This is a genomic window from Streptomyces sp. NPDC001941 (genome assembly GCF_040296945.1).
GTDB lineage: Bacteria > Actinomycetota > Actinomycetes > Streptomycetales > Streptomycetaceae > Streptomyces.
The window spans coordinates 1-40,693 of the sequence record NZ_JBEOYE010000081.1; the positions used below are offsets into that span (position 1 = coordinate 1).

The following is a 40,693-nucleotide window of genomic DNA, read 5'->3' on the forward strand; positions in this document are numbered from 1 at the left end:
CCGGGCACACCCGCCCGGCCCGGCCGCCGGCCCGCCCCTCTCCCGATCCCCTTGCCGACCCACGACTTCCCGATCCACGACTTCATCCCGACCCACGAAAGCCTGGTGCGAAGCGCATGAGCAGCGCGGAGACGTTCCCCCCGGACACGGGCACCCCCGTGCCCGCGGCGCCCGACAGCGCCGCCCGACAGTTGCGCGAAGGCGCGAGGAGCATGCTGCCGTTCCTGGCGTCGGCCGTCCCCATGGGCATCGCCGGCGGCATCCTGGGCCTGGCCAACGGGCTGTCCGGCTGGGCCACCCTGGGCCTGGCGATGGCCGTCAACTCCGGGACCGCCCAGTTCGTCGGCTTCGCCCTGATCGCCGACGGCGCGGGCACCCTGACGATCCTGCTGACCACCCTGATCCTCGGCCTGCGGATGCTGATCTACTCGACCATCCTGGTGCCGCACGTCCGGGAGGTCCCCCAGCGCTGGCGGGTCCTGCTCGGCTTCGGCCTGATCGACGCCGTCTTCTTCGTCGGCATCGACCGGCTGAAGAAGGGCGAGCTGACCGGGCGCAAGCACCTGTTCTTCCTGGGCGCCTCCGCCGCGATGTACGTCACCTGGATGCTCTCCACCCTGGTGGGCATGGCCCTGGGCAGCGCCCTGCCGGACCTCGCCGACCTCGGCCTGGACTTCCCGATGACCGCGATGTTCGTCGCCATGCTGGCCGGCTCGCTCACCCACTGGCGGATCGGGGCGGTCATCGCCACCGCGGGCCTGACGGTTATGCTCGCCCACGGTCTGCCGTACAACCTGGGCGTGGTCCTCGCCACCGTCGTCGGCGCCTCGGTGGGCACGGCGTGCGAGTACGCGCAGAAACGCCGGTCCGCCCGGAGCGACACCACGGGAACGGCCACCGGAACGACCCCGCAGGAGGCCGCGACGGCCGAGCGGACCGAGGAGAGCACGGCATGACGATGGCACTGGTGATCCTGGGCATGGGCCTGTGCAGCTTCCTGCCGCGCTACCTGCCCCTCGTGCTGCTCGCCGACCGGGAGATGCCCGAGACGGTCAAGAGCCTGCTCGGCCACACCCCGCCGGCGGTCCTCGCGGCGCTCGTCGTCCCCGCCATGCTCACCCCCGAGGGCCACGGCCTGCACGTCGCCCTGGACAACCCCTACCTCGTCGGCGGCCTGGTCACCTTCGTCGCCGGACTGATCTCCAAGAAGTTCCTCCTGGTGTCGGCGATCGGCATCGCCGCCTTCTACCTCAGCCGGTGGCTGCTCGGCTGACCGGCCCGCCACGACACCACCTCACCCCGTAGGGAAGTACCGCGATGACCGCATCCGCACCGACCGAACGCGCCCCGCTCAGGGTCGCCGTCGCCCAGACCGAGGCCCGCCCCGGCGACGTGGCGCACAACGCCGCCGACGCCGCCGCGACGATCGTCCGGGCCGCCGACCTCGGCGCCCGCGTCGTGCTGTTCCCCGAGCTCTCGCTCACCGGCTACGAGCCGGGCTGGCTGAAGTCCGCCATGCCCGGCGGGGCGCTGGCCCCCGAGGGCCCCGCCCTGGAACCGGTCCGCGAGGCCTGCCGGGCCACTGGGGTCACCGCCGTCGTGGGCGCGCCGACGCCGGCCGGGGCCCGCTCGGCGATCTCGGCGGTCGCGGTCGGCGCGGACGGCGGGGTGCTGGCCGACTACCGCAAGAGCCGCCTGGAGGAGCACGAGCGCGAGCTGTTCGACCCGGGCACCGCCTGCCACACCCTCGACGTCGACGGCTGGCGGCTGGCCCTGGGCATCTGCTACGACGCCAGCTTCCCCGAGCTGGCCAGGGCCGCCGCCCTCTCCGGCGCGGACGCCTACCTGTGCGGCGGCGCCTTCGTGCGCGGCGACTCCGACCACCGCCGGTCGGTGTACTTCCCCGCCCGCGCCCTGGAGAACACCTTCTTCGTGCTGTTCGCCAACTTCGCGGGCCGTCAGGGACCGTGGGAGTTCTGCGGCCGCAGTGCCGTCTACGGCCCCGACGGGCGCGCCCTGGCCCAGGCCGGCCCGGACGCCGCCGAACTCGTCGTCGCCGACCTCGACGACGCCGAACTCACCCGGGTCCGCGGCGGCCTGACCATGCTGCGCGACGCCGCGCGGCCGCCGGGCGTGAACCCGTGAGTGCCCCCGCGGCCAGAGGGGGAGCGGCGTGCGCACGGCGGTGATCGGCGGCGGCATCGCCGGAGCGCTGCTCTCCCACCGCCTGCGCCAGTCGGCCGGCCGCCCCGACCTCACGGTCTTCGCCGGTCCGGCCGGCTACCCGGCCGACGCCACCTTCGCCTCGGGCGGCATGGTCCGGGGCTTCGCCCCCGACGCCGAACAGGGCCGGCTGGCCGCCGAGAGCCTCGCCGAGCTGTACGCCAGCGCCTGGCTGCGCCAGGCCGGCGACTACCGCGAGACCGGCTCCGTCCACCTGCTCCGGCCGGGCGCCGACCCGGCCGGAGCGGTGGCCCGGCTGAACGGCCTGCTGCCCGGCTCCGCCGCCACCGAGACCTCCGCCGAGCTCGCCCGCCGCCTGGCGCTGCGCGGCCTGCCCGACGGCGCGCTCGCGGTCGTGGAGCGCCGGGCCGGGTACCTCTCCCCGGCGCTGCTGCGCTCCTGCGTCCTGGACGACCTCACCGGCCCGGGCGTGACGATCAGCGGTGCGGAGGTGCGCCGGGTCACCACGGACGGCGAGGTCCTGCTGGCCGACGGCAGCTCGGCCGCCTTCGACACCGTCGTCGTCGCGGCGGGCGCCTGGACCCCCGGGCTGCTGCCCGGCCTGACCGGCCTGCGCGCCCGGCGCGTGCAGTACGGCGTCCACCCCTTCGCGATGCCCGGCCTGGGCGTCTTCGCCGACGACAACACGGGCCTGTACGGCAGGCCGCACGGCTCCGGAGCACTGCTGCTCGGCCAGGACGCCGACGACGGGGACGTCACGCCCGGCGAGGTCCGCCCCGACCCGCGCCTGGCCGCCCGGGCCGCGGCGACGGCCCGGCGCCTGCTGCCGGCCGGCCGTCCGCTGCCCGCGGCGCGCTGGCTGCGGGCCTCCTTCGACTGCTACTCGGCCTCCGGCGTGCTGCGGCTGCGCCCGGTCCCGGGGGCCGCCCGGGTGTTCACCTTCACCGGGGGCAGCGGCACCGCGGCCAAGACGGCCCTGGCGGCGAGCCGCCGGGCGGCCACGGACCTGCTCGCCCTCGCCTGACCGCCGTCCCCGCTGGAAGGCTCCGAGATCGCCCGGTGCAGGACGTGACGGATATGCCGGACTAGGGGTTCATGGGGGCTGTTGGGGTCGTTGGGATCGTTCAGGGGACATTTATGAAACGTTCATCGGATCCTGGCACAGTGATCCCGTAGTGAGCCGAGGTCGCGGGACACGCCGGCCGGGGGACCGGCGATCGCCCGCCCCGCACCACATGGCCTCCTCTCACCTGCGCGGGGAGTCCTGCCCACTCCCCGCGTGCTCCGGCGGTCCGGCCGGACGGGCCCGCCTTCCACAGGCCGAACCCCCGTCCGGCGGACCGCCGTCGAGCGTCGCGGGCGTACGGCGCGCCAGCGCGCCGTACGCCAACGGCGGCCCCTGGCGCCCCCGTTCCCCGAGCGCCCCCGCCACCCCGCGCCCCCCGGTCCCGCGCGCCGTCGCCGAACCTTCGCCGTACCGTCCCATCTGCACGTTTTCTGCGCAGACTTCGTCGATCATGGTCTCCCGCACCCACAGAAGCCTGGTGTATACAAAGACGGTGATCAGGAAGAAGACGTCGGGCAGGTAAGCGAAAGAGGAACGGGGGAAGGACATGGCACCCCGCACGACCGCCGCCACCACGCGCGCCGGGAGCGGCCGTGACTGAGCGCGCCCTCGTACCGCACACCGGCAAGCCCCTCTTCGACGAGGCCCGCGAACGCTTCGCCACCGAGGCAGCCGAGGCAGCCGAGCCCGCAGGGTGCCGGGGCTCCTCCCGGCCGGCCTTCGTCGACTGCCCGGCCGAGCGCGCGGTGCGCGAGACCGTCGCGCGCGTCGACCGGGCCACGCGGGACGAGCCGTGAAGCGCTTCCCCGCCCCCGCCCTCCTGCCGCTGCCGCGCCCGGCCCGGACGGCGCCCGCCCTTTTGCGCCAAGTCCCGTACGGCAGAGGGTCATTCCGGCCTGTCGGGCGCGCGCGGTGGTACCCGGGCGCGGCACACGGACGTGACGAGGGAAGGGTGGAGGGGTGAGCGAGTTCGACGGGATGGGCAGCCGCCGCGGCTTCGTCACCTGGCTGCGCACCGCACGCGGCTCCCTGGTCACCACGGGCGACGGGCACGACCCGGCGCGGCGGGCGCGCGCCCTGGAGCTGCTGGGCCTGGACGACGCCGCGCTGGACGCCTTCGAGCGCGCCTCCCGGGTCGTCGTCAGCCTGCCCTGCGCCAGCCCCAACACCTTCTTCCCGCAGGCCGGGGCCGCCTGGTACGTCCACCACCTCCAGCGGCACGACCCGGACGCCTTCCACCTGCGGGTGGTGCTGGGCCATACCGACTTCGACGATCCGGTGTGGCGCCCCTACACCTGGTGGTTCCTCGACGGGACGGGCGCGCTCACCCGCGCGCCCCAGGCCACCGACGGCGAGCGGTCCCGGAGCGTGGTCGTCGCCGGACGCGGTCCGCTGCGGGCCGTGCCCGAGCGCGCCACCGGCGCCGACCGGGAGGCCGCGGAGGCCGCCCGGCACGGCGCCAACCGGGCGCTGTCCTACGCGCTGCTCGGCGCGGCCGTCGAGCGGGCGGCGGGCCTGGGAGAGCGCGGACGCACCCTGTGCGTGCCGCTGGACCTGCTCGTCGCGTACTTCCGCTTCGCCTACCTGCGCACCGAGCAGTCGCCCTGGGCGGAGGCCGAAGTGCGCTGGCTGGCCACGCTGTTCGAGCGGTACGCGCGCGGGCGCAGGCTCGGCGAGGACGGCCGGCTGGAGCCGGTGGACGGGCTCGCGGAGGCCTTCGTGCTCGACCCGGCCTCCAACATCGCCCTGTTCTCGCTGCTCGGGCCCACCGAGTTCGTCGGCGGGCCCGAGACGGCGGAGCGCTGGGGCGAGGTGGAGGAGCGGGTCGCCGCGACCGGCCGGGCCAGCGGCGTACCGGCGGTCGGACCGCTGCTGCGCCCGCTGCCCGACGCCGCCCCGTACGAACGGCTGCTGCCGCCCTCCGCGCCGCTGGCCAGGGCCCTGGCGGCGGAGGGGATCGGCTACTCGACGGGGATGGCCGTTGCCGAGCACGGCCGGTTCGCCGACCGGATCGACCCGTTCGCGTGAAGCGCGCGGGCCGGGGCGGACGTGGGGCTGCGGGGGAGCGGCGGTCAGAGGGGTGCGGGGGCCGTCAGCCGACGTTGACCGCCGTCCACGCCGCGCCGACCGCGAGCGGCTCGGGACCCTTGCCGTACAGGTCGACCGCCGCCTGGACCGTCGCGGCGCGCGCCGCGCGGTAGTTGGCGGTCGGCGTCAGGTACAGGGTCAGCGCCCGGTACCAGATGGCGGCCGCCTTCTCCCGGCCGATCCCGGTGACCGGCTTCCCGTCGTAGGTGGGGCTGTCGTAGTGCACCCCGCCGATGTCCTTGGGGCCGCTGCCCTCGGAGAGCAGGTAGAAGAAGTGGTCGGCGGGGCCCGCCGCGTACACCGGGGCGAGCTGGCCGGTGCCGGGGGACCAGGAGTCGGGGGAGTGGCCGTCCAGCGAGGGGTGGTCCATGCGGCGCGGCGCGGTGGTGGAGCCCGCGAACTCGCCGATCAGGTAGTCGCCGGGGTCGGTGGTGTTCGCCGCGCGGAACTCGGCGGAGGCGGTGAACAGGTCCCGGGTCGCCTCGTTCAGCCCGGCCGCCTCGCCGCTGTAGCCGGGGACGCCGATCGCCGCGACCACCCCGGCGGTGAACCCGCGCACGCCGACGTCGATCCGGGTGAGCGGCCCGACGGGCGTGCCCGCCCCGTCGCCGTACACCATGCAGCCGGTCGTCGACTCGTAGAAGGCGTTGAGGTAGCGGTTGCCGTAGTGGACGCGGCTGCAGCCCGCCTTGCCGTCGCCGCGCGGGCCCTTGCGGCCGTGCGCGGCCAGGAAGTAGTCCCAGAAGACCGCGTGGACGTAGTGCGCGGCCACGGCGTCGGCCTGGCGGCCGCCCTCGCACCAGACGTTGTCGTCGTCGGTGACCAGCGTCCCGCCGGAGGTGCCCTGGCGCATGTCGTACGTCTTGTGGTTGCCGCGCACCGGGTCGTTCAGCTCGTAGCGCCCGGTGGCCGGGTTGTACGTGGTGTCGAGCGGCACGCGGCCCACGCTGGTGCCGCAGCCGACCCCGGCCGCGGCGACGGGCACGGCGGCCGGGGCGGCGGCGCTCGCGGGGGCGCCCGGGAGCAGCGGGGCGAGCAGCGCCGCCACGGCCAGGAGGCAGGGTCTGGAGAGTCGGCGGGCCAGGCGTCGCGCGGTACGCGTCGGGGCCATCGGGGGCTCCTTCCGGCGGTGAGGGGGTGACGGCACGAGCGTGCCAGCACGAACCCCTCGTTGTCAGTGGCCCGTCAAGCCAGCCTGCCGGTCCCGCGCCCCCGGGGCGGTGCCACGGCGTCGGTCGCCGTGGCACCGCCCACCGGACGGGAACGCGCGGTCGCGCCCTGCCTACCCCGGCCCGGCCTCGGCCTCGGCCAGCACCTGTCCAGGCTCCGGCTCCGGTCGCGGTGACGGGGCCGAACGGGCGTGGCGCTCGCGCCAGTTCTCCAGCGCGGTGCGACAAGCGTGGTCCAGGTGGTGCACCCCGGACAGGTCCAGTTCGACCGGGCGGTCGGCGGGCAGGGCGTCCAGCGCGTCCAGGATCTTCGGCAGGCGCAGGAAGGTCGCGTTGCCCGACAGGTGCACCTGCACCGGGCCCGCCCCCTTGTCGGTGACGCTCAGCTTCAGGTGCGAGGCGTCCCACGCCGTCTTGGCGACCGCCAGGCCGAGGCCGATGAGCACGCCCTCGAACATGCTGACCGCGACGATCGAGGCGGCCGTCACCACCAGGATCAGCGCCTCGCCGCGCTGGCCGTGCCACATCCGCACCAGTGCCTTGAGCGGGATCAGCTTGGCGCCCGCGTGCACCAGCACACCGGCCAGCGCCGGGATCGGGATGTACGCCAGCGCCCACGGCAGGGCCACCGCGAACAGCAGCAGCCAGACACCGTGCAGCACCCGCGACGCCCGGGTGCGCGCACCGGCCGAGACGTTGGCGGCACTGCGCACGATGACGGCGGTCAGCGGCAGCGCGCCGAGCACGCCGCACAGCGTGTTGCCCGCGCCCTGGGCGAGCAGTTCCTTGTCGTACTCGGTGCGCTTGCCGTCGTGCATGCGGTCCACGGCGGCGGCGCTGAACAGCGATTCGGCGGAGGCGATCAGCGCGAACGCCACCACCGTGCCGAGCAGCCCGATCCCCGCCAGTTCACCGAACGCGCTCAGCGGGGGCGGCTGTACGGACTCCAGCAGGCCCTGGACCTCGACGGTGGCCACCGGCAGCGAGAACAGCGCGGCCGCCAGGGTCGCCAGGCCCACCGCCGCGAGCGGCCCCGGCACACCGCGCACGGCGCGCGGCAGGCGCGGCCACAGCACGAGCACCGCGATCGTCCCGGCGCCCAGGCCGAGCGAGGCGAGGGCCCCGGGGTCGCGGACCGCGTCCAGCAGCGCGCCCGGGATGCCCGCGAGCTTGCCGAGCCCGGAGGCGGGGGCCCCGGCGCCGGTCATCGCGTACACCTGCCCGGCGATCAGCACCAGGCCGATCCCGGCGAGCATGCCCTCCACGACGGACAGCGAGATGGCCCGGAAGTAGCGGCCCAGGCGCAGGGCGCCCATGGCGATCTGGAGCAGGCCGGTCCCCAGCACGATGACGCCGAGGACCGGGAGGCCGAACTCCCGCACCGCCTCGAAGACCAGCACCGTCAGGCCGGCGGCGGGCCCGGAGACCTGCAGGCTGCTGCCGCGCATCAGGCCGGTGACGAGACCGCCCACGATGCCGGTGACCAGGCCCAGCTCGGCGGGGACTCCGGAGGCGACGGCGACGCCGACGCACAGGGGCAGGGCGACGAGGAAGACGACGAGGGACGCGGCGAAGTCCTGCCGCAGGTGGGGGAAACGGGCCTTGGCGCCGCCCGGTGGGGACGGCGGCAGGGGCGTGCGGGAGTGGTCGGTGGACGGCTGCATGTCAGGGAACCTCCTGGCGCGTTGTGGGGAGACGCGTCGGAACTGCGCGGTTGCGAGGGCGAGTCGGGCGGCCGGATCGGTGCCCGGAGCTCAGCAGCGGAAGACCTGGAGGGCGGCCGGTTCGTGCGCGACGGCCGCTCTGGGGGCGCGCCCCGGTCCACGGAGGGCCGGGGCGCCGGGTATCGCCTCGCGCGCTTCGTCGTGCGCGCACGACGAAGGAACGGGGGCCGCGGCGCCGGGCCGACGGCGCTCGCGGGGGAGCCCCTGGGGGTGCTCGCAGCGCCCGTGCCCGCGCAGCCGCGGAACCTCCTCGGTGCCGCAGGCGGCGAGGAGTTCGGGCGCGGCCGGCGTGGAGCCGGAGGCGGGTGAGCCGTACGGGATGTGTGTGTTCGCGAACGCCGAACCGGCGGCGAACGGGGTCAGCAGGAGGAGCAGCACGGCGAGGAGCGCGGCCGCCGGACGGGCCGCTGCACAGCGCTTCAACGACTCCTCCGATCCCCCTGGGACAAACCAAAGAATGGTCAAGTGATGGTCAAGTTCGATGGTAGCCGGGGGGACTGACAGCGTGGGTTAACGCTGCGTTTCAAGGTCGAGAAGGTCTGAAAAGACCAGGGTGTTGGCATGAAACGAGCGGTCCCGGAGTCGAACGTGCGACTCCGGGACCGCTCGGTAGTTCGGATTTCTTCCCGGCCGCAAAGGTCGGCGGCCTGGCCGGTCGGCCCGGCTGGCCGGCCGCCTTGCCCTGGCCGACCGGCCTGTGCGCCGGTGTGTCAGCGGGCCGCCGAGCCCACGACCTTCTCCGGTGTCACCCGGATCGCGATGCGCACCATCTCCGGCGGCAGCTCCAGGTACTCCTGGCCCGCGCCCGGACCCTCGTACTCCTCCGCCAGCCGCACCGCCAGCGCACGGCCCGCGTCCTGGGTGACCGTCGCGGTGCCGCGCACCTCCACGTAGAGCTGCGGGTCGGCGAGGTCGTACACGATCAGGCTGACCCGCGGGTCCCGCTCGATGTTCCGGTCCTTGCGGCGCCCCAGCTGGCTGGAGACCAGCAGCTCGTCGCCGTCACGGGTCACCCACACCACCGAAGTCTGCGGCGCGCCGTCCGGGTTGAGGGTCGCGAGGACCGCCGGGTTCGGCGCGTCCAGCACCTTCCGGGCGCTGTCGCTGAACGTAATAGCCATGGCCAGACCTTAAGCCCTTACGGGTACACCCGGCCTTAGCCCGCCCCCGCCCCGGTCATCAATGAACCGCCGGCCCCAACGGCCAAGCCGCCCGCCCACCTTGCCACGCCCACCTCGTACAGGGAGGTCCCCGTGAACCGCCTCGCGGTCACCGCGTCCGCCGTCCTCGCCCTGGGACTGGGCGCGCTCGGCGCCCCGTCCGCCGCCCGCCCCGCGCACGACGACGCCCCGCACCAGGCGGGTCGCGGCGTCAACGTCCTGCTCGTCGGCATCGACCGGCGCACCGGCATCAGCCCCGAGGACAAGCGCCGCCTCCACGTCGGCGGCAAGGAGTGCAACTGCACCGACGTGATGCTCCTCGCCCACCTCAGCGCCGACGGTCAACGCGCCAGCGTCGTCTCGCTGCCCCGCGACTCCTACGTCGAGTACGGCGACGGCAGCGCACGCGGCAAGATCAACGCCGCCTTCCAGCGCGGCGGCGCCCCCCTCACCATCTCCACCGTCGAACGCGCCACCGGACTGCACGTCGACCACTACCTCGAAACCGACTTCACCGGCTTCGAACAGGCCGTCGACGGCCTCGGCGGCGCCACCATCTGCAGCGCCAAGCCCCTCCAGGACACCAACTCGGGCCTGCGGCTGCGCCCCGGCGTCCACCGCGTCACCGGCAACACCGCCCTGCGCTACGCCCGCGCCCGCCACGTCTCGCCGCCCGGCGACCTCGGCCGCGTCCGCCGCCAGCAGCGCCTCCTCATCGGCATGCTCCAGCGCCTGCGCGCCGAGAACGCCCTCGCCGACCCCGGCGCCGCCGCCCGCACCGCCTGGACGCTGCTGCGCTCCGTGCGCACCGGACCCGACACCGGCGTCTCCGACGTGGTCTCCCTCGGCCTGGCCTTCGGCCGCCTGGACGCCTCGCGGACGGAGTTCGCCACCGTGCCGCTCGCCGAGTTCGACCACCGCGTCCCCGGCGTCGGCTCCACCGTCCTGTGGCACGCGGCCCGCGCGGGCGCCCTGTGGGACGCGCTGCGCGAGGACCGGCCCGTCACCGGCGACACCCGCATCCAGCCGCCCGTCGGCGTCCCCGTCGAACGCGACCCGCGGGGCATCACCGCGCGCGTGGACGACGCCCCCACCGCCCAGGCCCTGCGCGACATCGGCTTCGTCATCGCACCCGATGCCGCCCAGGATCCCGCCGCCCCGGAGACCCCCTCCCCGAAGACCACCGCGCAGCAGACCACCGTCCAGAAGGCCACCGTCCAGAGGGCCACCACCCAGCGGCACGACGGCCCGACCGTCATCACGTACGACCCCTACTGGGAGCGCGACGCCGCCGTCCTCGCCGCGGCCCTTCCCGGCGCCCGCCTCCGGCCCGTCCCCGGCCACGGACCCGTCTTCGACATCGCCGTCGGCACCGGCCACCAGGGCGTCACCGCCGTCACCTTCGACCGCAGCGCCTTCGAGGGCGCACCCGTCAGCGGCGAGGAACTGACCTGCCCCACGCCCGCACCGCAGACCACCCCGGAACCAACCAACACGGAACCCACCGCCCTCGAACCCACCACCCCGGACACCCCCGCCCCCGCCACGGCCGACACCCCCCACCCCGCCGCCGAGGACGTCGCCGCCGGTACCAGGCCCGGGCACTGACCCGTACGGTCCAGCAAGACGCGCGCACCCGTCCGCCCCCGCGCTCCAATGGACGGGTGACCGCGCCCCCCGACGACTGCCTCGCGCGCAATGAGTGGATCTGCGGCGCGTACCTCTCCAGCCGACGAGAGATCCTCTGGGACGCCGTCCTGCAGCACCTGCACCTGACCGTCGTCTCCGTGCTCCTCGGCCTCGTCGTCGCCCTGCCCCTCGCGATCGCCGCTCGGCGCTGGCGCTGGGCCGCGGGGCCCGTCCTCGGCATCACCACCGTCCTGTACACGATCCCGTCGCTCGCGATGTTCTCGCTGCTGCTGCCCGTGTACGGACTCTCCGCCTCCCTCGTCATCTCCGGCCTGGTGCTGTACTCGCTCACCCTGCTGGTGCGCAACATCCTCGCCGGACTGCGCGCCGTCCCCGAGGAGACCCGACAGGCCGCGCGCGGCATGGGCTACGGGCCCGTACGGCTGCTCCTGGCCGTCGAACTGCCCCTCGCGCTGCCCGCCGCCATGGCCGGACTGCGCATCGCCACCGTCTCCGCCGTCTCCCTGGTCACCATCGGCGCGATCGTCGGCTACGGGGGACTGGGCAACCTCATCTACTCCGGGATGAACACCTTCTTCAAGGCCCAGGTCCTCACCGCCTCCGTCCTGTGCGTGGTCATCGCGATCGCCGCCGACCTGCTGCTGCTCGGCGTCCAGCGCCTGCTGACGCCCTGGACCCGCCGGGGGGCCGCGTGAACACCCTCACCGACGCCTGGAACTGGCTCACCGACGCCGCCCACTGGTCCGGCGAGAACGGCATCTGGAGCCGCCTGGGCGAGCACCTGTTCCTCACCGTCGTCTGCCTCGCCCTCAGCTGCCTCATCGCCCTGCCCGTCGCCCTCGTCCTCGGCCACCTCGGCAAGGGCGGCACCCTCGCCGTCAACCTCTCCAACGTCGGCCGCGCCGTCCCCACCTTCGCCGTCCTCGTCCTGCTGCTCCTCAGCCCGCTGGGCACCCGCGGACAGTGGCCCACGATCATCGCCCTGGTCCTGTTCGCCGTACCCCCGCTGCTGACCAACGCCTACGTCGGCATGCGCGGCGTCGACGCCGACGTCGTACGGGCCGCCCGGGGCATGGGCATGACCGGCACCCAGACGCTCCTCCAGGTCGAACTGCCCCTCGCGCTGCCGCTGATCCTCACCGGCGTCCGCATCGCCGCCGTCCAGCTCGTCGCCACCGCCACCATCGCCGCCCTCGCCGGCGGCGGCGGCCTGGGCCGCATCATCACCGCGGGCTTCAACCTCGCCTCCACCCCGCAGGTCGTCGCCGGGGCCGTCCTCGTCGCCGTCCTAGCCCTCCTGGTGGAAGGCCTCTTCGAGGTCGCCCAGAGACTCGCCCCCGAGTGGGCCAGGGGGAGGGCCGGATGAGACTGCGCACCCTCCTCGCCACGGCCCTGCTGTTCGCGGCGACCGCCTGTACCACCGGACCGTCCCTGGAGAACCAGGGCGAGGTCACCGCACCCCCCGGCGACAGCAAGCACCTGACCGTCGGCTCGGCCGGATTCACCGAGAGCGACCTGCTCGCCCAGATGTACTCCCTGCTCCTCGACGACGCCGGCTACCGCACCCGCATCCTGTCCGTCACCAACCGGGAGATCTACGAACCCGCCCTGGAGAGCGGACAGATCGACGTCGTCCCCGAGTACGCGGCCACCTTCGCCGACTGGCTCAACGCCAAGGCCAACGGCCCCGACGCGCCCACCGTCGGCTCGCCCGACCTGGCCACCACCATGACCGCCCTGCGCCGCCTCGCCACCCCCCGCGGCCTCACCGTCCTCGACCCCGGCAAGGCCGTCGACCAGAACGCCTTCGCCGTCGCCCGCGGCTACGCCGAACAGCACCGGCTCAAGACCCTCAGCGACCTCGGCGCCGCGAAACTGCCCGTACGGCTCGCCGCGGGTGACGAATGCGTCCAGCGCCCCTACTGCGCGCCCGGACTGCGCAAGACGTACGGCATTGACATCACCGCCGTCGACCCCAAGGGCGTCGGCACCACCCAGGCCAAACAGGCCGTGCAGAGCGGTCAGGACCAGATGGTCCTGACCACCACCACCGACGCCACCCTCGACGACTTCGGCCTGGTGCTCCTCCAGGACGACAAGCACCTGCAGAACGCCGACTACATCGTCCCCGTCGTCAACCGCGCCCGCGCGGGCAGCGACAACGTCACCCGTGCCCTGGGCCGGCTCAACACCGTCCTGACCACCGCCGACCTCGCCTCCCTCAACGAACAGGTCGACAGCTGGCGGCGGCTGCCCGAGGACGTGGCCCGCACCTACCTGCGCTCCAAGGGCCTCATCGACGAGGACGGCTGAGCACCAGCCCCGAACGGGCAGGCTCTGAAGAGCACCCGCCCCGAAGAGGCCCCGCGCCTGGCGTGAATCCCCGTTGCCCCTGGGGGCCCTGCTGCGCCAGCGTGCTGTGGCATGGACCGTGACCGCACCAGCGAACACCTCCACCACCCCGCGCCCGCTCCCGCGACGGCGCCCGCCGCCCTCACCCGGCGCCGTCTCCTCGCCGCCGCGGGCGCCACCGCCGCCGCGTCCGCCGTCGCCGCCCCCGCGGCCCTCGCCGCCCCGGCGTCAGCCACAGCCGCCTCCCTGACCTTCACCCAGGCCACCAACGGCGCCGCCACCCCCTCCCCGGACGGCACCCGCCTCGTCATCGAGATCCAGAACGTCCTGTGGTCCCTGCCCGCCGACGGCGGCACCGCCGTCCCCCTCACCGACGCCGGCCTGGAGCCGTGCCGCCCCACCCACGCCCCCGACGGCACCCTCCTGGCCTTCTGCGCCTACCGCGGCGGCGGCTTCCACCTGTGGACCTCCCGCCCCGACGGCACCGGCCCGCGACAGCGCACCGACGGCCCCTGGGACGACCGCGCCCCCGCCTGGTCACCCGACTCCCGGCGGCTCGCCTTCAGCTCCGAACGCGGCGGCGACCCCGTCACCGGCAGCCCCTACCGCATCCACGTCCTCGACCTCACCACCGGCACCGTCACCCGGCTCACCGGACTGACCGGCCAGGACGGCCCCCACCAGGACACCCCCTACGAGGACTCCGACCCCACCTGGTCACCCGACGGCCGCCGCATCCTGTTCGTACGGGCCCACCTCACCGGCACCACCCTCCAGGCCCGCACCATCGCCTCCGTACCCGCCGACGGCAACGGCCCCGTCACCGTCGAGCACACCGGCACCGACAGCGGCCAGCTCATGACCCCCGCACTCGCCCCCGACGGGCGACTCGCCCTCCTGCGCACCACCCCCGCCCCCGACGCCACCTGCACCCTCCTCGTCGACGGCACGCCCGTCCCCGTCACCGCGGACGTGGCCGCCGTACCACCGCGCTGGACACCCGACGGACGCCTCCTGCTCACCCTCGACGGCACCCCCGCCTACCTGCGCCCCGAAACCCCCGCACAGCCCCGGTACGCGCCCTTCACCGCGACCCTGCCCCTGCGCAGACCCCGCCGCCGCACCAAGACGTACGACCTCGGCGCACCCGACGGCCGCACCCGCCCCGTACGCGGCATCCACCTGCCCGCCCTCTCACCCGACGCCACCACCGTCGCCTTCGCCGCCCTCGACGCCCTGTGGACCACCCCCGTCGACGGCACCCGCCCGCCACGGCGCCTGCACGCCACCGGCCCCACCCGCTACCTCCTCGGTCCCGCCTGGGCCCCCGACGGACGCTCCCTGCTGTACGCCGACGACCGCGACGGCCTCCTCGCCGTCCACCGGCACGACCTCGCCACCGGCCGCGAGACCACCCTCGCCACCGGCGGACGCGTCCACCCCGCCCTCTCACCCGACGGCACCCGCCTGGCCACCCTCGACACCGCCGGCCGCCTCCTCGTCCTCGACCTCGCCACCGGCACCGAACACGCCCTCACCCCACCCCTCGGCGGCGGCGGACTCCCCGGCCGCCCCAGCTGGTCACCCGACGGCCGCCACCTCGCCTACGCCGACCGCAACCGCCTCAACCAGCGCTTCCGCGAGGGCTACAACCTCATCCGCGTCGTCGACACCACCACCGGCGCCGACCGCCTCCACCCCGTCGCCCCGCACCTCTGCCTCGCCGACCGCTACGGTTCGGGACCCGTCTGGTCACCCGACGGACGCACCATGGCCGTCATCGTCGACTCCGCCCTCTGGCTGCTCCCCGTCACCCCCGACGGCACTCCCTCCGGCCCGCCGCGCCAACTCACCACCGAAGCCGCCGACCACCCCAGCTTCAGCGCCGACTCCCGCACCCTGCTCTACCTCAACGGCACCCGCCTGCGCCTGCTCGACACCCGCGGCGGCACCCACCCGGGACGCCCCCGCACCGTCCGCGTCCGCCTCGACCGGCGCGTCCCCGAACCCCCCGACACCGTCGTGCACGCCGGACGCCTGTGGGACGGCACCGGCGACCACGTTCGCGAGGACGTCGACGTCGTCGTCCGCCACGGCCGCGTCACCGCCGTCGAACCCCACCGCACGCGCGCCGCCGCCCACCACGTCGACGCCTCCGGGCACACCGTCGTCCCCGGCCTCACGGACAGCCACACCCACCCCTGGCAGTACACCTACGGCGCCCGCCAGACCCTCACCCAGCTCGCCTACGGCATCACCACCGCCATCTCCCTCGGCGGCTTCGCCCACGAACAAGCACGCCTGCGCGAAGCCGTCGCCTCCGGACACCTCGCCGGACCCCGGCTGCTCACCACCGGCGAACTCCTCGACGGCGCCCGCGTCGCCTACAGCATGGGCCGCGCCCACCACACCCCCGAAGGACTGCGCCGCACCCTGGACCGCGCCCGCGCCCTCGACTGGGACTTCGTCAAGACCTACGTGCGCGCCCCCTCCTGGCTCATGGCCGAAGCGGCCCGCTCCGCCCACCACGACCTCGGCGTCCGCTGCGGCAGCCACCTGCTCTCACCCGGCATCCAGGTCGGCCAGGACCTCACCACCCACCTCAACGCCACCCAGCGCACCGAGACCGGCCACGCCACCACCACGACCGGCCGCGCCCACCAGGACGTACGCGAGATCTACACCGCGGGCGGCGGCCGCTTCGGCCTCATCGCCACCCCGTTCACCGCCGCGCCCCTGACCGGCGACGACCCCGCCCTCGCCGACGACCCGCGCGTCACCACCCTCATGCCGCCCTGGGACGCCCTCACCGTCCGCCAGAACGCCGCATCACCCCCCACCGCGCGACAACGCGCCACCCTGCGCCGTGAAACCGACGTCTACCGCGCCGTCCTCGCCGCCGGAGGCACCGTCGCCCTCGGCACCGACCAGCCGCTCGTCCCCGTCGGCCTCCACCTCCACCTGGCCCTGCGCGCCCTGCACCAGGGAGGCCTCAGCCCCGTGCAGGCCCTGCGCACCGTCACCGTCCTGCCCGCCCGCCTCTTCGGCCTCGAACAGCACCTCGGCACCGTCCAGGACGGCAGGCTCGCCGACCTCACCGTCATCGACGGCGACCCGTTCGCCGACTTCGACACCCTCGTGCGCACCGTCGCCGTCCTGCGCGGCGGCGTCACCCACCGCACCGCCGACCTCATCGCCGCCTTCCCCGCCCCCACGGCGTACGACGCGGCCGCGCGGGAGCAGTGGGAACAGACCGGAGAGCTGATGCGCAGGGACGGCTGCTGCGACCAGTGAGCCGAGCGCTTTCCACGCGAGCGCGCGTTCTCCACGCGTGCGTCATTCACGGGTGCGCGTCCTCCACGCGTACGCACGTCAGTCACGCGTACGCGCACACGCGTGGAAAGCGCGCCCGCCCCACACAGGCGGCCCTACGCGTCCGCCACCGAGTCGAACTCCACGTCCTCGCGCGCCACGCCCTGCGCGTCCGCGTCCACCGAGCGCCGCAGCGCCTCGTGCAGCTTCGCCGGAGTCAGCACCCCCAGGAACCGCGACCCGTCCACCACCGCCACCCAGCCCGCGTCGTGCTGCAGCATCTCGCTGAACGCCTGCTTCAACGGCGAACCCACCGGCACCCACGCCTCCATGCGCCGCGCCAGGTCACCCACCGTGCCCTGCTCGCCCGCGATGGCCAGCGCGTCCGTCGCGACCCAGCCGTGCAGGTCCCCGTGCTCGTTGAGGACCACCGCCCAGCGCGCGTCGTCCCCGCGAAGCCGGGCCGCCGCCACGTCCGCCCGCTCACCCAGGCGAGCCGTCGGCGGCTCCTCCAGGTCCAGCGGCTCGATCCGCGTCACCGAAAGCCGCTTCAGACCCCGGTCCGAACCCACGAACTGCGCCACGTAGTCCGTCGCCGGCATCCCCAGCACCGCCGCCGGAGTGTCGAACTGCTCGATGCGCCCCTGTCCGTACACCGCGATGCGGTCCCCCATGCGCACCGCCTCCTCGATGTCGTGCGTCACCAGCAGCACCGTCTTGCGCACCGTCGCCTGCAAGCTCAGGAACTCGTTCTGCAGCCGCTCGCGCACCACCGGGTCCACCGCGCCGAACGGCTCGTCCATCAGCAGCACCGGCGGATCCGCGGCCAGCGCCCGCGCCACGCCCACCCGCTGCCGCTGGCCCCCGGACAGCTGCGCCGGGTACCGGCCCCCGTACTTCGCCGGATCCAGACCCACCAGGTCGAGCAGCTCCGCCGCACGCGCGCGTGCCTTCGCCTTCTTCCAGCCCACCAGCGCCGGCACCGTCGCCGTGTTGTCCAGCACCGTCCGGTGCGGGAACAGGCCCACCTGCTGGATCACGTAACCGATCCGCCGCCGCAGCTTCACCGGGTCCACCCGGGAGATGTCCTCGCCCTGCACCAGGATCCGGCCCGACGTCGGCTCGATCAGCCGGTTCACCATCATCATCGTGGTCGTCTTGCCGCAGCCCGAAGGCCCCACCAGCGTGACCAGCTCACCCTCGGCGACCTCGAAGGACAGGTCGTCCACGGCGGATGTGCCGTCCGGGTACACCTTGCTGACCTGCTCGAACCGGATCATCCCCCCACGCTAGGAGCGCCCGCCGCGCCCCGCACGACGACCGGGGCCGTACGGGTCCCACCCGTACGGCCCTCACCAGCACGCCCTCCGCGCCCGGCCCACGCCCCTGCCCCCCGCCCCGGCTCACGCGATCCGCGCCAGGTCCCCCTTGCGCACCGCACCCAGCAGCGGCGCCCCCGCCGCCCACCGCTCCAGCTCCGCCACCGCGAACTCGCCCAGCAGCCGCATCTCCGTCCCCATCGCCCCCGCGATGTGCGGCGTCACCAGCACGTTCGGCAGCGACAGCAGCGGATGCCCCGGCGGCAGCGGCTCCGGATCCGTCACGTCGAGCACCGCGTCGATCCGCCCGCTCGCGCAGTGCCGCACCAGTGCGCCCGTGTCCACCAGCGCGCCCCGCGCCGTGTTGATCAGCACCGCCCGTTCCCGCAGCAGCCACAGCCGCCGGTCGTCGATCAGCCCCCGCGTCTCCGGCAGCAGCGGCGCGTGCAGCGACACGATGTCCGACTCCGCCAGCAACTCGTCCAGTTCACGCGACTGCGCCCCCGCCACGGCCGTCGCGTACGGGTCGTGGAACAGCAGCCGCATCCCCGTACCCGCAAGACGGTCCAGGACCAGCCGCCCGGTGCGCGAGGCGCCCACCACGCCCACCGTCCGCCCGTGCGCACCCGTCAGCGCGCTCGTCGTCAGATCACGCGGGTACCCCGCCCGGTAGGACGCCGCCGCCGAGAACGCGCGCTTGGCCGCCAGCCGGATCACGCTCACCGTGTAGTCCGCCACCGGCCCCGCGTTCGCCGGGGCCGCCGACGACACCGCGATCCCGCGCTCCCACACCTCGGGCGCCAGGATCTTCTTCACCGTGCCCGCCGCGTGCAGCACCGCCCGCAGCCGGGGCGCCGCCGCCAGCACCCGCGCGTCCACCAGCGGCACCCCCCAGCCCGTCAGCAGCACCTCCGCCTCCGCCAGCGCCGCCCGCACCTCCGGCCGGGAGAAGTCGTCCGCCACCGGGTACAGCAGCCGGGCGGACGCCCGCAGCCGGGCACGCACGTCCGGTGGCAGGGCCAGCTCGGCGACGGTCGGGCGCATGGCGAGGAGAACGGCGGGACGTCGGTTCGACGACATCGGGAGGATGCCTTCCGGGTGAAGGAGACGCAGGGCCCGGCACACCACGACGCGCGCACGCGCGCACGCGGGACGGGCCACCAGGACAGAGGACGAAGACCAGCCCGCACCGACAGGGGCCGGGTCGCACGGGCTGGAACCAGGCCAGAGATAGCAGGACCCGGAGCGACTATCCGAAGACCCGCCCGCGCGCGGCGCCAGACGTCACCGAAAGGGGTCCGGCAAGCGCTGTCCCCGCCCGCCCCGCCTGCACACCTGACCGAACCACCGCCACCCGTCCACCCTCCGCACCACAGGGGCCCACCCACGCGCACGCGCGCCACGGATGGACGGACGGTTCGCGCTCGCGCGTGCGCACCCGCGCGTGCACAGCCGCACCCGCGCACACACCACGGCCGGACGGTTCGCGATCAACCGTCCGGCCGTGGTGCGCGCACCCTTCGCTAGCGCCTCACCGCACGCCCCGCGCACCGGACGGACGCACGCCCCGTGACACCGGCGCCGCACCCGGGGACGACTTCGTCAGCGTGAACGTGTCGATGTCGAACAACGCGCCCGCGCCACCGGAGAACGTCAGGAACAGCGGGCCGCCCGGACCGGCCGCCAGCGTCGTCGACACCGTCGTGAACGCCTCCCAGCCGCCCGTCGGACGCACCGCCACCGACCCGAGCACCGTGCCCGTGGCCGAGCCTGCCCGGATCTGCACCGTGCCGCCCGCGCCCGCCGACGACACGCGCGCGCTGAAGCCCGTCGCCCCCGCCGTCGCCACCGACGCGTACCCGGCCCAGTCACCGTTGTCGATGTAGCCCAGCGTCCTCCCGCCGCTCGCCGGAGCGTGGTCGGCGACCTGCACCCCCGACGACGAGGAGTACGACTCCGCCTCCACCGGCCGCGGCGCACCGATCACCGGAGAGCAGTCGCCCGCCGCCACACCCGCCGTGTACCGCACCGCGCCCAGCAGCAGCGAACGGAACACCGGATCCGCGTACGACTCCGCCGTGTGCCCCAGACCCGTGTAGAACGAACGGCCGGACCCCTGCGCGTGGCACCACGTGATGGGGTGGTCGCCGCCCATCTCGCCCCCGCTGTACGACGACTCGTCCAGCGACTGCAGCACCCGCACCCCGGCCCGGGGATTGGTCTGGTAGTTGTACCACTCGTCCGTCCGCGCCCATGTCGCACCCAGGTGCGCGGTCGCCGGGTGGGTGCGGTCCTCGTTGCGCACCACCGCCTGCTGGATCGCCGGATGGCTCTTGAAACGGGCACCCACCAGCCGCTCGTACTGCGGCCAGCCGTACTCCGTGTCCGCCGCCGCGTGCACCCCGAGGAAGCCGCCGCCCCCGTCGACGTACCCCTGCAGCGCCGTCTGCTGGGCGTCGTTGAGCACGTCGCCCGTCGTACTGAGGAACACCACCGTGCGGTACTGCGCGAGCGACGCGGCCGTGAACGCGCCCGCGTCCTCGGTCGCGGTCACCGTGAAGTTGTTCGCCGGGCCCAGCGCGCGCAGCGCGTCGATCCCGGCCGGGATCGAGTCGTGGCGGAAGCCCGCCGTCTTGGAGAACACCAGGACCTTGTACGGGGGGTCGGCGGCCGACGCCGACGGCGTGATCGCCGAGACCCCCAGCGCGAGCGCGAGGCCGTAGGCCACACGGCGCAGGATTGCGTGCATGACGAGCCCTTCCGTGCTTCGTGGCGCCTTGCGGGCGCTCAGGAGAGGGTGAACGTGTCGATGTCGAACAAGGACCCCGCGCCGCCGGTGAACGTCAGGAACAGCGGACCGCTGCCCGAACCGGTGAGCGCCGTCGAGACGTTCGCGAACGTCTCCCAGCCACCGGTCGGCGCGACCGCCACCGACCCCAGCAGCGTCCCCGTGGCCGAGCCCGCACGGATCTGCACCGTGCCGCCCGCGCCCGCCGACGACACGCGCGCGCTGAAGTTCTTCGCCCCGGTGGTCGGCACGGACGCGTACCCGGCCCAGTCGCCGCTGTCGATGTAGCCCAGCGTCGCCCCGCCGCTCGCCGGGGCGTGCGCCGCGGCCTGCACGCCGGAACCCGACGTGAACGACTCGCCCTCCACGGCCGCCGCCCCGGTCGAGAAGGTGAACGCGTCCAGGTCGAACAGGTTGCCCTGCCCGGTGACGCCCTTGAACACCAGGTACAGCGTCGTCTGTCCCGACGGCACGTTGGCCAGGCCCGCCGAGACGTTCGCGAAGGTGTCCCAGCCGCCCGTCGGCGCGACCGCCACCGACCCCAGCAGCGTCCCCGTCGCCGAACCGGCCCGTACCTCCAGCGTCCCTCCGGCACCGCCCGACGACACACGCGCGGTGAACCGGTTGGCGCCCGCCAGGGCGTACGGAGTGAACGAGATCCAGTCGCCGTTGTCCGTGTACCCGACCGTCTTGGCGCCCTCGGCGCCCGCGTGGTCGGCCGTCTGGATCCCGGACTGCGCGGAGAAGTGCTCGCCCTGCCGGTGGCGCGGCTGGAGGATCCGGTCGCTGTGCGAGGTCAGACCGCCCTTGTCGGTGTACTCCGCGTCGAACACCCCGTAGATGTTCGCCGCGCTGTCGTGCTCACCGTCCACCGGCACCGAGATCGTGCCCGAGCAGCCGTTCTTCGACGTGATCGCGTGCCGGTGGCTGTCGTGCCCCAGCAGATAGGTGACCTTCACCTTGGCGCAGTCCACCGCACCGTCCTCCGGATCACTGACCGTCACCGTGAACGGCACCGTGTCGCCGAAGGAGAACAACTGTCCGTTGGCCGGAGTGCTGAGCGTCACCGTCGGCGCGGTGTTGCCCGCCGTGACCACCAGGCTCGCCGTCCCCGTCAGCCCCTCCGGATCACGCACCGTCAGCGTCGGACGGAACGTCCCCGCCGTCGTGTACGTGTGACTCGGGTTGGCGGCCGTCGACGTCGTCCCGTCGCCGAAGTCCCAGGAGTACGTCAGCGCCTTGCCCTCCGGGTCCGCGCTGCCGGCCGAGGAGAACGCCACCGCCAGCGGCGTCGGCCCCGACGTGCGGTCGGCGGCGGCCTTGGCGACCGGGTTGCGGTTGCTGCCCCCGATGTACTCGATCCGGTACAGCGCCTGGTTGTTGGAGCCCGTCCCGTAGTCCAGGACGTACAGCGCGCCGTCCGGGCCGAAGTCGGTGTCCATCACCTGCGTGCCGGTCCACGGGAAGTCCTCGATCACGCCGCGCGTGCCGTCGGACTTGACCTCGACCGTCTTGATCCAGCGCCGCCCGTACTCGCCCGCGAAGTAGCGCCCGTCCAGCGACTGCGGGAACTTCACGGGGGAGTTCAGGTTCGGGTCGTAGCGGTAGACCTCGCCGCCCATCGGCGACTCCGAGCCGCTGCCGAACTCCGGCGGCGAACCCGCGTCCCCGTACTTGATCCAGGCCGGCTTCGCGGCCGGCACGGTCGTCAGGCCGGTGTTGCGGAACGAGGTGTTGGCCGGCCCGTTCGCACAGTCGTACTTCGCGCCGGAGGGACCGCTGGGGAAGGCGTAGCGGTTGTACGACTCCGAGGCCGTGTTCGAGCCCGTGCAGAACGGCCACCCGTAGTTGCCCGGACCGGTGATCCGGTCGAACTCCACCTGGCCGCCCGGGCCCCGGTTGGCGTCCGTGCCGCCCGCGTCGGGCCCGTAGTCACCCAGGTAGACGATCCCGGTGGCCTTGTCGACGGACATCCGGAAGGGGTTGCGGAAGCCCATCGCGTAGATCTCCGGGCGCGTCTTCGCCGTCCCGGGGGCGAACAGGTTCCCGGCCGGGACCGTGTAGCCGCCCGCCGCCGTCGGCTTGATCCGCAGCACCTTGCCGCGCAGGTCGTTGGTGTTGCCCGAGGAGCGCTGGGCGTCGAACTGCGGGTTGCGGTCGGTGCGTTCGTCGACGGGGGAGTAGCCGCTGGACTCGAACGGGTTGGTGTCGTCCCCCGTCGTCAGGTACAGGTTCCCGGCCGCGTCGAAGTCCAGGTCGCCGCCCACGTGGCAGCACTGGCCCCGGTCGTTGGGCACCTCAAGGACCACCTTCTCGCTGGCCGGGTCCAGGGTGCCGTCGGCGCGCAGCGTGAAGCGCGACAGGTTCAGGTGCCCCTTCCAGCGCTCGAAGTCGGCCGCCGTGCCGGTGGTGGGCGCGTCGCCCGCCGGGGTGTCCAGCTTGGGCGAGTAGTACAGGTAGACCCAGCGGTTGGTGGCGAAGCCGGGGTCGGCGGCGACGCCCTGCAGGCCCTCCTCGTCATGGGTGTACACGTCCAGCTTCCCGGCCTGCTTGGTGTTCCCGGCCGCGTCGGTCAGCCGGAGCGTGCCGTCGCGGGCGGTGTGCAGGACGGACCGGTCGGGCAGCACGGCCAGCGACATCGCCTCGCCCAGCTCCGCGCTGCCCAGGGCGAGTTGCACCTGCTGGTAGTCGGAGGCGGGGATGGCGGCCGGGGCGGGGTCCGGGGCCGGGGCGGCCCGGGCGACGGTACCGCCGAGGGCGGTCGTCACCAGGGCGAGCGCGCCGAGCAGCGGGGCCCACGCACGAGGGCGTACGGGCATGGGGCAGCTTCCTTCCTGACGATCCTGAACGGATGGAGGGGGTGCGTCAGGCAAGGCGCGCGCCGTCGCGCATTGCCGCGTGCTCGCGGACGGGAAGCGGACGCAGGCCGGACAGCGTCCGGACGGAGCCCGGACGGCATGCGTGATCGCCCCAACTGCGAGCTTTTTGCGGTGAAGTGATGTAGCTGTTCCACATGATGCGAGCTTTTTGCATGCTGGCAACACGCCGGTAATTTGTCAAGTGCGTGTCAAAATACCGCAGGTACCGCCGGGGAGCGCCACCCAGTAATCTGACGACCCCTCAGAAAAGGGTGGTGGCCACGTGATCGACACACTCGACGGACAGATCCCGCCCGGCACCGAACGCCTGGACCTGCACATCGAGGACGGCATCGCGACCCTCACCCTCTGCCGCCCCGACAAGCTCAACGGCTGGAGCTGGGAATCCAGCCGCCAGCTCGGCCTGATGGCCGACCGCATCCGCTTCCACGACGACGCCCGCGTCGTCCTGCTGCGCGCCGAAGGCCGCGCCTTCTGCGCCGGCATCGACGTCACCGCCCCCGGCGGCGACCTCACGGGCCGCTCCCCGGCCGAACGCACCCACGCCTACTACGAGGGCATCCGCTGGGTCCACGAACGCTTCGCCGCCTTCGCCCGCCTCCCGCAGCCCGTCGTCGCCGCCGTCCAGGGCTACTGCCTCGGCTTCGGCTGGGAACTCGCCCTCATGGCCGACATCCGCGTCGCCGCCGACGACGCGGTCTTCGCCCTCCCCGAGACCGGCATCGGAGTCGCCGTCGACGCGGGCGGCGACCTGCGCATCGCCCGCGAGGCGGGCGCGGGCTGGGCCAAGTACCTGGCCCTCACGGGCCGCCGCATCGACGCCCCCACGGCCCACCGCCTGGGCCTGCTCCAACAGGTCGTCCCGCGCGCGGACCTGGACGCGCAGGCCCGCTCCGTCGCGGAGGAGATCGCGGCGAACGCCCCGCTCGCGGTACGCGCGGTCAAACGGAACATCGACACGTACGCGGACGCCGGCATGGCGGAGGCCCTGGACCGCGCGGCGCTGAGCGGCGCGCTCACCCTGAACTCGCAGGACGCGAAGGAGGGGTACGGGGCGAAGGCGGAGAGAAGGCGACCTGACTTCCGGGGGATGTGAGATGACGGGGGAGGGGGCGGGGGATGACGGGCGACAGATGACAGCTGGGGACTGACAGCTGACAGCTGACAGACGACAGACGACAGACGACAGACGACAGACGACAGGCGACAGGCGACGGATAACGCACGACGGCTGACGGATAGCAGACGGCAGATGACGGCTGACAGATGACGGCTGACAGATGACGTCAGCTGTCATCGCGTATCCGTCAACCCTCGAACCGCCCGCGCCCCAACTGCTCCCGCACCGGCACCACCGCATCGTTCACCAACACCCGCCGCTGCCAGTTCGCCCCGTCCACCACCAGCGTGTGACCGCTGATGAACGACGCGTACGGGGACGCCAGGAACGTCGCCGCCCACCCCAGCTCCCTCGGCTCGCCCACCCGCAACGCGGGCTGTCGCGCACCCAGTTCGTCGGTCGCGCGGTCCAGGTTGCCCCGGATGTCCGCGGTCATGTCCCCGTGCGGCATCAGCCCCGGGACCAGGCCGTTCACCCGGATCCCGTACGGACCCCACTCCACCGCCAGCGTCCGCACCAGGTTGCGCACCCCCGCCTTCGCTGCGGCCGAGTGCGCGTAGCCCGGACCGCCGGTCCACGCGTACGACGCCCCCACGTTGATCACGGACCCGCCCGACCCCTCCGCCAGGTGGCGGCGCGCGAACTCCCGGGTCACGAACCAGGTCCCGGTCAGCGTGATGTCCACGACCGCCCGCCACGCGTTCGGCGACATCTCCTCGGCGGGGACGGGGAAGTTGGCGGCCGCGTTGTTCACCAGGACGTCCGGCAGCCCGCACTGCTCCACCGCCGCGTCGAACGCCCGCGCCACCCCGTCCGCGTCCCGTATGTCGCACACCGCGACCCCCACCCGGCCCCCGCCCACCCCGGCCAGCTCCGCGCGCGCCGCCTCCAGCCGCTCCACGCCCCGCGCCACCAGCACCAGATCCGCGCCCAGCCGGGCGAACTCGGCCGCGATCGCCTTGCCGAGCCCCGAGCCGCCACCGGTGACCAGCACCGTCCGTCCCTCGTACGTCCCCGGGGGCAGCGCGCTCGCCCCGAGCGGCGGAGGCGGGGGCAGGCCGGGCAGTTCGGGAGGACCGGGCGGCGTTCCGGGCGCGTCAGTCGTCATCCCGCATCGATATCCGTACCGCCCGCAGAAGACCAGAGCCGTACCGCGCCGCCTTCTGCCCCGGACGCCGCCCGGGTGAGTCCACCAGCAAAACCCTTTGCCGTTTTCGCAAAGCTCTGCGTTAAATGAACACATGACCGATCACGACGCCGCTCCCGACCCCGGCCCCGGCCCCGACCCCGGCTCCGGCTCCGGCCCTGCCCCCGACCCGGACTCCACCGGCCTCGACGCCGTCCTCAGCGAGGTCGGACCCCGGCTGCGCAGGATCAGGACCGAGCGCGGTGCCACCCTCGGCGCGCTCTCCGCCGCCACCGGGATCTCCGTGAGCACGCTCTCCCGGCTGGAGTCCGGCGGGCGCAAGCCCAGCCTGGAGCTCCTCCTGCCGATCGCCCGCGCCCACCAGGTCCCCCTGGACGAACTGGTCGGCGCACCCCCCGTCGGCGACCCCCGGGTGCGGGCCAAGCCGATCGTGCGGGGCAGCCGCACGATGTACCCGCTGACCCGGCAGCCGGGCGGCCTCCAGGCGTACAAGGTCGTCGCCCGCCCGGACGGCGACGGCTGCGACCGCGAGGCGCGCGTGCACGAGGGGTACGAGTGGCTGTACGTGCTGGCCGGGCGGCTCCGGCTGGTGCTGGGCGACCACGACGTGGTGCTGGGATCGGGGGAGGCGGCGGAGTTCGACACCAGGGTGCCGCACTGGTTTGGTCCCGAGGGGGACCAGCCGGTGGAGTTCCTGAGCCTGTTCGGGCCGCAGGGGGAGCGCATGCACGTGCGCGCCCGGCCGAAGGGAGCGTGAGGCCCGGGGCTGGTGTCCGTACGCATGAGGCCCGGGGCCAGGGGGCCCGTACGCGTGAGGCCCGGGGGCCGGTGTCCCGTACGCGTGGGCTCAGGGCCTGTGTCCCGTACGGGAGTACCCGTCCCTCCGAACCGGTTCCCAGCAGGCAAGCGACCGCTTAGTATGCGGATGATCCCGAGTCTAGCGGAGGCCCCCCATGCAGGCATGGCGAGTGCACGAGAACGGCGAGCCCGGCGAGGTGATGCGCCTCGAAGAGGTGGACCGGCCCACCCCCGGCGAGGGCCAGGTACTGCTGCGGGTCCGCGCCGCGAACGTGAACTTCCCCGACGCCCTGCTCTGCCGGGGCCAGTACCAGGTCCGCCCCCCGATGCCCTTCACCCCCGGCGTCGAGGTCTGCGCCGAGACCGAGGACGGCCGGCGCGTCATCGCCACGCCCGCCCTGCCGCACGGCGGCTTCGCCGAGTACGTCGTCGCCGACGAGCGCGCCCTGCTCCCCGCGCCCGAGGCGCTCGACGACGCCGAGGCGGCCGCCCTGCACATCGGCTACCAGACCGGCTGGTTCGGCCTGCACCGCAGGGCCGCCCTCAAGGAGGGCGAGACGCTCCTCGTCCACGCCGCGTCCGGCGGCGTCGGCAGCGCCGCCGTCCAGCTCGGCAAGGCCGCCGGAGCGCGCGTCATCGGCGTCGTCGGCGGCCCCGAGAAGGCCGCCGTCGCCCGCGAACTGGGCTGCGACCTGGTCATCGACCGGCGCTCCGACGACATCGTCGCCGCCGTCAAGGAGGCCACCGGCGGGCGCGGCGCGGACGTCGTCTACGACCCGGTGGGCGGCGACGCGTACGCCAAGTCCGCCAAGTGCGTGGCCTTCGAGGGCCGCATCCTCGTCATCGGCTTCGCCAGCGGCGACATCCCCGCTCCCGCGCTCAACCACGCGCTGGTGAAGAACTACGCGATCGTCGGCCTGCACTGGGGCCTGTACAACCAGTACGACCCGGCCGCGATCGCCGAGTGCCACCGGACCCTCACCGACTACGCGGCCAAGGGCCTGATCAAGCCCCTGGTCAGCGAACGCGTCCCGTTCGCCGACGCGCCCCGCGCCGTGGAGAAGGTCGCCCGGGGCGCCTCCACCGGCCGCATCGTGGTCGTCCCCGACCAGCCCTCGGCCCCGGACACCTCCACCCCCTCCGCGACCACCCCCACCGGAGGCGCCCAGTGACCCCCGTGCCCGCCGCCCCCGGCGCCGCCGAACTCACCACCCGTACCCGCGAGCTGCTCGCCGCCCACTCGCCCGCCACCACCGACCGCGACGCCTTCCTCCAGGCCCGCTTCGACGCCGGCCTCGCCTGGGTGCACTACCCCGAGGGCCTCGGCGGCCTCGGCGCCCCCCGCGCGCTGCAGGCCGTCGTCGACGCCGAACTCACCGCCGCCGGCGCCCCCGACAACGACCCGCGCCGCATCGGCATCGGCCTCGGCATGGCCGCGCCCACCGTCCTCGCGTACGGCACCGAGGAGCAGAAGCGCCGCTTCCTGCGCCCGCTGTGGCTCGGCGAGGAGGTCTGGTGCCAGCTGTTCAGCGAACCCGGCGCCGGATCCGACCTCGCGGCCCTCGGCACCCGCGCCGTGCGCGACGGCGACGGCTGGATCGTCAACGGGCAGAAGGTGTGGACCTCCGGCGCCCACCAGGCCCGCTGGGCGATCCTCATCGCCCGCACCGACCCCGACCAGCCCAAGCACCGGGGCATCACCTACTTCGTGTGCGACATGAGCGACCCCGGCGTCGAGGTGCGGCCGCTGCGCCAGATCACCGGCGAGGCCGAGTTCAACGAGGTGTTCCTCACCGACGTCCGCATCCCCGACGCGCACCGCCTCGGCGAGGTCGGCGACGGCTGGCGGGTCGCCCAGACCACCCTCATGAACGAGCGCGTCTCCATCGGCGGCGCCCGCATCCCGCGCGAGGGCGGCATGATCGGCCTGGTCGCCGACACCTGGCGCCAGCGCCCCGAACTGCGCACCCACGACCTCCACCAGCGCCTGCTCACCCTCTGGGTCGAGGCCGAGGTCGCCCGCCTCACCGGCGAGCGCCTGCGCCAGCAGCTCGTCGCGGGCCACCCCGGCCCCGAGGGCTCGGGCATGAAACTCCAGTTCGCCCGCCTCAACCAGGAGATCAGCGGCCTCGAAGTCGAACTCCTCGGCACGGAAGGCCTGTTGTACGAGGACTGGACCATGCGCCGCCCCGAACTGGTCGACTTCACCGGCCGCGACGCCGGCTACCGCTACCTGCGCGCCAAGGGCAACAGCATCGAGGGCGGCACCAGCGAGGTGCTCCTCAACATCGTCGCCGAACGCGTCCTCGGACTGCCCTCCGAGCCCCGCACCGACAAGGACGTCGCCTGGAAGGACCTCGCCCGATGAGCAGCCCGGCCCCCCTGCGCACCCCCGACCTGCTGTACGGCGAGACCGAGGAGGACCTGCGCGCCGCGCTGCGCTCCCTGCTCACCGACCAGTGCGACCCCGCGCACGTCCTGGCCGGGGCCGAGCGGGGCGCCGCCCTCGACGAGCGGCTGTGGACGTCGCTCGCCGACATGGGCCTGCCGGGCCTGCTCGTCCCCGAGAAGCTCGGCGGCCAGGGCGCCGGCCACCGCGAGGCCGCCGTCGTCCTGGAGGAGCTCGGCCGCACCGTCGCCCCCGTACCGTTCCTCACCTCCTCCGTCATCGCCACCGAGACGCTGCTGGCCTGCGACACCGGTCAGGAGTACGTCGCCGGCCTGCTGCGGGAGCTGGGCGCGGGCCGCGTCCGCGCGGCCCTCGCCGTGCCGTTCACCGCCGGGCCCGACGACGTGACCCCGCTGCCCGGCCCGCAGGGCACGGTCCGCGCCGTCGCCGGAGCCCTCGGCGCCGGGGTGCTCCTGGTGCCCACCGAGCAGGGCCTGTACGCCGTCGACACCGAGCCCGCCGACCTCACGCCGCTCACCTCCCTGGACCTGACCCGGCCGCTCGCCGACGTCCGCGTCGAACCCGGCCGCGCCACGCTGGTCGCGGACGCCGCCACCGCGCGCGCGGCCGTGCGGCGCGGCCTGCTCGCCGGGGCCGGGCTGCTCGCCTCCGAACAGCTGGGCGTCGCCGAGTGGTGCCTGACCGAGGCGGTGCGGCACACCCGCGAGCGGCACCAGTTCAACCGGCCCGTCGGTTCCTTCCAGGCGCTCAAGCACCGCATGGCCCAGCTCTGGCTGGAGATCGTCAACGCCCGGGCCGCCGCGCGCAACGCCGCCGACGCGCTGGCCGCGGACGACCCCGAGATCCCGCTGGCGGTCGCGCTCGCCCAGGCGTACTGCTCGCGGGTCGCGGTCCACGCGGCCGAGGAGTGCGTCCAGCTGCACGGCGGGATCGGTATGACCTGGGAGCACCCGGCGCACCTCTCCCTCAAGCGCGCCAAGACCGACCAGGTGGGGCTCGGCTCGGCGGGCCGCCACCGCGAGGCGCTGGCCGCGCTCGCGGGGCTGCCGGGTCCGGAGGCGTAACGCGCACGCGACGACGGGGGCTCAGGCCCGGGGGGCCACCCCGGGCCTGAGCCCGGTACGCGTACCTAAGCCCGGTACGCGTACCTAAGCCCGGTACGCGTACCGGAGCCCCGCAGACGTGCCGGACAAACGACCCCAAGCCCACAAAGGCCCCCCAAGCCCCCAAGCGCCCCCCAAGCCCCCATCAGGGCCCGATTGGAACCCACCCCTTTACTTGCTGTTTAATTTGCGAGTCATTCGCAACAACAGTTGATCTTCAGTAGTAGAGGTGATCGGTTCCATGACCGCCCGACCCATACGCGGCATGGCCGCCGCCGCGCTGGCCGGATCCCTCGCCGTCACCGCAGCCGCCTGCTCCACCCCCGGCGGCGCCACCGGCAGCGGCCCCAAGGACTCCGCCGTCGTCGGCATCGCGTACGAACCCGAGACCCTCAGCCCCCTCCTCGGCTACGGCAAGGACGGCAACTCCAAGATCTTCGACGGGCTCCTCGCCCTCGACGCGGACATGAAGCTCAAGCCCGCCCTCGCCACCGCGCTCCCGCAGGTCAGCGCCGACGGCCTCACCTACACCTACCAGCTGCGCAAGGGCGTCACCTTCAGCGACGGCAAGCCCTTCACCGCCGAGGACGTCGTCTTCACCTACAAGACGATCCTCGACGCGAAGACCAACAACGCCTCCAAGACCGAACTCGACGCCCTCAAGGACGTCCGCGCCACCGCCGACGACCGCGTGGTCTTCACCCTGAAGTACCCCTACGCCCCCTTCGCCCAGCGCACCGTCCTCGCCATCGCCCCCGAACACGTCGCCGCCAAGCAGGACGTCAACACCGGCGCCTTCACCACCAAGCCCATCGGCACCGGCCCCTACGTCCTCACCGACTGGTCCCGCGGCGAGAAGCTCACCTTCAAGGCCAACCCCCGCTACTGGGGCGGCGCGCCAAAGGTGAAGAAGTTCACCATGGCGGTCATCAAGGACGACGACGTCCGCGCCACCCGCCTGCGCAGCGGCGACCTCGACGGTGCCATCCTGCCCCCCAACCTCGCCGCCGGGTTCAAGGGCCAGGACGGCAAGAAGACGTACACCGCCAAGACGTACGACTACCGCAACGTCACCCTCCCCACCCACAACCAGGTCACCGGTGACACCGCCGTCCGCCAGGCCCTCGACGTCGCCGTCGACCGCCAGGCCATGGTCGACAAGATCCTCGAAGGCGCCGGCAAGCCCGCCTACGGGCCCGTCCCCACCGACAGCGAATGGTTCGCCCGCGGCACCGAGCGCACCCACGACCTCGCCAAGGCCCGCAAGATCCTCGACGACGCGGGCTGGAAGACCGGCCCCGACGGCATCCGCGCCAAGGACGGCGTCCGCGCCGAATTCCCCCTCTGGTACCTCTCCGGCGACAAGCTCCGCCAGGACCACGCCCTCGCCTACGCCTCCGACGCCAAGAAGGCCGGCATCAAGATCAACACCCAGGGCGGCACCTGGGAGGTCATCGAACCCCGCATGAAGCAGGACGCCGTCCTCGCCGGCGGCGGCTCACCCGGCGACCCCGACTTCGACCAGTACCTCCTGCTCAAGTCCAGCCTCGGCGGCGACGGCTTCAACAACATGGCCTGGTACGACAACAAGACCGTCGACAAGGCCCTCGACGACGCCCGCAAGACCAACGACAAGGCCACCCGCAAGAACGCCTACGACACCGTCCAGCGCGAACTCGCGAAGAACCCCGGCTACACCTTCCTCACCCACATCGACCACCTCTACGTCGTCAACGACCGCTGGAACGGCCTCAGCACCCAGGTCGAACCCCACGACCACGGCCTCGCCGCCGGCCCCTGGTGGAACGTCGAGGACTGGACCCCGAAGAAGTGACACACCACCAAGCGGCGGGCCACCGCGCCCGCCGCCTCCCCTGGGCAGCGATGGGACGCATGGCCGGACGGCGGGCCCTGCTCGCCGTCCCCGTCCTCCTCGTCGTCACCTTCGGCGTCTTCGCCGTCGCCGCGGCCTCTCCCTTCGACCCGGTCAAGGCCTACACCGGCACCGCCGGCCTCACCGCGTCCCAGGAGAACCTCGACCAGATCCGCGCCAACCTCGGCGTCGACCAGCCCCTCGTCACGCGCTGGTGGAACTGGCTCACCGCCGCACTCACCGGCGACCTCGGCGACTCCGCCGTCCTGCGCCAGCCCGTCACCGACGCCATCACCCAGCGCATCGGCTGGTCCGTCCTCCTCGCCGCCACCGCGTTCCTCATCGCCATCCTCCTCGGCACCGCACTCGGCGTCCTCGCCGCCCGCCGCCAGGGCGGCTGGCTCGACCGCTGCGCCAGCTCCGCCGCCTACACCCTCGAAGCCGCCCCCGCCTTCTGGCTCGGCCTCCTCGCCATCTGGCTCTTCGCCCTGAAACTCGGCGTCCTCCCCGCCGGCGGCCTCACCGACACCGCGAGCGACACCGTCACCGCGGGACAAGTCGCCACCCACCTCGCCCTGCCCGCCCTCGTCCTCGGCACCACCCAACTGCCCTGGTTCTTCCTGTACGTCAGACAAGGCGTCGCCGACGCCCTCGACGAGGACCCCGTACGCGGCGCCCGCGCCCGCGGCCTGTCCGAACGCACCGTCCTCCTCGGCCACGCCCTGCGCTCCGGCATGCTCCCCATGCTCACCCTCATCGGCTCCCGCGTCCCCGAACTCATCACCGGCGCCCTCCTCGTCGAGACCGTCTTCAGCTGGCCCGGCATCGCCGCCGCCACCGTCCAGGCGGCCACCTCCGTGGACTTCCCGCTCCTCGCCGCACTCACCGTCCTCGCCACGGCGGCCGTACTCCTCGGCAACCTCCTCTCCGACCTGCTGTACGGACTGGCCGACCCCAGGGTGGGATTCGATGGCTGACCACCACCTCGCCACCCGGCCCACCGCCGACGACCCGGGCCCCACGACACCCGGCGGCCCGGGCGCCGAGCCCCCCGCCTGGCGCACCCCCAAGCGCACCCGCCGCTCCACCCGCACCGTCCGGGTGACCGTCTCCGCGGTCATCGTCGCGGCCGTCGTCCTCGCCGTACTCCTCGTACCACCCCTCGTACAACTCGACGAACAGGCCGTCGACTTGTCGATGAAACTCCAGCCCCCCTCGCTCGCCCACCCCTTCGGCACCGACGACGTCGGCCGCGACCTCCTCCTGCGCTGCGTCTACGGCCTGCGCGTCTCCCTGCTCGTCGGGCTCGTCGCCGCCCTCGTCGCCACCGTCATCGGCACCGCCGTCGGTGCCGCCGCCGCGGCCTTCGGCGGCTGGACCGACCGGCTCGTCATGCGCCTCGTCGACACCTTCTCCTCCGTGCCCCACCTGCTGCTCGGCATCTTCATCGTCGCGATGTTCCGCCCCGGCGTCTGGCCCGTCATCGTGTCCGTCGCCCTCACCCACTGGCTGTCCACCGCACGGATCGTCCGCTCCGAAGTGCTCTCGCTGCGCGCACGGCCCTACGTCGACGCCGCCATATCCGGTGGCGCCTCCCGCTGGCGCGTCACCCGCCGCCACCTGCTCCCGGCAGTGCTGCCACAAGCCGGACTCGCGGCCGTCCTCATGGTGCCGCACGCCATGTGGCACGAATCCGCCCTGTCGTTCCTCGGCCTCGGCCTCCCCACCCACCAGGCCAGCCTCGGCAACCTCGTCCAGAGCGCCCGCTCGTCCCTCCTCGCCGGCGACTGGTGGCCCACCCTCTTCCCCGGCCTCTTCCTCATCATCCCCACCCTCGCCATCGCCGGACTCGCCGGCGCCTGGCGCGAACGCATCAACCCCCGCCGCCGATCGGAGCTGATGCTGTGACCGTCCTCAGCGTGCACGGCCTGTCCGTACGCTTCCGGATGCGCGGCGGCCACCACGTCGCCGCCGTCAGCGACGCCACCTTCGACCTCGCCGCCGGCGAATGCCTCGCCCTCGTCGGCGAGAGCGGCTGCGGCAAGTCCGTCCTCGCCTCCGCCCTCCTCGGCCTGCTCCCCGGCAACGCCCAGACCGCCGGCACCGCACACGTCACCCGACCCGGACACACCGCGGACCCGACCAGGACGACGGACGCCGAACGGTTCGGCACCGGGCCGCTGGGCACCGAACCGCTCGGCACCGAACTCCTCGGCGCCGACGAACGCACCCTCGCCCGCACCGTACGAGGACGGCTCATCGGCCTGGTACCGCAGAGCCCCGCCGCCCACCTCACCCCGGTACGCACCGTCCGCGCCCAACTCGAGGAAACCCTCCGGGCCCTCACCCCCACCCCCAAGCGCACCCTGCGGGCCGCAGCCGAACAAGCCGCCGCCCGCACCTCCTTCCCCGCCGACCGCCTCGACCGCTACCCCCACGAACTCTCCGGCGGCCTCGCCCAGCGCGCCGCCACCGCACTCGCCCTCATCGGCGACGCGCCCCTGCTCCTCGCCGACGAACCCACCACCGGCCTCGACCGCGCCCTCGTCGACCGCACCGCCGACGAACTGCGCCGCCACACCGACGACGGCCGCGCCCTGCTCCTCATCACCCACGACCTCGCCGCCGCCCAGCGCGTCGCCGACCGGGTCGCCGTCATGTACGCCGGACGCATCGTCGAACTCTCCGACGCCACCACCTTCTTCGGCGACCCCGGCCCCCGCCACCCCTACGCCCGTGGCCTCCTCGACGCCCTGCCCGAACGCGCCTTCACGCCCGTCCCCGGCATGCCCCCCGCACTCAGCGACCTGCCCGAGGGCTGCGCCTTCGCCGCACGCTGCACCCGGGCCACCGATGTGTGCGCCACACGCCCCGCGCTCACGGACGGCGTGGCCTGCCACCACGTACCCGCGGAGGCCACCCGTGCTTGAACTCCACCGGCTCACCGCGGGCTACGAACGCCGCGCCCCCGTCTTCCACGACGTCACCCTCACCGTGACCCCCGGCGAAGCCGTGGGCCTGCTCGGCCCCAGCGGCTGCGGCAAGTCCACCCTGGCCCGGGTCGCGGCCCTGCTGCACCAGCCCTACGCCGGCCACGTGGTCCTCGACGGCGCCCCCGTCACCCGCTGGCGCCACCGGACCCCACGCGCCCAGCGCACCGCGCTCGGCGTGGTCTTCCAGCAGCCCCGCATGTCCGCCGACCCGCGCCTGCGCCTGCGCGACCTGATCGCCGAACCCCTCCGCGCCACGGGCCGCCGCACGGAAGCGGACGCCCGGGTCGCCGAACTGGCCGACACGGTCGGCCTGACCCCTGACCTCCTCACCCGCCGCCCGCACGAGGTCAGCGACGGCCAGCTCCAACGCGCCTGCCTGGCCCGCGCCCTGGTCCTCGAACCCCGCTGGCTGGTGTGCGACGAGATGACGGCGATGCTGGACGCTTCGACGACGGCGGCACTGGTCGGCGCGGTGGAGGACTACCGCATCCGTACGGGCGCTGGCCTGCTGGCGGTGGGGCACGATCGGATACTGCTGGAGCGGTGGTGTGACCGGACGGTGGACTGGGAGGAGCTGACGGCGGGGGACTGACGGCTGGCGACTGACAGGTGACAGACGACGGCTGGCAGATAACAGATGACGGCTGACGGCCGACAGATGACGGCTGACAGCCGACAGATGACAGCTGACCGACGACAGCGGACAGATGACAGCTGACGGACGGCAGATGACAGACGACGGCTGGCCGATGACGACTGGCAGCCGACGGATAACAACTGATGGACGGCAGCTGACAGCCGTGCACTGAAGGACAGCCACAGACGCACGAACCAGTAACGGCAGATCAGCCAACTCTCGGCAGGTACCTGCCCGCACTCCGTACCGCGTCGCATACTCGGACCGCCCGCCGACGCCCAGGCGGTGCCCCGCACCCGTCCACGGGAGGTCCCCATGGCACCCACGTCCCGTCGCGCCGCCGCCATCGCCCTCGCCGCCACGGCCGCAGGCCTGGCCGCGCCCCGTCTCGCCGGATCCGCCCAGGCCGTCGCCGCCCGCCGACCGCGCGGCCCCAGGCCCCTGCGGCGTGCCCACGCGCACAACGACTACCTGCACGTCCGCCCCCTGTACGACGCCCTGGCGCAGGGTTTCACCAGCGTCGAGGCCGACGTCTTCCTGGTGGACGGTGACCTCCTCGTCGCCCACGAGGAGACCGACCTCGACCCCACCCGCACGCTGCGCTCGCTCTACCTCGATCCGCTGCTGGCCCGTGTCCGTGCCCATCGCGGCCAGGTGTACCCGGGCTGGCGCGAGCCGGTGCAGCTCCTCGTGGACATCAAGGCCGACGGCGCCGCCGCGTACCTGGAGCTGCACCGTCAACTCTCCGCCTACCGCAGCATGCTGAGCGCCTACTCCCACGGCAGGGTGCGCCCCGGCGCCGTGGTCCCGGTGGTGTCCGGCGACCGGGCCGCCCGCGTGCCCATGGAGGCCCAGCGGCTCCGCTACGCCTTCTACGACGGCCGTTTCGACGACCTCGGCGGCGCTGCCGGAGCGGAGCTGATCCCGCTGCTCAGCGGCAGCTGGTCGGACACCTTCACCTGGCAGGGCTCGGGCCCCTTCCCGGCCGCCGAGCGCGCGAAGCTGCGGTCCCTGGTGGCTGCCGCCCACGCCCGGCGGCAGCGGGTCCGCTTCTGGGCCACGCCCGACACGCCGGGGCCCGCCCGCGACGCCCTCTGGCGTGAACTCCTGGCCGCCCGCGTCGACCACCTCAACACCGACGACCTGGCGGGACTGGCCCGCTTCCTGCGCGAGCACGGCGAGTGAAGCGCGCGTTCCCGCCCGGCTGAGCTGCGAGCATCACCGTATCGGGCGGTATCCGTGGAAGTCGCTCAACTCACCGCGTACGGACGGTGACCGGAGTTACGCGGCGTCAACACCCATTCGGCGTACGCGCCGTTCGCCGTCCATCCCGTCACCCTCCGCCACACTGGCCGCCGAGAGCCCACGGCGCGACCCGCGCGCCGTGCGGTCGAGGAGGCTTCGATGGCGCTGTCCGTGTCCGTTGTGCTGCTCTTCCTGATCCTGGCGGTGATCTTCGTACGCAGCGGCGGCCTGAAGGTCTCGCACGCGCTGGTGTGCGTCCTGCTCGGCTTCTTCCTGGCCGGTTCGAGCATCGCGCCCACGATCCGCGACGGCGTCTCCGGTGCGGCGGGCATCGTCGCCGGCCTCAAGCCCTGAAAGTCGCCTCTGCCTCCTCTCCGTCTCCTGGGCGGCGCGGCTTCCACGGCGGTTCGGCCCTGAGCCTCCGTCCTGTTGCCCGATCATGAACTGCCCGTGAAAGCACGGGCAGTTCCATGTACATCTCAAGTTCCCGCCCCTAGCGTCGGGCGCCATGTCGAAGCAGCCCCCGAAACCCTCGTCCCCGCCGCGGCGTGTGCTGGCCCTGGTCGTCGCCATGTGCGCGGCCGTGCTGGTGGCCCCCGCCCCGGCGGCCGTCGCGGACGAGATCCCCAAGGCTCCCGGCCACCGGCTCGTCAGCGGCTACGAGGGCGCCCCGGCCACCGCAGCCCCCGTACCGGGCCAAGCCCCGCCCCAGCACCCGTACTTGGCCCCCAATGGTCGCAGTGGCATGCACGCGGACGCGGCCGGGAGCGGCACCCACCCCTACTCCGGCCCGCTGGGCCGCAACCCCTCCGTCACCAGCGAGAAGATCGCCCCGCTCGGTGGCGAATGCGCCACCGCGACCTTCGACGCGGCCGGCCGACTGGTCACCGTCTGCGGTACGTTCACCGGGTTCCTGCTCAAGCTCCTCGATCCGCGCACCCTGGCCACCCTCGCCGAGTACAAGCTGCCCCAGCGCTCCTCGACGGTCGAGGCGATCACCCGCCTGGACTTCGAGAAGATCTTCAAGGACACCTCCGGTGGCGCCTACTTCTACCTCGACGACCGTGACCGCGTGGTGCTCGCCGACTCCCGCCAGCACGTGCTGCGCATCGCGCACCGGCAGGCGGCGGACGGCAGTTGGAGCTTCGTCGTCGAGGACGACTGGGACCTGACGGGCCAGGTCCCGCACGACTGCGTCAGCTGGACGAACCTCTTCCCCAGCGGCACCTGCGACCCCGTGACCTCCGTGATGCCCGACTGGCAGGGACGCATCTGGTGGGTCACCCGCCTGGGCCGCGTCGGAACCGTCGACCCGGGGACCGGCGCGATCCGCTCCGTACAGCTGTCCGGGGAGGAGATCCAGAACTCGTTCTCCGTCGCCCAGGACGGCGTGTCCATCGTCTCCGACCACGCGCTGTACAGCTTCCGCGCGGACGCCGACGGCACGCCGGTGGTCCAGTGGCGCCAGACGTACGACCGGGGGACCGGCACCAAGCCCGGTTCCGTGAACCAGGGTTCGGGAACGACCCCCGACCTGTTCGGGGACGGCTACGTGGCCATCACCGACAACGCGGACGACCGCATGAACGTCGTCGTCTACCGTCGCGGCACCGACGTCCCCGCCGACCGCCGCCTGGTCTGCAAGGTCCCCGTCTTCGGCTCCGGTGCCTCCACCACCGACAACTCCCTGATCACCTGGGGCAACAGCATCGTCGTCGAGAACAACTACGGCTACGAGAACCCCAGTTCCCTGCTCCTCGGGCGCAGCGTGGTCGGCGGAGTCACCCGGATCGACGTCCGTGCGGACGGCAGCGGCTGCGACACCGTGTGGCAGAGCGCGGTCCGTTCCCCGTCGACCGTGCCCAAGCTCTCCACTGCCAATGGCCTCCTCTACTTCTACGAGAAGGAGCCCAACAAGCTCGGCATCGACGCCTGGTACCTCACCGTCGTCGACTTCCGCACCGGCGAACGCCGCTGGCGCAAGCTGACCGGGACCGGCATCGCGTACGACAACAACTGGGCGCCGATCACCATCGGACCGGACGGCACGGCGTACGCGGGCGTCTTCAACGGGATCGTCGCGGTACGCGACACCGAGTGACCACCGCCGGGCAGGCCGGGCAGGCGCGTGCCGGGCGGGTCAGGGCAGGGGCGGGCGCGGGCGTGTTCAGCGTACGAACACGCCTATCCCGTTCGGCACCGGCCGCTCCGCGCCCTCGCTGGGGTGATTGAGCACCGTCAACCGGGCGCGCCCGGCCACCAGGGTGGAGGAACCGCCGCCGTCCAGGCTGACGCCGTCCGTGGCGCCGAGGTCGTCGAGTACGCCGGCGACCTCGGCGAGCGTCAGCCCCGTCCGGAACTCCGGAGCGCCGTCCAGGGCCAACAGCAACAACCTCCGGCCCCCGTCGGCGATCCCGGCCGCAGTGCGTACGGCCGCCGTCACCCGGTCCAGACCCGCCACGGGAACACCCCGCGCCAGTACCGGAAGCCCGCCGACGGCGAAGCGGTACGGGACATGGCGGGTGCCCGCCACGAGTCGGTGGCTGATGCGTACTCGGTCGCCGGGCGCGAGCTCGCGCAGCGCCCGGGCCCCGGCCTCCCGCCCCACCAGGACCTCGTTGCCGTCCGGTATCGCACCTGCCCCGGGGGTGTTGGCGACCGACACGACCCGACCACCCCTGACTGTGACTTCGTAGGTGTCCGCACTACAGGGGGCGGCGCGTTGTGTGTCCGTGCCACATGTGGCCCGCACACGCGAGGTGGTGCCCCACTCAGGGGTGAACGCCCCGATCGCGCCCACCGGCAGTGCGTACTGATTGAGGCCCCCCAGCGGCAGCCTCGTGGTATCCGCCGTACCCCTGGCCCCCGCCGTCACGGACCCCGCCAGGGACAGCGTGTCCATCCGCGCGCGACGGTCGGAGCCGACGCCGATCACCGCGCGGGCCGTGGTCCCAGGGGGTAGCGCGGGCCCGAAACGCTGACCGTCCGGCACGGCCGACTTCAGCGCCCGACCGTGCGCGATCGCAGGTCCGACCGGCGCCCCGGTCGCCTCGACGCCCGGGTGCTGGGTCTCGGTGATGTTGAAGAAGTCCCCGTTCACGCCTGCCACCGCGCCCCGCGCGTCCGCGAGCACCGACACGGCGGCCCGCGCTCCGACCGCGCCCGGGTACAGCAGGTCCACGGCCACGCGAGGGTCACGCAGATCCACCGAGAGGAGATGCACGCGAGCTGGCCCCTTGAGGCCCGTCACGTCGAACTGCCGGTAGACCACCCCCGACGCGATCCGCTCCCACGCCACACCCGGCCGCACGGGCCACGGCGCCGCGGCCGCGGTCGCCGAGGGGCCGACCAGGCCGGCGCCGACGACACCGCACCAGACCGCGAGGACCGAAAGGAACGAACGGACACGGACACGGACACGGATACGCGTGCGCGTACGGGTACGAGCACGGGTGCGGGTGCGGCTACAGGTACGGAAATCGATGCCGGTGCGAGTACGAGAGCGGCGTCGCGTCACAGTCCCCCCAAGCGTCCCGTCAACTCTCCCCAATCACAGGGAGGTTGACCAGAAGCGAGGGAAGGCTAGTGCCGCATCAGGCGACGTTTGCCCTGTCGACGACAGCGCGTAGGCGTAGGTCGTCGACGTGACGGTTTCGCCAGCTGATGTATCGGCGGA

At 73.6% G+C, this 40,693-nt stretch carries 33 protein-coding genes and 1 pseudogene; 24 read left to right on the plus strand and 10 right to left on the minus strand.

The features are described 5' to 3' along the window. The first annotated feature begins 116 nt into the window (after positions 1-116). From ABT160_RS36120 to ABT160_RS36145, 6 genes are all read left to right on the plus strand, one after another. Positions 117-956 carry an AzlC family ABC transporter permease gene (locus tag ABT160_RS36120; RefSeq protein ID WP_351652226.1) on the plus strand — a complete coding sequence of 280 codons (840 nt, stop codon included), beginning with the start codon at positions 117-119 and terminating at the stop codon, positions 954-956. Continuing rightward, positions 953-1,273 carry an AzlD domain-containing protein gene (locus ABT160_RS36125; protein WP_351652227.1) on the plus strand — a complete coding sequence of 107 codons (321 nt, stop codon included), beginning with the start codon at positions 953-955 and terminating at the stop codon, positions 1,271-1,273. Before ABT160_RS36120 ends, ABT160_RS36125 begins: the two co-directional genes overlap by 4 nt. A gap of 44 nt (positions 1,274-1,317) precedes the next feature. After that, positions 1,318-2,145: a carbon-nitrogen hydrolase family protein gene (locus ABT160_RS36130; RefSeq protein ID WP_351652228.1), complete on the plus strand. Its 828-nt coding sequence runs from the start codon at positions 1,318-1,320 to the stop codon at positions 2,143-2,145. 28 nt (positions 2,146-2,173) lie between these two features. Continuing rightward, entirely contained in the window at positions 2,174-3,208 is a 1,035-nt protein-coding gene (locus tag ABT160_RS36135) for an NAD(P)/FAD-dependent oxidoreductase (protein WP_351652229.1), read from the plus strand. Between the two features lie 635 nt (positions 3,209-3,843). Further along, positions 3,844-4,047, plus strand: coding sequence for a hypothetical protein (locus tag ABT160_RS36140; RefSeq protein ID WP_351652230.1), 204 nt, complete (start codon positions 3,844-3,846; stop codon positions 4,045-4,047). A 163-nt stretch (positions 4,048-4,210) separates the two neighbouring features. Beyond that, positions 4,211-5,278 (plus strand): hypothetical protein, encoded by a 1,068-nt coding sequence (locus tag ABT160_RS36145; protein ID WP_351652231.1) that lies wholly within the window; start codon positions 4,211-4,213, stop codon positions 5,276-5,278. A 64-nt stretch (positions 5,279-5,342) separates the two neighbouring features. Here ABT160_RS36145 and ABT160_RS36150 read toward each other — a convergent pair whose 3' ends face one another. From ABT160_RS36150 to ABT160_RS36165, 4 genes are all read right to left on the minus strand, one after another. Continuing rightward, positions 5,343-6,449, minus strand: a complete 1,107-nt coding sequence (locus ABT160_RS36150; protein ID WP_351652232.1) for a M4 family metallopeptidase — start codon at positions 6,447-6,449, stop codon at positions 5,343-5,345. Between the two features lie 171 nt (positions 6,450-6,620). After that, positions 6,621-8,171, minus strand: coding sequence for a SulP family inorganic anion transporter (locus tag ABT160_RS36155; RefSeq protein WP_351652233.1), 1,551 nt, complete (start codon positions 8,169-8,171; stop codon positions 6,621-6,623). A gap of 90 nt (positions 8,172-8,261) precedes the next feature. Then, positions 8,262-8,654, minus strand: coding sequence for a hypothetical protein (locus ABT160_RS36160; protein WP_351652234.1), 393 nt, complete (start codon positions 8,652-8,654; stop codon positions 8,262-8,264). A gap of 287 nt (positions 8,655-8,941) precedes the next feature. Further along, positions 8,942-9,352 carry a PPOX class F420-dependent oxidoreductase gene (locus ABT160_RS36165; RefSeq protein WP_351652235.1) on the minus strand — a complete coding sequence of 137 codons (411 nt, stop codon included), beginning with the start codon at positions 9,350-9,352 and terminating at the stop codon, positions 8,942-8,944. Positions 9,353-9,484: 132 nt separating this feature from the next. Between ABT160_RS36165 and ABT160_RS36170 the strand changes: the two genes are divergently transcribed. The 5 genes from ABT160_RS36170 to ABT160_RS36190 all read left to right on the plus strand — a co-directional run bounded on the left by ABT160_RS36170 (position 9,485) and on the right by ABT160_RS36190 (position 16,687). Continuing rightward, complete coding sequence (locus ABT160_RS36170) at positions 9,485-10,999, plus strand: LCP family glycopolymer transferase (RefSeq protein WP_351652236.1); 1,515 nt, start codon at positions 9,485-9,487, stop codon at positions 10,997-10,999. A gap of 56 nt (positions 11,000-11,055) precedes the next feature. Next, a complete protein-coding gene (locus ABT160_RS36175) occupies positions 11,056-11,736 on the plus strand; it encodes an ABC transporter permease (protein WP_351652237.1) in 681 nt (226 codons plus the stop codon). Then, a complete protein-coding gene (locus ABT160_RS36180) occupies positions 11,733-12,407 on the plus strand; it encodes an ABC transporter permease (protein ID WP_351652238.1) in 675 nt (224 codons plus the stop codon). The genes ABT160_RS36175 and ABT160_RS36180 overlap by 4 nt, the downstream gene beginning before the upstream one ends. Then, complete coding sequence (locus tag ABT160_RS36185) at positions 12,404-13,354, plus strand: ABC transporter substrate-binding protein (RefSeq protein ID WP_351652239.1); 951 nt, start codon at positions 12,404-12,406, stop codon at positions 13,352-13,354. The genes ABT160_RS36180 and ABT160_RS36185 overlap by 4 nt, the downstream gene beginning before the upstream one ends. 111 nt (positions 13,355-13,465) lie before the next feature. Then, entirely contained in the window at positions 13,466-16,687 is a 3,222-nt protein-coding gene (locus ABT160_RS36190) for an amidohydrolase family protein (RefSeq protein ID WP_351652240.1), read from the plus strand. 134 nt (positions 16,688-16,821) lie between these two features. Here the strand turns inward: ABT160_RS36190 and ABT160_RS36195 are convergent, their stop codons facing one another. The 4 genes and pseudogenes from ABT160_RS36195 to ABT160_RS36210 all read right to left on the minus strand — a co-directional run bounded on the left by ABT160_RS36195 (position 16,822) and on the right by ABT160_RS36210 (position 23,631). Next, entirely contained in the window at positions 16,822-17,985 is a 1,164-nt protein-coding gene (locus tag ABT160_RS36195; RefSeq protein WP_351652241.1) for an ABC transporter ATP-binding protein, read from the minus strand. A 123-nt stretch (positions 17,986-18,108) separates the two neighbouring features. Beyond that, positions 18,109-19,104: a hydroxyacid dehydrogenase gene (locus ABT160_RS36200; RefSeq protein ID WP_351652242.1), complete on the minus strand. Its 996-nt coding sequence runs from the start codon at positions 19,102-19,104 to the stop codon at positions 18,109-18,111. 514 nt (positions 19,105-19,618) lie between these two features. Further along, positions 19,619-20,773 (minus strand): annotated as a pseudogene (locus ABT160_RS36205) (ThuA domain-containing protein); the annotation flags it as partial. Between the two features lie 38 nt (positions 20,774-20,811). Beyond that, positions 20,812-23,631, minus strand: a complete 2,820-nt coding sequence (locus ABT160_RS36210; RefSeq protein WP_351652243.1) for a carbohydrate-binding protein — start codon at positions 23,629-23,631, stop codon at positions 20,812-20,814. Positions 23,632-23,953: 322 nt separating this feature from the next. Between ABT160_RS36210 and ABT160_RS36215 the strand changes: the two genes are divergently transcribed. Continuing rightward, positions 23,954-24,787, plus strand: a complete 834-nt coding sequence (locus tag ABT160_RS36215) for an enoyl-CoA hydratase/isomerase family protein (RefSeq protein WP_351652244.1) — start codon at positions 23,954-23,956, stop codon at positions 24,785-24,787. Positions 24,788-24,998: 211 nt separating this feature from the next. Here the strand turns inward: ABT160_RS36215 and ABT160_RS36220 are convergent, their stop codons facing one another. Continuing rightward, positions 24,999-25,919, minus strand: a complete 921-nt coding sequence (locus ABT160_RS36220; protein ID WP_351652245.1) for an SDR family oxidoreductase — start codon at positions 25,917-25,919, stop codon at positions 24,999-25,001. 133 nt (positions 25,920-26,052) lie between these two features. On the opposite strand from ABT160_RS36220, the gene ABT160_RS36225 reads away from it, so the two are divergent. The 12 genes from ABT160_RS36225 to ABT160_RS36280 all read left to right on the plus strand — a co-directional run bounded on the left by ABT160_RS36225 (position 26,053) and on the right by ABT160_RS36280 (position 39,118). After that, positions 26,053-26,715: a helix-turn-helix domain-containing protein gene (locus ABT160_RS36225; protein ID WP_351652246.1), complete on the plus strand. Its 663-nt coding sequence runs from the start codon at positions 26,053-26,055 to the stop codon at positions 26,713-26,715. A 196-nt stretch (positions 26,716-26,911) separates the two neighbouring features. Continuing rightward, complete coding sequence (locus ABT160_RS36230; RefSeq protein WP_351652247.1) at positions 26,912-27,928, plus strand: NADPH:quinone oxidoreductase family protein; 1,017 nt, start codon at positions 26,912-26,914, stop codon at positions 27,926-27,928. Between the two features lie 5 nt (positions 27,929-27,933). Beyond that, positions 27,934-29,124, plus strand: a complete 1,191-nt coding sequence (locus ABT160_RS36235) for an acyl-CoA dehydrogenase family protein (RefSeq protein ID WP_351652256.1) — start codon at positions 27,934-27,936, stop codon at positions 29,122-29,124. Next, positions 29,121-30,230 (plus strand): acyl-CoA dehydrogenase family protein, encoded by a 1,110-nt coding sequence (locus ABT160_RS36240; RefSeq protein WP_351652248.1) that lies wholly within the window; start codon positions 29,121-29,123, stop codon positions 30,228-30,230. Before ABT160_RS36235 ends, ABT160_RS36240 begins: the two co-directional genes overlap by 4 nt. Before the next feature lie 280 nt (positions 30,231-30,510). After that, positions 30,511-32,103 carry an ABC transporter substrate-binding protein gene (locus tag ABT160_RS36245; RefSeq protein ID WP_351652249.1) on the plus strand — a complete coding sequence of 531 codons (1,593 nt, stop codon included), beginning with the start codon at positions 30,511-30,513 and terminating at the stop codon, positions 32,101-32,103. A 50-nt stretch (positions 32,104-32,153) separates the two neighbouring features. Next, on the plus strand, positions 32,154-33,119 hold the full coding sequence (locus ABT160_RS36250; RefSeq protein ID WP_351652250.1) for an ABC transporter permease: 966 nt from the start codon (positions 32,154-32,156) through the stop codon (positions 33,117-33,119). After that, a complete protein-coding gene (locus ABT160_RS36255) occupies positions 33,112-34,050 on the plus strand; it encodes an ABC transporter permease (protein WP_351652251.1) in 939 nt (312 codons plus the stop codon). The genes ABT160_RS36250 and ABT160_RS36255 overlap by 8 nt, the downstream gene beginning before the upstream one ends. 38 nt (positions 34,051-34,088) lie before the next feature. Beyond that, a complete protein-coding gene (locus ABT160_RS36260; protein WP_351652257.1) occupies positions 34,089-35,072 on the plus strand; it encodes an ABC transporter ATP-binding protein in 984 nt (327 codons plus the stop codon). After that, positions 35,065-35,727 (plus strand): ABC transporter ATP-binding protein, encoded by a 663-nt coding sequence (locus tag ABT160_RS36265; protein ID WP_351652252.1) that lies wholly within the window; start codon positions 35,065-35,067, stop codon positions 35,725-35,727. Before ABT160_RS36260 ends, ABT160_RS36265 begins: the two co-directional genes overlap by 8 nt. Before the next feature lie 360 nt (positions 35,728-36,087). Beyond that, complete coding sequence (locus tag ABT160_RS36270; protein ID WP_351652253.1) at positions 36,088-36,957, plus strand: phosphatidylinositol-specific phospholipase C/glycerophosphodiester phosphodiesterase family protein; 870 nt, start codon at positions 36,088-36,090, stop codon at positions 36,955-36,957. 219 nt (positions 36,958-37,176) lie between these two features. Further along, a complete protein-coding gene (locus tag ABT160_RS36275) occupies positions 37,177-37,371 on the plus strand; it encodes a hypothetical protein (RefSeq protein WP_351652254.1) in 195 nt (64 codons plus the stop codon). Between the two features lie 154 nt (positions 37,372-37,525). Then, complete coding sequence (locus tag ABT160_RS36280) at positions 37,526-39,118, plus strand: hypothetical protein (protein ID WP_502984363.1); 1,593 nt, start codon at positions 37,526-37,528, stop codon at positions 39,116-39,118. A 66-nt stretch (positions 39,119-39,184) separates the two neighbouring features. Here the strand turns inward: ABT160_RS36280 and ABT160_RS36285 are convergent, their stop codons facing one another. Next, positions 39,185-40,369: a phosphodiester glycosidase family protein gene (locus ABT160_RS36285; protein WP_502984364.1), complete on the minus strand. Its 1,185-nt coding sequence runs from the start codon at positions 40,367-40,369 to the stop codon at positions 39,185-39,187. Between the last annotated feature and the right edge of the window lie 324 nt (positions 40,370-40,693).

Excerpts from the sequence above, each read along its gene's own strand:
- ABT160_RS36195 (WP_351652241.1), bottom strand. The coding sequence starts at position 17,985 with ATGATCCGGTTCGAGCAGGTCAGCAAGGTGTACCCGGACGGCACATCC.
- ABT160_RS36250 (WP_351652250.1), top strand. The coding sequence starts at position 32,154 with ATGGGACGCATGGCCGGACGGCGGGCCCTGCTCGCCGTCCCCGTCCTC.
- ABT160_RS36200 (WP_351652242.1), bottom strand. The coding sequence starts at position 19,104 with ATGTCGTCGAACCGACGTCCCGCCGTTCTCCTCGCCATGCGCCCGACC.
- ABT160_RS36155 (WP_351652233.1), bottom strand. The coding sequence starts at position 8,171 with ATGCAGCCGTCCACCGACCACTCCCGCACGCCCCTGCCGCCGTCCCCA.
- ABT160_RS36125 (WP_351652227.1), top strand. The coding sequence starts at position 953 with ATGACGATGGCACTGGTGATCCTGGGCATGGGCCTGTGCAGCTTCCTG.
- ABT160_RS36280 (WP_502984363.1), top strand. The coding sequence starts at position 37,526 with ATGTCGAAGCAGCCCCCGAAACCCTCGTCCCCGCCGCGGCGTGTGCTG.
- ABT160_RS36270 (WP_351652253.1), top strand. The coding sequence starts at position 36,088 with ATGGCACCCACGTCCCGTCGCGCCGCCGCCATCGCCCTCGCCGCCACG.
- ABT160_RS36165 (WP_351652235.1), bottom strand. The coding sequence starts at position 9,352 with ATGGCTATTACGTTCAGCGACAGCGCCCGGAAGGTGCTGGACGCGCCG.
- ABT160_RS36255 (WP_351652251.1), top strand. The coding sequence starts at position 33,112 with ATGGCTGACCACCACCTCGCCACCCGGCCCACCGCCGACGACCCGGGC.
- ABT160_RS36120 (WP_351652226.1), top strand. The coding sequence starts at position 117 with ATGAGCAGCGCGGAGACGTTCCCCCCGGACACGGGCACCCCCGTGCCC.
- ABT160_RS36240 (WP_351652248.1), top strand. The coding sequence starts at position 29,121 with ATGAGCAGCCCGGCCCCCCTGCGCACCCCCGACCTGCTGTACGGCGAG.
- ABT160_RS36150 (WP_351652232.1), bottom strand. The coding sequence starts at position 6,449 with ATGGCCCCGACGCGTACCGCGCGACGCCTGGCCCGCCGACTCTCCAGA.
- ABT160_RS36230 (WP_351652247.1), top strand. The coding sequence starts at position 26,912 with ATGCAGGCATGGCGAGTGCACGAGAACGGCGAGCCCGGCGAGGTGATG.
- ABT160_RS36225 (WP_351652246.1), top strand. The coding sequence starts at position 26,053 with ATGACCGATCACGACGCCGCTCCCGACCCCGGCCCCGGCCCCGACCCC.
- ABT160_RS36210 (WP_351652243.1), bottom strand. The coding sequence starts at position 23,631 with ATGCCCGTACGCCCTCGTGCGTGGGCCCCGCTGCTCGGCGCGCTCGCC.
- ABT160_RS36260 (WP_351652257.1), top strand. The coding sequence starts at position 34,089 with ATGCGCGGCGGCCACCACGTCGCCGCCGTCAGCGACGCCACCTTCGAC.
- ABT160_RS36185 (WP_351652239.1), top strand. The coding sequence starts at position 12,404 with ATGAGACTGCGCACCCTCCTCGCCACGGCCCTGCTGTTCGCGGCGACC.
- ABT160_RS36130 (WP_351652228.1), top strand. The coding sequence starts at position 1,318 with ATGACCGCATCCGCACCGACCGAACGCGCCCCGCTCAGGGTCGCCGTC.
- ABT160_RS36245 (WP_351652249.1), top strand. The coding sequence starts at position 30,511 with ATGACCGCCCGACCCATACGCGGCATGGCCGCCGCCGCGCTGGCCGGA.
- ABT160_RS36275 (WP_351652254.1), top strand. The coding sequence starts at position 37,177 with ATGGCGCTGTCCGTGTCCGTTGTGCTGCTCTTCCTGATCCTGGCGGTG.
- ABT160_RS36220 (WP_351652245.1), bottom strand. The coding sequence starts at position 25,919 with ATGACGACTGACGCGCCCGGAACGCCGCCCGGTCCTCCCGAACTGCCC.
- ABT160_RS36190 (WP_351652240.1), top strand. The coding sequence starts at position 13,466 with ATGGACCGTGACCGCACCAGCGAACACCTCCACCACCCCGCGCCCGCT.